Origin of the sequence: Ectobacillus soli (assembly GCF_042610425.1) — a bacterium.
Lineage (GTDB): Bacteria > Bacillota > Bacilli > Bacillales > Bacillaceae_G > Ectobacillus.
In genome coordinates this window covers 346029-403699 of the sequence record NZ_JBGJZM010000002.1, presented here as the reverse complement: position 1 = coordinate 403699, position 57671 = coordinate 346029, and the positions used below count along the sequence as shown (strand labels likewise).

The window sequence follows — 57671 nt, the reverse complement described above, 5'->3', positions numbered from 1 at the left end:
CGCTACAACGAAGTATACGAAGCGCCGCGCTCTGTTTTAAAAGCGATTCCAGGTGTGACGCTTGTGGAAATGGAGCGTAACCGGTCCACGGGAATGTGCTGCGGTGCAGGCGGAGGTCTTATGTGGATGGAGGATTCTGCGGGAACACGGATTAATGTGGCGAGAACCGAGCAAGCTCTTGCAGTGAATCCAAGCATCATTAGCACAGGCTGCCCGTATTGCCTCACGATGATGACGGATGGCACGAAGGCAAAGGAAGTTGAGGAACGTGTTCAAACATTAGATATAACGGAAATATTAGAACGCTCTGTCATAGGGATGCCGCAACAAGAAGAAACAGCCTAACAGGGAGGATTAGATAAAAAAGGGGGAAGGCAAAATGGGGAAAACGGTGATTGTTGGGGCAGCAAGAACGCCGATTGGTAAACTCGGGGGTGTCTTTAAAGATGTTAACCTTGCCAATTTAGGCGGGACGGCGATAAAGGCAGCGGTTGAGAGAGCTGGCATTGATCCCGGCGATGTTGAGGAAGTCATATTCGGGAATGTGGTGCAAGGCGGGCAAGGACAAATTCCGTCTAGACAGGCAGCACGGTGGGCGGGAATCCCATGGGAAACCCGTACGGAAACAATTAATAAAGTATGTGCTTCAGGTATGAGAGCCGTAACGCTTGCTGATCAAATTATTCGATCCGGTGATGAAACCTTACTTATTGCAGGCGGAATGGAATCGATGAGTAGCAGCCCGTATATATTACGAAATGCGCGCTATGGTTACCGAATGGGGCATAGTGAATTGGTTGATTTAAATATTGCGGACGGTTTAACTTGTTCCTTTTCAGGTGTCCATATGGGCATCTACGGAAATGAAGTGGCAAGTCAGGAGCATATTTCACGTGAGGAACAGGATCGCTGGGCATTTCGCAGTCATACGCGAGCAGTGGCGGCGCGAAAAGAAGGCAGATTTGATGAAGAAATCGCTCCCGTTGTCGTACCACAGCGAAAGGGAGAACCGCTTGTCATTAGCCACGACGAGGCGCCGCGTGAGGATACATCGCTTGAAATATTAGCTAAGCTAAAGCCTGTTTTTGGTGCGGATGGAACGATTACGGCAGGAAATGCACCGGGATTAAATGATGGTGCAGCCGCGCTCGTATTAATGAGTGAAGAGCGTGCATGGGCAGAGAAGCGCGATGTTATTGCAACGATTGTTGGGCAGGCATCGGTCGCTATGGAAGCAAAGGATTTCCCTCGGACTCCTGGGTATGCTATCAACAAACTTTTAAAGAAAACAGGTAAGAGGGTGGAAGACATTGATTTATTTGAAATCAATGAAGCTTTTGCCGCTGTATCGCTTACTAGTATTGCAATTGCTGGACTCGATGAAGCGAAGGTAAATATAAACGGCGGAGCAGTTGCGCTTGGTCACCCGATTGGTGCAAGCGGGGCGCGCATTATCGTTTCCCTTATCTATGCATTGAAGCGCCGCGGTGGCGGCCTTGGCATTGCTGCTATTTGCAGCGGCGGTGGACAGGGCGATGCGGTTTTAATTGAAGTGAAGGAATAATTTTGAAAACGACCGGCTCATTTAGACTGAAAATGAGCCGGCTATAATTCTATTACTATTTGAAAGGAATGAAGAGATGAACGTTCAAACTATATTCGTAATTGGTGCAGGTCAGATGGGGTCTGGAATTGCACAGGTGTGCGCGATGGCAGGGTATCAAGTAACATTGCAGGATTTAAAGCAAGAGCAGTTGGATAAAGGATTGGCAACGATTACGAAGAATCTCTCCCGCCAAGTAGCAAAAGAGCGCATGACAGAGGAGGAAAAAACAGCGGCTTTAGCGCATATTTCTCCTACACTCGACATTGAAGATGCAAAAACAGCGGATCTCGTCATTGAAGCCGCTATCGAACGAATGGATATTAAAAAACAAATTTTCACGAAGCTTGATGAAATTACGCCGCCACATACGATTCTAGCATCGAATACATCATCGCTTCCGATTACAGAATTGGCAGCTGTTACAAAGCGTCCGGAGCAAGTGATCGGGATGCACTTTATGAACCCGGTTCCGGTTATGAAGCTAGTAGAGGTTATTCGCGGATTGGCTACGACGGATGAAGTGTATCAAACGATTGAAGATATTACGAAAACAATTGGCAAAGTTCCAGTGGAAGTTAATGATTTTCCAGGATTTATCTCGAATCGTATTTTGCTTCCGATGATCAACGAGGCAATTTATACCTTGTATGAGGGCGTTGCATCGAAGGAAGCAATCGATGATGTTATGAAGCTTGGCATGAATCATCCGATGGGTCCTCTTACGCTAGCTGATTTTATCGGACTAGATACATGTTTATATATTATGGAAATTCTTCATGAGGGATTAGGCGATAGCAAGTATCGTCCGTGTCCGTTGCTTCGGAAATATGTAAGTGCGGGATGGCTTGGTAAGAAATCAGGTCGAGGCTTTTACGTATACGAAGGGTAAAATTATTAATCTAGTAAGCGAGGTGAGGCGATTGCAGCTAACGTTTACAGAAGAACAAGTGATGATGCGTTCGATGATACGCGAATTTGCAGAAAATGAAATTTCCCCGTGGATTCCGCGGATGGAGCAAGGGGAATTTCCGAGGCCTTTGCTTCGCAAAATGGGAGACCTCGGTCTGATGGGAATCCCGATTCCGCAGCAATATGGCGGTGCCGAGATGGATTTCATTTCCTACATTTTAGCCATTAATGAACTATCACGTGTGAGTGCCACGATCGGAGTTATTCTTGCAGTACACACTTCAGTAGGCACGAATCCGATTCTGTACTTTGGAACGGAGGAACAAAAGCAAGCGTATATCCCGCGGCTTGCAAAGGGCGAATATTTAGGCGCTTTTGCTTTAACAGAACCTAGTGCGGGTTCTGATGCAGGTAGCTTAAAGACGCGCGCTAAGCAAGTAGAGAATGGCTATGTTCTATCTGGTTCGAAAGTATTTATTACAAATGGTGGTGAGGCGGATACTTATATCGTTTTTGCATCCACAAATCCAGAAGCTGGAACGAATGGTATTTCCGCTTTTATCGTCGAAAAGGGCACGCCGGGTTTATCGATTGGGAAGGATGAACACAAAATGGGGTTAGCTGGATCACGCACAGTGCAGCTAACGTTTGAAGAGATGTTCGTTCCTTCCGCGCAGCTGCTTGGTAAGGAAGGGCAAGGATTTAAAATCGCGATGGCAAATCTGGATGTAGGGCGAATAGGCATTGCAGCCCAAGCGCTTGGCATCGCTGAGGCGGCGCTGCATGATGCAACGCAATATGCAAAAGAGCGTCATCAATTTGGTAGACCGATTATGAATCAGCAAGGGGTTGCTTTTATGATAGCTGATATGGCAACACGCGTGGAAGCTGCTCGCCTTCTTGTCTATCAGGCCGCTTCGCTTCGCGCGCAAAATGCCCCGTGCGGCAAGGAGGCTTCGATGGCAAAACTGTTTGCTTCAAGGGCGGCAGTAGATGTTTCCATTGCTGCGATCCAGGTCTTTGGCGGTTATGGCTATACGAAGGATTATTCGGTAGAACGGTATTTCAGAGATGCAAAAGTATGCGAGATCTATGAAGGAACAAGTGAAATTCAGCAAGTCGTTATTAGTAAATATTTAATTAATCGATAAAAAATGAGGAGGAATTAATAATGCAATTTAAATTAACGGAAGAACATGAAATGATTCGAAAAATGGTACGTGATTTTTCAAATAATGAAGTGGCACCATCAGCAGCAGAACGTGATGAGGAAGAACGATTTGACCGAGCAATTTTTGATCAAATGGCGGGGCTTGGCTTAACAGGTATTCCATGGCCTGAGCAATACGGCGGAATTGGTAGTGATTTTTTAGCCTATGTAATCGCAGTAGAGGAATTGTCACGCGTATGTGCCTCTACAGGAGTAACGTTATCTGCTCACACATCACTTGGAGGATGGCCGATTTATAAGTTCGGTACAGAAGAGCAAAAGCAAACGTACTTGCGTCCGATGGCAGAAGGAAAGAAAATTGGTGCCTATGGTTTAACAGAGCCTGGATCTGGTTCTGATGCAGGCGGTATGCGCACACATGCAAAGCGAGACGGCGATTCCTATATTATAAATGGCAGCAAAATCTTTATTACAAATGGCGGCGTTGCGGATGTGTATGTTGTGTTTGCGGTGACCGATCCTACTTCTAAGCATCACGGCACGACTGCCTTCATCGTAGAGAGCAGTACGCCAGGATTTTCTGTAGGAAAGAAAGAAAAGAAAATGGGCATTCGTTCTTCACCTACAACGGAAATTATTTTTGAAGATTGCCGCGTTCCTTTAGAGAATCGTCTTGGTGAAGAAGGAGAAGGATTCAAGGTTGCGATGCAAACGTTAGACGGAGGACGTAACGGGATTGCTGCACAAGCCGTAGGGATAGCTCAAGGTGCATTAGATGCTGCAGTTGCTTATGCAAAGGAGCGCCACCAATTTGGCAAACCAATCATTGCACAACAAGGTATCGCCTTTAAGCTAGCTGAAATGGCAACACAAATTGAAGCAGCTCGTCTCCTAACATACCAAGCAGCATGGTTAGAATCAGCAGGCCTTCCTTATGGAAAGGAATCTGCTATGTCGAAATTATTTGCTGGGGATACGGCTATGAAAGTAACAACGGAAGCGGTTCAGGTGTTTGGTGGTTATGGATATACGAAGGATTACCCAGTGGAACGCTTTATGCGCGATGCAAAGATCACGCAAATTTATGAAGGTACACAAGAAATTCAAAAGCTTGTTATTTCAAGAATGCTTGCAAAATAATAGCTTTATGCTAGAGGGACTCCCGCGTGAAAAAGTGAAGGTGGTGAGGGAATGATGAAGCACAATGTCCACGCATCGGTGAAGGACGAAGGATTAATCGCGCTTCGCCGCGAGCAGATGATTAAAGGCGCGGTGCATCTCTTTAGACAGAAGGGCTTCCCTCGCACAACGACGCGCGAAATCGCGAGGGAGGCGGGCTTTAGCATTGGGACGTTATATGAGTATATACGAACAAAGGATGACATTCTGTACCTTGTGTGCGATAGCATCTATGACAAGGTACGGTCGCGCCTTGATCAGGTCATTTCAATGGAAAAAGGGAACCTAGAGAGCTTGCAGCTAGCAATTGCAAATTATTTTAAAGTAATGGATGAGCTGCAGGAAGAAGTGCTCATTATGTACCAAGAGGTTCGGTTTCTTCCAAAAGAGTCTCTTTCCTATGTAATACAGAAGGAACTTGAAATGGTAGGAATGTTTGAGAATATTTTAACGCAGTGCGCCTTGAATGGAGAGTTTTCGCTAACCGAGCAGGAGATTGCGATGATTGCTCATAACATTTTCGTGCAGGGGCAAATGTGGGGCTTTCGGCGCTGGGTTTTACAAAAGCTTTATACGCTTGAGGAATATACAGATATGCAGACCAATTATTTATTGCATGGCATTCATATGAAATCATAGGGGGAATGAGCATGACACTTGTGGATGTGTATCGTCCTACGAAGAAAGTGCGATTTGTAACAGCTTCTAGTTTGTTTGATGGTCATGATGCATCGATTAATATTATGAGACGTATTCTCCAATCGAGCGGAGCGGAAGTAATCCATCTTGGACATAACCGCTCGGTAGAAGAAATCGTAAACGCTGCGATTCAAGAAGATGTGCAGGGAATAGCGTTGTCCTCTTATCAAGGCGGTCATGTGGAATATTTTAAATATATGTATGATTTGCTGAAGGAACGTGGTGCGAGCCACATCCGTCTTTATGGAGGCGGTGGGGGAGTTATCATTCCTCGTGAAATCGATGAATTACATGCGTACGGCATTGCGAAAATTTTCTCTCCGGAGGACGGAAGAAATTTAGGGTTACAGGGCATGATTAACTACATGCTAAGAGAATGTGATTATGAAACGCCGTTAGATCTAGCACAAATCGAGCAAGCAACAGATTTAAATATGAATACGATTGCAAAGCTCATCACGGTTGCCGAAGATCATATTGGAAAAGGCAATGAATTGCTTCAATATTTGCCCCAAAGAGAAACAAATGCCCCTGTTCTTGGTATTACCGGTACAGGCGGAGCGGGAAAGAGCTCATTAACAGATGAACTCGTTCGCCGCTTCCTGCATGAATGGGACGAAATAAGAATTGCGATTATTAGTATTGATCCGACGAAGCAAAAAACGGGCGGTGCCTTACTAGGGGATCGCATTCGAATGAATAGCATTCATACATCGCGTGTTTATATGAGAAGTCTTGCAACGCGCGAGTCTCGCACAGAGCTTTCACTTGCAATTCAAGATGCCATTTCAGTTGTGAAGGCTGCTGGCTTTGATTTGATCATTGTGGAAACAAGTGGAATCGGCCAAGGGGATGCGGCTATTACCGAGTTTAGTGATCTTAATATGTATGTGATGACGAGTGAATTCGGCGCACCTACGCAGCTTGAAAAAATCGATATGATTGACTACGCCGATATTATTGTTGTTAATAAGTTTGAACGAAAAGGATCAGAAGATGCACTTCGTCAAGTACAAAAGCAATATCAACGAAGCCATATGTTGTTTGAGCTTCCGTTAGAGGAGATGCCGGTATATGGGACGATTGCAAGTCAATTTAATGATGCTGGGACAAATACAGTATTTCTAAAGTTGGTAGAGTTAATCAATCAGAAGGCACATACAAACTGGGAGCCACTTCATATCAAGCCAGGAAAAGTAGAAAAGCAAACGGTTATTATTCCGAATGATCGGCGCTATTACCTCAGGGAAATCGCACAGGCGGTCCGTGGTTATCATAAGCAAACAAACCAGCAAGCCGAACTTGCAGAGCGTCTCTTTCAGCTAGAAGGTGCACTTCATGTAGTAGCGGAGGCAGGGGATGCAGAGACTGCCGAGACTTTACAAAGAATACAAAACAGCTATGAACAAGAGATTTCTAGCGAAGCAAAGAATATTTTACATACGTGGAATGAAGTAAAAGAAGCGTATGCCGCGGATGAATTTGTTGTAAAAGTACGGGATAAAGAAATTCGTACGCCTATTAAGACCATTACATTATCGGGTACGAACATTCCAAAGGTCGTCCTTCCGAAATATAACAATTACGGGGAAATTGTTCGCTGGGTACGAAGTGAAAATGTACCAGGGTCTTTTCCTTATACAGCTGGTGTATTTCCGTTCAAGCGTGCGGATGAAGATCCGAAGCGGCAATTTGCCGGAGAAGGAACGCCGGAGCGAACCAATCGACGTTTCCATTATTTATGTAAGGATGACAATGCAAAACGATTAAGTACTGCGTTCGATTCTGTGACGCTATACGGAGAAGACCCTTCTCATCGTCCTGATATTTTTGGGAAGATTGGAGAAAGCGGAGTGAACGTGTGTACGCTAGAGGACATGAAGAAGCTATATAACGGCTTTGATTTATGTGCTGCCTCTACTTCTGTGTCCATGACGATTAACGGTCCTGCTCCTATTATTCTAGCTATGTTTATGAACACGGCGATTGATCAACAAATCGATATAGAAGAAAAGAAGCTTGGCCGAATCTTAACACAGGAAGAATATGAACAAGTACGGGCGCAAACGCTGAAAACGGTGCGTGGTACGGTGCAAGCGGATATTTTAAAAGAAGACCAAGGGCAAAATACATGTATTTTTTCTACGGAGTTTGCGCTGCGCCTAATGGGAGATATTCAGCAGTACTTTATTGATCATCAAGTGCGTAACTATTATTCGGTTTCTATTTCTGGGTATCACATTGCCGAAGCGGGAGCGAATCCGATTTCCCAGCTTGCGTTTACCCTTTCCAATGGTTTTACGTATGTGGAATATTATTTAAGCCGCGGCATGAATATCGATGATTTTGCACCGAATTTATCCTTCTTTTTCAGCAACGGTTTGGATGCGGAATATACCGTGATTGGCCGCGTGGCACGCCGCATTTGGTCGGTTGTTATGAAGGAGAAGTACGGGGCGAATGAAAGAAGTCAGAAGCTGAAATATCATGTACAAACGTCTGGACGCTCCTTGCATGCCCAGGAAATTGCGTTTAATGATATAAGAACAACATTGCAGGCACTTATGGCCTTGCAGGATAATTGTAATTCACTTCATACGAATGCCTATGATGAAGCCATTACAACGCCAACGGAGGAATCGGTGCGGCGGGCGATGGCTATTCAGCTCATCATTACGAAAGAGCTTGGACTTTCGAAAAATGAAAATGCATTGCAAGGATCCTTTATTGTCGAAGAGCTTACAGATCTTGTAGAAGAAGCTGTACTTGCGGAATTTGATCGTATGAATGACCGAGGCGGTGTTCTTGGTGCGATGGAAACCCAATATCAGCGTGGGAAGATTCAGGAGGAGAGCATGCATTATGAAATGCAAAAGCATTCGGGTGAGCTTCCTATCATTGGTGTGAATACGTATTTAAATCCTTCTCCTGCAAGCGGAGAAGATGTGAACAATATGGAAATTGCCCGTGCCTCCTATGAAGAAAAAGAAACACAGATTACGAATTTACAAGTGTTTCAAAATCGAAATGCAGATCAATTGAAAGAAGCGTTAGACCGGTTAAAGCAAGTAGCAATCGCTGGGGGTAATATTTTTGAGGAGCTCATGTATACGGTAAGAGTTGCGAGCTTGGGACAAATAACCCGCGCATTGTATGAGGTTGGGGGCCAATACCGCCGCAATATGTAGCCATTTGCCTTAGCGGTTAGGCATGATTTTAGAAAATAACGCAACCAGGACTATGTATCTCCTGGTTGCGTTATTTCTATTTCTCTTTTTTGTAGCATAAAGCAGTATGAATTGTTTATAATGAATAGTATGTATTTTTTTAAACAGGCCTTATAATGGGTATGGACGATTAATGAGGGAAAGGAAGTGTCTTACACGTGAATCTAGAGCAATATTCACCTGAAGAGCTAAAAGAATTATCAATGATTGAGCTTGCCTTTGTAATACTAGAAAGTAAGAAGCAAGCTACATCATTTCAAGAGATCGTTAAGGAGATGACCGGATCACTTGGCTATTCGAAAGAAGAGCTGACTTCAAGACTATCTCAATTTTATACAGATTTAAATATTGATGGACGGTTCATCTGCATGGGAGAAAACACGTGGGGACTTCGCGCTTGGTATCCGTACGAACAAATTGATGAAGAAGTACTGCCACAACCAAAGCCGAAGAAGAAGCGTAAGAAAGAAGAAGTTGAGGATCCAATCGTATTGGAAGATGACTTCGACGATTTGGATGAACTAGATGAACTGGATGATATTGATGATGTAGAAGAAGATGATGATGACTTCGTTGAAGAAGAGGAATTAGATGAAATTTTTGACGAAGACGATGATGTAGAAGAAGATGAATTAGAAAAAGCAGCTGTCTTTGTCGAAGAAGATGACGAAGATTTAGATGAAGATGACGATAAGGTAGAAAAATTGTAACCTTGACTTTTTAGAACAGTCTATGTAGAATCATTTTTGGGCTCTTTAAAAAAATGAGTAATGATGTACGTTTTATATAGAAAGAAGATAGCTCCCTACTAGAAGATTAGGGAGTTTTCTTCTTTTTTTGTTTAGATAGTTGAAAATACCTAACAATAAAACAGACTGCTCCTCATGTACGTTACTTGTTGTAGCGTTTCATATAAACAACACCAATAAGGGGGAACTTTTGTGACGAAGTATATTTTTGTAACTGGCGGGGTAGTATCATCTCTTGGAAAAGGGATTACCGCTGCATCTTTAGGGAGACTCTTGAAAAATAGAGGATTAAGTGTAACGATTCAGAAGTTTGACCCGTATATTAACCTAGACCCAGGAACGATGAGTCCCTATCAGCATGGTGAAGTATTTGTAACAGATGATGGTGCGGAAACGGACCTTGACCTTGGTCACTATGAACGCTTTATTGATATTAATTTGAACAAATACAGCAACGTAACGACTGGGAAGGTATACTCCTCCGTGCTGCAAAAAGAGCGCCGCGGTGATTATTTGGGCGGAACGGTACAAGTTATTCCACACATTACAAATGAACTGAAAGAACGTGTCTATCGTGCTGGGAAAGAAACGAATGCAGATGTTGTTATTACTGAAATCGGCGGAACAGTAGGAGATATCGAATCTCTTCCATTCCTTGAAGCGATTCGCCAAATTAAGAGTGATATCGGACGCGAAAATGTGATGTACATTCACTGTACGCTCATTCCGTATATTAAAGCTGCTGGCGAAATGAAAACAAAGCCAACGCAGCACAGTGTAAAGGAACTTCGTAGCCTAGGTATTCAACCAAACATTATTGTCGTTCGTACAGAAAAGCCTGTTTCTCAAGATATGAAGGATAAGATTGCTCTTTTCTGTGATATTGATAAAAATGCAGTGATTGAAGCACGCGATGCGGATACATTGTATGAAATTCCTTTGGAACTTCAAGCGCAAAATATGGATCAAATCGTTTGTGACCATTTACAATTGGATTGTAAGCCTGCTGATATGACAGAGTGGAAAGCTCTCGTTCAAAAGGTACGTAATTTATCTAAGAAAACAACCATTGCTTTGGTAGGGAAGTATGTTGAATTACAAGATGCTTATCTTTCCGTTGTAGAAGCACTTCGTCATGCTGGCTATGCGTATGATAGTGACATTGACGTGAAATGGATTAACGCAGAACATGTAACATTAGAAAATGTAAAAGAACTTATTGGCGATGCAGATGGTATTCTTGTACCAGGTGGCTTTGGTGACCGTGGTATTGAAGGAAAAATCGTTGCTACACAATTTGCTCGTGAAAATAACGTGCCATTCCTTGGTATTTGCTTAGGTATGCAACTTGCTTCTGTTGAATTTGCACGTAATGTACTACAAATGAAGGAAGCTCATTCTTCTGAATTTAACAGTGAAACAAATTATCCGATTATCGACCTTCTTCCAGAGCAAAAGGATATAGAGGATATGGGTGGGACGCTTCGCCTTGGCTTATACCCATGTAAAATTACAGAAGGTACGAAAGCGTATGAAGCATATAACGAGCCTGTTGTATACGAACGTCATCGTCATCGTTATGAATTTAACAATCAATTCCGTCCGCAAATGGAACAAGCAGGATTTATTTTCTCAGGTACAAGCCCTGATGGTCGTCTTGTTGAAATCGTTGAATTACAAGATCATCCATGGTTTGTTGCATCTCAGTTTCATCCAGAATTTGTTTCCCGTCCAACACGTCCGCAGCCACTTTTCCGTGACTTCGTGCATGCAGCAATGGTAAATAAGGAAAGTAAATAATAATAAAAATCGTCATCCTTTGTACAGGATTAGCCGTACAAAAGGTGACGATTTTTTTAGTCTTCCTCGTATTCCTGTAAAATTTCCTTTATTGTAAACGTGAGGCAGTAGTAGGAATAGAGGGCGACTATCAGACTTGGAAAGCCGTATCGCACGCCATCTTCATTTGGAATGAGTCCGTATAATAATTTCGTATCAATATGAAAGTCCGTATACTGTTCTAATGATTCCGTTCCTTTAGTAAGCGCAGAGATGCCGACAACCAAGTGCCCTTGTTGCTGCAGCGTTTTAGCAAGTAGTAGGGCAGATTCATCGGTTGAAAAGCGGCTAATGATGAGAATACGATCCTCCATGCTAATGGAAGACAAATCCTCCGTAGGTAGCATTTTTGCTCCTTGAAGTGGTTCTTGGCCGTAAAGAGCCTCAAGTACCACTCCTTGCATTTCTGCTGCGCCGTATAGGTAGATGGATCTACCAGCAATGAGCGCTTGTGCGAGAAGACGGGCACTATCTTCTATATTCATTTCTTCCTGCTGCGTTATTTTTGTAAAGATGCCTTGAAGTTGTGTGGAAAATATTTTCACTAATTTGTATGCTCCTTTCCTTCTTCTTGTTTATTATATAAAATTTCACTGCTGGATAAAAATTAGTAAACCGCGTCGCATGGCAAGCAGGAAAACATTTAGAATATATAGAAGTAGGACATTAGGAAAAAAGTAGAAAACTTACAAATGGGGATAAGGGAGTTGGTGGAAAATGAACGAGAAAATTTTAATCGTCGATGATCAGTACGGAATTCGTATCTTGCTTAATGAAGTATTTCAAAAAGAAGGATACCAAACATTTCAAGCGGCAAACGGGTTTCAAGCTATTGATATCGTTGTAAATGATAAACCAGATTTAATTGTCCTTGATATGAAGATTCCTGGAATGGACGGTATTGAAATACTAAAGCGTGTGAAACAAATCGATAAATCGATTAAAGTGATATTGATGACAGCTTACGGTGAGCTGGATATGATACAAGAAGCGAAGAAACTTGGGGCTCTCATGCACTTTGCAAAGCCGTTTGATATCGATGAATTACGACAAGCGGTTCGCGAGCAAATTATTATTAGTGCATAGTGTGACAAATTTAGAAAAAATATTTTGAAAAAGCGTTTTCATCGAATATATGTAAAGGTATAGCTGTTGAGTTTTCCAAAACAAGTTGGTATCCTATTGAGTGTAGTAGGAAGTCCAATAGGTTGGATACATAATTTTTTTGTATCTAGTTTAAGCTAATGTAGAACGAAACGGACAAAAAAATGTTCTAGGAGGATTTAACATGCCTTTAGTTTCTATGAAAGAAATGCTAAGTAAAGCATTAGAAGGTAAGTATGCAGTAGGTCAATTTAACATTAACAACTTGGAATGGACACAAGCTATTTTAGCTGCCGCTGAAGAAGAAAAGTCCCCAGTTATCCTTGGTGTATCTGAAGGCGCTGCTCGTCACATGAGCGGTTTCAAAACTATAGTAATGATGGTTAAAGGTTTAATGGAAGATATGAAGATTACAGTTCCTGTAGCAATCCATTTAGACCATGGTTCAAGCTTTGAAAAATGTAAAGAATGTATCGATGCAGGTTTTACATCTGTAATGATCGATGCTTCTCATCATCCTTTTGAAGAAAACGTAGCAATCACTTCAAAAGTTGTAGAATATGCACACGCTCGTAATATTTCTGTAGAAGCTGAATTAGGTACGGTTGGCGGACAAGAAGACGATGTTATTGCTAACGGTGTTATTTATGCAGATCCTGCTGAATGTGCAGAACTTGTAAAACGCACAGGTATTGACACGATGGCTCCAGCTCTTGGTTCTGTTCACGGTCCTTACAAAGGTGAACCAAACCTAGGCTTTAAAGAAATGGCAGAAGTTCGTGACGCAACTGGAGTACCATTAGTACTTCACGGTGGTACTGGTATCCCTGAAAAAGATATCAAAAAAGCAATCTCTTTAGGTACATCTAAAATCAACGTAAACACAGAAAACCAAATTGTATTTACAAAAGTGGTTCGTGAAGTTCTAGGCAAAGACAAAGAAGTTTATGACCCACGTAAATATATGGGACCAGGACGCGAAGCAATCAAAGCAACTGTTATTGGTAAAATTCGCGAATTCGGATCTAACGGCAAAGCATAATAATTTTATAAGATTGGAAACCGTCTACTCTTTTAGACGGTTTCCTTTCGTTGTATAATGAAAGCGCGAACAAAATTAGATAAATTGCGCCAAGAATCGACATACGGAGAAGGATTATTCATTTCATAGTTGAAACGGGGGACTTATAAAAATGAAGTTTTTCATTGATACGGCGAATCTAGAAGAAATTAAAGAAATTAATAGCATGGGAATTATTGCTGGTGTAACAACTAATCCAAGTCTTGTTGCAAAGGAAAAAGGAGTATCCTTCCATGACCGATTGCGGGAAATCACCTCGATCATTAAGGGATCTGTAAGTGCTGAGGTAATCAGCTTAAACGCAGAGGAAATGATTGCAGAAGGAAAAGAACTGGCTCAAATAGCCCCCAATATTACCGTGAAGGTTCCAATGACGCCAGATGGATTAAAAGCAGTAAAGGTACTTAGCGAGCTTGGTATTCAAACAAATGTTACATTGATTTTCAGTGCGAACCAAGCGCTATTAGCTGCCCGTGCCGGAGCTACATATGTATCGCCGTTTTTAGGTCGGTTGGATGATATCGGACACAATGGTCTTGAGCTTGTTGAAACAATCTCAACAATATTTTTGCAACATAATATTCAAACGGAAATTATTGCTGCATCCATTCGACATCCGCTTCATGTAACGGAAGCTGCTCTTCGCGGGGCACACATTGCTACCATTCCGTTCAAGGTTTTCCATCAGCTTATGAAACATCCGTTAACAGATAAAGGGATTGAACAATTTCTTCAAGACTGGAATAATCGCTAAACTGCCGAAATCGTTATCTTTTTTTTCAGAAAAGTTAGCGGCGACTTGGCACAAAGAGCCATGTTTTAGTATGTCGGTTGTAAAAGCATACAAGTACGGGTAACCATAGTTCTTTTGACTCTTTTGCCAAGGTCAGGCAAAATGGAAGGTAGAATGTGAATTTTTTTAGGAAGGGGCACGAAATGGAAAAATTACGTATTGTGGGCGGAACACGTTTAAACGGGACCATTCGAGTAAGCGGTGCAAAGAATAGTGCAGTGGCCTTAATTCCTGCAACCATTCTAGCAGATTCACCCGTGACAATCGGAGGGGTACCGAATATTTCTGACGTGAGAATGCTAGGTGATTTACTAGAAGAAATTGGCGGTAATGTGATCTATAACGGACAAGAAATGATTGTAGATCCGTCTCATATGGTAGATATGCCAATGCCTAATGGTAAGGTGAAAAAGTTACGTGCCTCCTACTATTTAATGGGTGCCATGCTCGGACGCTTTAAAAAGGCGGTCATTGGTCTTCCTGGCGGCTGTTATTTAGGACCTCGTCCGATAGATCAACATATTAAAGGATTTGAGGCGCTAGGAGCCGAGGTGACGAACGAGCAAGGTGCGATTTACCTTCGTGCGAAAGAACTACGAGGAGCCCGGATTTACTTGGATGTCGTAAGCGTAGGTGCTACAATTAATATCATGTTAGCTGCTGTTCGTGCGAAAGGTAGAACTGTCATTGAAAATGCGGCGAAAGAGCCGGAAATCATTGATGTGGCTACCTTGCTAACGAGCATGGGAGCTCGCATTAAAGGTGCGGGAACTGATGTCATACGCATTGACGGTGTTGATTCACTGCATGGCTGTAATCATACGATTATACCGGATCGAATTGAAGCAGGAACGTATATGATTCTAGCTGCTGCAATCGGTCGTAGAATTGTGATTGAAAATGTTATTCCGCAGCATTTAGAATCTGTTACGGCCAAGCTTCGTGAAATGGGCGTTCACATTGAAACCGATGACGATCAAATCGTTGTAACTAGCGTAGCAAGTATGAAGACCGTGGATGTGAAGACGCTTGTCTATCCAGGCTTTGCAACAGATTTGCAACAGCCGTTTACTGTGCTGCTAACGAAGGCAAGCGGCACCGGAGTTGTGACCGATACAATCTACGGAGCTAGATTTAAGCATATCGATGAATTACGTCGAATGAATGCTAAGGTGAAGGTAGAAGGGCGTTCCGCCATTGTCACAGGTCCTGTTGATCTACAGGGGGCCAAGGTAAAGGCAAGTGATCTTCGTGCGGGGGCAGCGCTTGTCATTGCGGGGTTAATGGCAGAGGGTATGACAGAGGTTACCGGACTTGAACACATTGATAGAGGGTATGAAGATTTAGTAGACAAGCTGCGTGGTCTTGGCGCACACATCTGGCGCGAACAAATGTCGGATCAGGAAATCGAACAAGTACAAAACTCATAATTTACGGCTAAAAGGAGAGGGATTATTTTGGAAAGAAGTTTATCCATGGAATTAGTTCGTGTAACAGAAGCAGCAGCTTTAAACGCTGCTCGTTGGATGGGACGCGGTGTAAAGGATGAAGCGGATGGTGCAGCAACATCTGCCATGCGTACAGTTTTCGATACGATACCGATGAAAGGAACTGTTGTAATCGGGGAAGGCGAAATGGACGAAGCGCCTATGCTGTACATTGGAGAAAAACTAGGTACAGGTTATGGACCACGCGTTGACGTAGCAGTAGATCCGTTAGAAGGTACGAACATTGTATCCTCAGGCGGTTGGAATGCATTAGCGGTGTTAGCAGTGGCTGATCATGGTAATCTATTACACGCACCTGATATGTACATGGATAAAATTGCAGTTGGCCCAGAAGCAATTGGTAAAGTTGATATTAATGCACCGGTTATTGATAATCTACGTGCGGTTGCTAAGGCAAAAGGAAAAGATATTGAAGACGTAGTAGCAACTGTGTTATATCGCGAACGTCATGCAAAGCTAATTGAAGAAATTCGCAATGCAGGTGCTCGTATCAAGTTAATTGATAACGGGGATGTAGCAGGAGCTATTAATACGGCTTTTGATCATACAGGTGTTGATATTCTATTCGGTTCTGGCGGAGCGCCTGAAGGGGTTATTGCAGCCGTGGCATTAAAATGCTTAGGCGGCGAACTTCAAGGAAAGCTTCTTCCGCAAAATGAAGAAGAATTAATTCGCTGTGGTAAGATGGGCATCGAAGACATTAACCGTGTGCTTTACATGGAAGATCTAGTTCGCGGAGATGACGCTATTTTCGCTGCAACTGGTGTAACAGATGGTGAATTGTTAAAAGGCGTTCAATTTAAAGGAACGTTTGGTACAACCCAATCACTAGTAATGAGAGCGAAATCAGGAACAGTTCGTTTTGTTGATGGTCGTCATAGCCTTCACAAAAAACCAAATCTAGTAATCAAGTAATTCATTACAAATAGAATATCGGCTCGGACTTGTAGAAATTCTTCCTGCCTTTGCTCCTCTTTGGCAGGAGGAACTCTACTAAGCCAAGAAGGACATGCCCCGTCCATCTTTTATGTAAATATCCAAAATAGGATAAAAATTTCCATTGACAATATAATGCTAATCCGTATACATTCAAAGATAGAGTTAATTTTGTTCGTATTCTCCAAATACCATTTTCATTTTTTATAGTTTTTTCCCTTATTCTAAATAGAATGCAAGTAACAATTGATTAAATGCGGAAAAAAGAGGTTACAATAGTGAATATTATTCTACTTGCACGTACTCTTTCATAAATACCTTCCGTTCAAATTCCTATTCATTCAATTCAAATAAAAGTAAAGTTAAAGCGTGGTGTCTCGATGAGTTTAACAATCTCAGCATTAGAAAGCATGAAGTTAAAAGAACTATATGAACAAGCAAAGGAATTTAAAATTTCTTATTACAGCAAGCTAACGAAAAGAGAGCTCGTGTTTGCAATCTTGAAAGCACAGGCAGAAAAAGAAGGCTTCTTCTTTATGCAAGGCGTACTAGAAATTATTCAATCAGAGGGTTTTGGTTTTCTTCGTCCAATCAATTACTCCCCAAGTTCTGAAGATATCTACATTTCCGCTTCACAAATCCGTCGTTTTGATTTACGTAACGGAGATAAAGTATCTGGGAAAGTTCGCCCTCCAAAGGAAAATGAACGATATTTTGGTTTACTACAAGTGGAAGCTGTTAACGGTGAAGACCCTGAAACGGCAAAGGAACGTGTGCATTTTCCAGCACTAACACCGCTCTATCCGGATCGGCAAATGGTACTCGAAACAGAGCCGAAGAATTTATCCACTCGTATTATGGATATTCTTGCACCTGTTGGCTTTGGACAACGTGGTCTCATTGTTGCTCCTCCGAAGGCTGGTAAAACGATGCTATTAAAGGAAATCGCTCATAGTATTACAACGAATCATCCAGATGCAGAGCTTATCGTCCTCCTCATTGATGAACGTCCAGAAGAGGTAACCGATATTGAACGTTCTGTTGCAGGTGATGTAGTGAGTTCCACATTCGATGAAGTACCGGAAAATCATATTAAAGTGGCTGAGCTAGTACTTGAGCGTGCGATGCGTCTCGTTGAGCATAAAAAAGATGTTATTATCTTAATGGATAGTATTACTCGTCTTGCACGTGCCTACAATCTAGTCATTCCTCCAAGCGGTAGAACATTGTCTGGTGGGATTGATCCAGCTGCTTTTCACCGTCCAAAACGATTTTTCGGGGCAGCCCGTAATATTGAAGAAGGCGGTAGCTTAACGATTTTGGCTACAGCACTTATTGAAACAGGTTCTCGTATGGACGATGTCATTTATGAAGAATTTAAAGGAACAGGTAATATGGAGCTTCATTTGGATCGTAATTTATCTGAACGTCGCGTGTTCCCGGCAATTGATATTCGTCGTTCTGGAACGCGTAAGGAAGAACTTCTTCTTCCAAAAGAACGATTGGATAAATTATGGACGATTCGCAAAACGATGTCAGATACTCCTGATTTCTTAGAGCGGTTCTTACGTCTTCTACGGAATACAAAAACAAATGAAGAGTTTTTTCAATTGATTATGGCTGAGAATAAGGGAACAGTGTCTACTAAGTAAAGCTTCGTACTGGATAGAATGCCAAAAAAATAAACAGTGAATTATAGCTAACATATAGTTGCAAAAAGTAAAGTGCACTGTTATAATTTCCTCATGTGTGTTTTATCGTTAAACTATGCTATTTTAGCATTTGATAATGAACTCTGTTTCTAACATGATTCAGGGCGGAAGGAGTTGAAAGATAATGAAACAAGGAATTCATCCAAAATACAATAAAGTAGTGTACATGGACATTAACACTGGCTTTAAGTTTCTAAGCGGATCTACAAAGTTCTCTAACGAAACGATTGAATGGGAAGACGGCAACACATATCCGTTATTCAAAGTGGAAATCAGTTCTGATTCTCACCCATTCTACACAGGACGTCAAAAATTTGCTACGGCAGATGGACGTGTTGATCGCTTCAACAAAAAATACGGTCTTAAGTAATGTATCATTTTGCTACTACGGGGTTCGCTCCGCAAAGACAAAATGTGATTGCGTAAGTAAAGCAGGCAAGCTAAGCTTGCCTGCTTTTTTGCGGAGTCGCATCCAACTGCTTCTTATGAAATAAGGGAGGCTTTTTTTATGTATGTAATGAACCGAAATGGCTGGGTTGAAGTGATATGTGGAAGTATGTTTTCTGGTAAGTCAGAGGAATTGATTCGACGCGTCAGACGAACACAATTTGCGAAGCAGCATGTCATTGTATTGAAACCGAGCATCGATAAACGATATAGTGAAGAAGATGTAGTCTCACATAATGGAGCGAGTATTACAGCAGTTCCGGTTACCTCTTCAACTGAAATATATGATTATGTAACAGAAGAATTAGATGTAATTGCTATTGATGAAGTACAGTTTTTTGATGAGGGCATTGTGGAAGTGGTGCAAACACTTGCAAACCGAGGCTTTCGTGTCATTGTTGCTGGTTTAGACCAGGATTTTCGAGGTCTACCATTTGGACAAGTTCCTCAGTTAATGGCCATTGCGGAGGGTGTGACAAAGCTGCAGGCGGTTTGCTCTAAGTGCGGGGCACCTGCAAGCAGAACGCAGCGTCTAATTAACGGAGAACCGGCATCCTTTGAGGATCCCATTATTCTAGTGGGAGCATCGGAGTCCTATGAACCACGTTGTCGCCATTGTCATAAAGTACCAGAAGAAGTATAAACGTTGTTGATGTAGATTGGATCCGAAAAGGGTTTGCAACTTGCTTTTTACTCTTCTTGCGGATTATACTAATGTATTAGAAACTTAGGATGTTGAGGTGAGTGACGTGTTAGATCGACTACAGGCAGTAGAATACCGTTACGAGAAGCTCAACGAACTTTTGAGCGATCCTTCTGTCGTAAATGATCCGAAAAGGCTTCGTGAGTATTCGAAGGAACAGTCTGACATTCAAGAAACAGTGACTGTCTATCGTGAGTATAAGGGCATCCGTGAGCAAATAGCAGATGCAAAAACAATGCTAGAGGATAAATTAGACGCTGATATGCGTGAGATGGTTAAAGAAGAAATTTCTGATTTAGAAGCACAGGAAAAAGAATTGGCAGAGAAGTTACGCCTTCTTCTTATTCCGAAAGATCCTAATGACGATAAGAACGTTATTATTGAAATTCGCGGTGCAGCAGGCGGTGATGAAGCAGCCTTGTTTGCAGCTACTTTATATCGTATGTATAGCCGTTATGCGGAAATGCAAGGCTGGAAATGCGACGTTATTGAAGCAAGTTATACAGAGCTTGGTGGTTTTAAAGAAATCATTTTCATGATTAACGGCAAAGGTGCGTTCAGTAAGATGAAGTTTGAAAATGGTGCACACCGCGTACAACGTGTGCCAGAAACAGAGTCAGGCGGCCGTATTCATACTTCCACGGCAACGGTAGCTGTCCTGCCTGAAGCAGAGGAAGTAGAAATTGATATTAACGACAAGGATATTCGCGTAGATACATTTTGTTCCAGTGGTCCAGGAGGACAAAGTGTTAATACAACGATGTCAGCGGTGCGTTTAACCCATATTCCGACAGGAGTAGTTGTATCCTGCCAGGATGAAAAATCACAAATTAAAAACAAAGATAAAGCAATGAAGGTACTTCGTGCACGTGTGTACGATAAATTTCAACAAGAAGCACAGGCTGAGTATGATCAAAACCGGAAGCAAGCAGTTGGAACCGGCGATCGCTCAGAACGGATTCGTACGTATAACTTCCCGCAAAACCGCGTGACGGACCACCGCATTGGTTTGACCATTCAAAAGCTTGACCAAATTCTGCAAGGAAAACTGGATGAAGTAATCGAGGCTTTAATTATGGAAGATCAGGCCAAGAGGATGGAGGACGCAGAATAATGCGCGTATATGAAGCCCTCAAATGGGCTTCTTCTTTTTTGCGGGAAAGAGGACGCGATGACAATAGCGGAGAGCTACTTCTTCTCCACACACTTGGGACCGATCGAACAGGTATGCTAATGAAATTGCAGGACGAACTTACTACGAAGGAGCAGGCACTGTTTGAAGAAATGGTACAGCGTCATTCTGAAGGAATTCCTCTTCAGTATATTACGGGTTATGAAAGCTTTTACGGACGCTTGTTTCATGTAAACGAAGAAGTACTTATTCCTCGCCCAGAAACAGAGGAGCTTGTCCTTCATGTTCTAAAGCGGATTCAGCGGGTATTTGGCCCCTCAATGCTTAAAGTTGCTGACATTGGTACGGGAAGCGGTGCGATTGCTATTACATTAGCATTAGAAAATTTGCATCTATCCGTATCAACCGTGGATATAGCTCTTACGTCGCTTACGGTTGCCAAGCAAAATGCAAGTGAACTCGGGGCCAATGTAACATTCTATCATGGCGATTTACTTAAGCCATTTATACAGGCTGGCCAAAAGCTAGATGTTGTCGTTTCTAATCCGCCGTACATTCCATATGAGGAATGGGAGGAGCTATCTCCTGTTGTGAAGGAGCATGAGCCGCCCCGAGCTTTAGTTGGCGGAGTAGATGGGCTTGACTTCTACCGCCGCTTTATGGAGGAACTGCCACTCGTGCTAAACGACCGTGCGATTGTTGCCTTTGAATACGGAGCGGGGCAAAGCGAGGCCATTTCGCAGATGCTAGTCGAAACATTTCCAGAGGCAACTGTAGATATTATCTATGATATAAACGGAAAAGACCGAATCGTCATTGCAGAAATAGGCTAACAATTTTTTTAGATTCATAGTTTAAGATTTCTCTCATCTGTCCACACTGTTACTACTAGAAAGGACGGTGTAGATGGTGAGAAAAAAACTAATTGCTTATCTGATTTTACTCGTAATGGGCGCGCAAATTACGGCGCATTTTGGATATACGAAGGCACAGGCAAATACGATTCCAAATGATGCAATCAGACTTCGCATTTTAGCAAATAGTGATAGCGAACAAGACCAGGCGTTAAAGCGGAAAGTTCGCGACCGTGTGAAGGAGCAAATTGATACGTGGGTAGCAGACCTTCGTTCTGTGGAGGAAGCACGTGTAATCATTCAAAGCCGCACTCCCCAGCTTGAAAAAACTGTCGCACAAGTGTTGAAGGAAGAGCATAGCAATCAATCGTACAAGGTTGAATTTAACACGCATATATCCTTTCCGACCAAGGTATATGGCAATTTCATTTATCCAGCAGGAGAATATGAGGCTGTTTTGGTCACCTTAGGAAAGGGTGAAGGGGCGAACTGGTGGTGCGTCCTATTTCCTCCCCTATGCTTTCTCGATTTTGGAACAGGTACGGCTATTCAGAAAGAACCAGCAAAGGTAGAGCAGCAGCCGGATGAAACACCGTCTACGGTAAAAACAGAAGAGACAGAGCAACCAAAACCTATGCATACGGTTAAAACGAAGACTGTGGATAAGCCAGCAGTTATGCACAGTAAGCAGATTACTTCTAAGGTAAATGAACGGGTGCGGCTAATGAAGGAAGAGCAACTATTGCATGATGAAGAAGCAAATGCAGAGGTAAAGGAAAAGCAACCGCCAACTGTAAAAGTAGACGATGCAGGGGAGCCAGTAAAGGTAAAGTTTTTCCTTGTTGAAGTGATTTCCTCTTTCTTTTCAAAATAAGGACTGTTTGCAGCACCTCCTTCATACGTTATAGAAGGAGGTGAATGCGATGCGTTTTGCAACAGAGCAAGATATTCCACGTCTTATAGCCTTTCTTGGACAGGCTCGTGTGGGTGCGGAAAACATAGCGCCAGTTTTGGGGCAGTTTCTCATTTATGAAGATGAACAAGGTGAGATCCAGGCGACAATTGGGTATGAACGAAGTCAAACGGACGCCTTACTACGGTCCCTTGTGCTACGACCGGCGGTGAATCCTATGCATATACTGGCATTACTACAGACACTTTTACAAAGTTTGCAGCAAAAAGGGATGACGAGCGTCTATATGATCGCAAAACGGAAAAGCGATCTTCCACTTTTCCACATGTTTGGCTTTCAACATGTGGAAAAAGTACCGGAGCATATAACTGAGATGGAGCACTTTAAAAAGAATGTGGATAAGGACTCTATTATTTTGAATTGTCAGCTATTCACAATGTTATCCACCGTTTTATAAGGGTTATTCACAATCTGTGGATAAACCCTATTTGTAGTTGCCGCTTTTTTCGTAGTAAACTAGATAAATAATGATTTTCTTACAAGAAAAAGGACGTGTTTATATCATGAAAACAAAGATTTGGTCTGTGGATAAAAATGTTGAAAAAGAAAGCACATATCCACAACTTCAGGAAGCTGCAAATCTTCTGCAGCAAGGAGAGGTCGTAGCCTTTCCAACTGAAACCGTTTATGGCCTCGGTGCAGATGCAACAAATGAGGAGGCAGTGCGAAAGATTTTTGAAGCAAAAGGAAGACCGAGTGACAACCCTCTCATCGTTCATATTGCAGACCAAGAGCAACTGACGCCGCTTGTATCTAGTATTCCCCCCCTTACTCAAGTGTTGATGGAAAAATTTTGGCCTGGTCCGCTTACGATTATTTTTCCAAGTTCGAATCATGTGGCAACAAGGGTAACGGCGGGGCTAGACACGGTTGCTATTCGTATGCCGGATCATCCTGTCGCACATGCGCTACTGAAAATGGCCCATGTTCCTATCGCAGCACCAAGTGCAAATGTATCGGGACGCCCGAGCCCAACGCTTGCTTCTCATGTCAGTACGGATTTAAACGGAAAAATTGCCGGTATTGTTGACGGCGGTGCGACCGGCGTCGGAGTGGAATCAACAGTACTTGATATTACAAGTGATGTTCCTACCATTTTACGTCCAGGCGGTATAACAAGGGAGCAACTAGAGGAAGTAATTGGCCCGGTGCTGTTGGATAAAGGGCTTCAGGATCAATCGCAAAAACCAAAGGCACCCGGCATGAAGTACAAGCACTATGCACCGAAATCTCCGCTCACTATCGTTGAAGGCTCGCGCGAATATGTGCAGCAGCTTGCATCGAAGCAAGAAGGGAAAAAGGTTGGCATTTTAACAACAGAGGAAAATGCGGACTTCTACCAAGCGGATCAAGTACTCGTATGCGGCAAACGGGCAGATCTTGCGACAGTTGCCGCCCATTTATATGATACGCTGCGAAAGTTTGATGAGGTTGGGGTAGATGTGATTTACAGTGAATCCTTTCCGAGAGAAGGATTGGGCAATGCAATCATGAACCGGTTAACGAAAGCAGCCGGCCATCATATCATCGTTGAAAAATAGCTTCTATCCTCCTTAGGACGTGCATATGTTTAAGTAGCGAGTCCAAGGAGGGAGCATATGGGCATAGAACATATCATCGGGGAGCTGGTAACACTCGTTATTATGGCATTTGCCCTCGGGTTAGATGCTTTTTCGGTAAGCCTAGGAATGGGAATGACCCGATTGAGATGGGGGCAAATCTTATACATAGGCATGATTATTGGTTTGTTTCACGTTATTATGCCACTTTTAGGAATCGTAATCGGCCGTCTCTTATCAGAAAAATTCGGATCGCTGGCTATGATAGTAGGAGGCGTACTCTTACTCGGTCTTGGATTTCACATTTTGTACTCTTCATTTTTGAGAGGAAACGAAGAGCGATCCATACAGGCGACTGGACTTGGCTTATATGTATTTGCCTTTGGCGTCAGTTTAGACAGCTTTTCTGTCGGATTAAGCCTTGGCATATACGGAGCACGTACAGTGGCAACCATTGTTATTTTTGGACTTGTCAGCGCACTTCTCACCTGGGCAGGGCTTATTTTGGGTCGCCACGCAGAGAAAATGCTCGGAACTTACGGACAAGTGCTCGGTGCAACTATCCTCATTGGATTTGGCTTGAAGTTATTATTTCCTATATGAAAAAAGCGAAGAGAGCGTTTGGACTTCGCTTTTTTTGTGGGGTTGGTGGGGTCGGGGAAAGATGGAACCGGTTAAAGGCGGGAATGGTGGAATTAACGGCGGCGCGATTGAAGACTGCAAGTCCGATTTTTTTGGGTTCAGGGGAATCAAAGCACCCGATTGAAGACTGCAAATCCGATTTTACTTGGTTCAGGGGGATTAAAGCACCCGATTGAAGACCGCAAATCCGATTATTCCAGGTTCTAGGGAATCAAAGCACCGGATTGAAGACCGCAAGTCCGATTATTCCAGGTTCGAGGGGATCAAAGCACCCGATTGAAGACCGCAAATCCGATTTTACTGGGTTCAGGGGAATCAAAGCACCCCATTGAAGACCGCTATCCCGATTATTCCGGGTTCGAGGGAATCAAAGCGCCCCAATGCTGATTCTATTAATGACTCTTTGAAGCAAGGGAATCATGCTGGGAAGAACAGGCTCGGTACGATTTCGCTGCCGTTTGGCATGCGCTGAAAAATTGTAACTGAATCATAAAAAAAACAAGCACGGCCTAGGCCGTGCTTGTTTCGTTAGAGAGTATTATTATTTAAATAAAGCGTATGCTCCAGGGCCAGATAATGCAACGCCAACTGCTACGGCGATTAATACAAGATTATATTCATATCCGTTTGCTGTAGCCCATAAACCGTTTTTACCATGTACAGTAGCAATTCCTACAACCATCGTGATAACAATTAGGATTGCACCTACCCAAGTAAGTACACCAGCTGCGAATAAAAGTCCTCCAACAAATTCAGAAGCACCAGCCATAAATGCCATAAACACTCCTGGTTTTACTCCGATTGATTCTAACCAACCACCAGTACCTTTTAAGCCGTAGCCACCAAACATACCGAAAAGTTTTTGCGCGCCGTGACCAATGAAAAGAAGTCCGATGATTAAACGAATAATTAAAAGTCCTAAGTCTAACATAATTTGTAATTCCTCCTGAAATATTTATTAACTTACTTTACATAAGCTATCATAATTCAGTAACTTACTTTTGTCAAGCGACTTATAATAAATTTATTAAATGAAATTTAATTTCCTTCCGTAGACCGTTAATATGGAGGTATATGAGCCATACGCGATTAGTGATTGATACGCATTTGATTTCTAATTTTACAAAAAAACAAATAAAGTGGTTATTAGCCTTTACATGGTTTTGGTACGATAGCCTTGTACTTGGAAACTAGGACATTACATAAAATCCACGCATTTTGTACGGAAAATGCGTGGATTTTTTTGTCAATTTAGTAAATGTTAAATAAAAGTTATTCAATAATAAATATATGCTGTTCGCCACGTTCGATGACCGTTTGTCATGTGAGGACGATGGCTGTTTTTTTCGTGGATTTCTGGATGGGTGCCTGTTTTAATGGTTTTTCAGACATTCTGTTACCAAGTTTCCCACTGTTGCAGTATGATAGAAGTATATGCTTGCAGAAACTACAAGCGTAAGGAGGCAGATGGTATGAACATCCTATTTGTTTGTACGGGAAATACGTGTCGCAGTCCGATGGCAGAGGCAATCTTTCGTCATTATGCAAAGGAATCTCATGAAGTACAGTCAGCGGGCTTATTTGCGCAGCCGGGGAGCGATGCATCGACGCATGCAAAGCACGCATTAGAGAATAAGGGCATTGCAGTGAATCATAGCTCACAGCAGGTGACGGAGGAATTGCTTGACTGGGCAGATTTGATCGTAACGATGACGGGAAGCCATCGTGATAATATCCTCATTTTTTATCCTCATTTAAGTGGGAAAATTGTTACATTATATGAAGCGGCTGGGGAATCAAAACGCGATATAACGGATCCGTATGGTGGTTCACTTTCTGTTTATAAAGAGACACTAGATGAACTGGAAAATCTTATTCAACGTTTTATTGAAAAACTAGAGCAGGAACATTCGTAAAGATCATCGTTTCGTGTATAATAATAGATTGGAAATCAGTATTGGAGGGACAACACATGAAAGTAATCGTAGCATCAGACCATGGTGGTATTAATATTCGTAAGGAAGTTGTAAGTTTATTAGAAGAAATGGGAATACAATATACAGATTTAGGCTGTGAATGTGAAGCAGGCTCTGTTGATTATCCTGATTTTGCATTTCCGGCAGCAGAGAAGGTTGCAAGCGGGGAATATGATCGTGGTATTTTAATTTGCGGAACTGGAATCGGTATGTCGATTGCTGCAAATAAAGTAAAAGGAATTCGCGCGGCGCTTGTGCATGATATGTTTAGTGCGAAGGCAACACGTCAGCATAACAATAGCAATATTTTAACAATGGGTGAACGTGTTATTGGCCCCGGTCTTGCAAGAGAAATCGCGCGTCTTTGGTTAACAACGGAATATGAAGGCGGACGTCATGAACGAAGAGTAGGCAAAATCGGTCAATACGAAGCAGAGTAATTCTTGTTGAAAAAACGAGAACGATTCTTATTTTTTGCCAAGTATAAGCATGCTATAATGAACCCCAAATCCACGAAAGGAAGAAAATCGTGATGGATGAGTTAGCAATATGGAAACAACAATTACACACAGCACTTACTGATTATCAAGAGCAGGCTCACTTACAGGAAGGCGATCTTTTTGTAGTTGGATGCAGTACGAGTGAAGTAATTGGTGAGAGAATTGGTACAGCGGGAACGATGTCTGTAGCAGAGACGATTTATACCGAATTAAAGCAGTTTCAAGAGGAAACAGGCGTTATGCTTGCCTTCCAAGGCTGCGAACATATAAACCGAGCTCTTACCATTGAGCGCAAGGCGGCAGAGCGCCGTGGATTTGAAATGGTATCTGTAATTCCGGTACGTTCGGCAGGTGGCGCTTTGTCGACTTTTGCCTATCATCATATGAACGATCCCGTTGTCGTTGAATTTGTAAAAGCAGACGGCGGCATTGACATTGGTGATACCTTCATCGGCATGCATCTTAAGCATGTGCCTGTTCCGATACGAACAAGTATCAAAGAAATCGGTCAAGCCCATGTCACCATGGCGAAAACAAGACCAAAGCTAATCGGCGGTGCAAGAGCTGTCTATGCAGTGGATAATGAGTCGGTAATGAGCACAAAATAAGGAGAGAATAGCAAGAGGGAGAAATCCTTTTTGTTATTCTCTTTTTTTTATGAGGCGTGGGGTATGGGCTCCTGGCGTGTACGATCGAAACCTGATAAAATGCGATCCAATCCCAGAGAATCCGAACCCAAATTCGGAGTCATTTCAATGGAAAAATAATGTTTAACAGAAAAATGTATCATTTTTCAGTTAATTCTCGATTTTTTCTTTTACCTTGTCACAAGTCATGTTAGAATGTAAATGACCAAAACGTGAATATTAGAACGAATTACTAAAACAACATTCGTATTTTCTATATAAATGCCAATGTTTCAAAGCTGTGCAACGTAGTTCGTCAAGAAAAAAGGGGGATTCACATGAATCATGTTAAGCTGCAAGATGAAAAGGTGTATGAAGCAATTCAATTAGAATTAGGGAGACAACGTTCGAAAATTGAATTGATTGCGTCTGAAAACTTCGTAAGTGAAGCGGTTATGGAAGCACAAGGTTCTGTTTTAACAAACAAATATGCAGAAGGCTATCCAGGCAAACGTTATTATGGCGGTTGCGAATATGTTGACATTGTTGAAGATATTGCAAGAGATCGCGCGAAAGAAATCTTCGGTGCAGAGCATGTTAACGTTCAACCACACTCTGGCGCCCAAGCAAACATGGCGGTTTACTTCACCATTCTAAATGCTGGCGATACGGTTCTTGGTATGAACTTATCTCACGGTGGCCACTTAACGCATGGTAGTCCTGTTAACTTTAGTGGTGTGCAATATAACTTCGTTGAATACGGCGTAGACGAAGCAACACAATATATTGACTATGACGATGTATTGGCAAAGGCTAAAGAACATAAGCCGAAGCTTATCGTAGCTGGTGCAAGCGCATATCCACGTGTGATTGACTTCAAGAAATTCCGTGAAATTGCTGATAGCGTAGGCGCATACCTTATGGTCGATATGGCACACATCGCAGGCCTTGTAGCAGCAGGATTACACCCAAGTCCAGTCCCTTACGCACACTTTGTTACAACAACAACACATAAAACATTACGCGGACCTCGCGGCGGTATGATTTTGACAAGCGAAGAATTCGGTAAGAAAATTGATAAATCGATCTTCCCTGGTATTCAAGGTGGTCCGCTTATGCACGTTATCGCAGGGAAAGCCGTTGCATTTGGCGAAGCACTTCAAGATGAATTTAAAGAGTATGCAGCAAACATCATTGCAAATGCACAGCGTCTAGCTGAAGGCTTACAAAAAGAAGGCTTAACACTTGTTTCTGGCGGAACGGACAACCATTTACTACTTATCGACGTTCGTAACCTTGAAATTACAGGTAAACTTGCTGAGCACGTTCTTGATGAAGTCGGCATTACTGTTAATAAAAATACGATTCCTTACGATCCAGCAAGCCCATTCGTAACGAGCGGTATCCGCATTGGTACAGCAGCGGTTACGACTCGCGGCTTTGGTCTTGAAGAAATGGACGAAATTGCATCTCTTATTGCATTCACATTGAAAAATCATGAAAATGAAGCAGCATTAGCAGAGGCGAAGCAACGCGTTCAAACTCTTACAGATCGTTTCCCAATGTACAAAGAATTGTAAGAAAATAAATACGAAAGGACCGTTACAATATACTTGTAACGGTCCTTTTTGTGTTTAGCCCTTGAATAATAATTCCGTTTTCTATACAATCGTAAATGGTGCAATTTTAACCCCATTCAAAGGAGAGAGTTCCATGGGAAAACTATATGTATTTGATCATCCTTTAATTCAACATAAGCTAACATATATCCGCGATAAGAATACGGGTACGAAAGAATTCCGTGAATTAGTAGATGAAGTAGCAAGCTTAATGGCTTTTGAAATTACACGCGATCTACCGCTTGAAGAAATTGAAATTGAAACGCCGGTAAGTGTAGCGAAGACAAAGGTACTTTCTGGTAAAAAATTAGGAATCATTCCAATCCTTCGTGCAGGTCTTGGTATGGTGGATGGAGTTTTAAAATTGATTCCGGCTGCTAAAGTTGGTCACATTGGTCTATATCGTGACCCAGAAACATTGCAACCGGTTGAATATTATGTAAAACTTCCATCCGATATAAACGAGCGCGATTTCATCGTAGTGGATCCGATGCTTGCAACAGGTGGTTCTGCATCAGAGGCTATTAATTCGTTGAAGAAACGCGGAGCAAAGAATATTAAACTGATGTGTATTTGTGCAGCACCAGTTGGTGTAGAGTTTGTACAAACTCAGCATCCTGACGTTGACATCTACGTTGCAGCACTGGATGAAAAGCTAAATGATCATGGCTACATCGTTCCAGGCTTAGGAGACGCAGGAGACCGTTTATTCGGAACAAAATAAAGAAAAGGAGGCTGTCCCAAAAGTCATTGAAACATGACTAGTGGACAGCCTTTCTTAGTTTCTAAAAATAAGCACAAAAAATTGTCTTATCTACCTCTTCGGATCATTTGTAACTCATTTTGGATCAATTCCCTCACGGTTTGGATCAATTCTATGCATATCTGGCTCATTTTTATCTGGAGGAGTATGGCTTCTTGACTATCTCTACCTCTTCGGCTTATTTGTTACTCATTTTGGATCAATTCCCTATTGTTTCGGATCAATTCTGTACATATCTGGATCATTTTTATCTGGAGAGGCATGGCTTTTTGGTTATCTCCACCTCTTCGGCTTATTTGTTACTCATTTTGGATCAATTCCCTCTCATTTCGGATCAATTCTATACATATCTGGCTCATTTTTATCTGGAGGGGCATGGCTTCTTGGTTATCTCCACCTCTTCGGATTATTTGTTACTTTCAAAAAATAAAGATTAAGAAAAATTCATCTATTTTTCTGTTGTATATCTCCTCTCCTATTGCGCAAGCTACGAAGTGGGAGGGATGCCTGTGTTTCGTATTGGTATTATGCTAATGTGCTTGTTTGCAGCTGGTGCTCAGTCGTTTCCAGAGCGGCCATCTGCTCCGCTTCGCTATTTGGATGAGTGGGAGATTTCCATTTTGGAAGTAGAGCCGTCTACAGTAGAGGCAGTAGAACTAATGATTCAAAAGCAATATCCAGATGTTACGGTGCGGCACATTTACAAAACTGCAATGTCCGGAATGAGTGTGCGGGGGAAACGCAGTGCTGCAGCGGGATTGCAAAAGATTCCTGGGGTCATTCGCGTGACCCCTGCGTCGACTTATACGATGGATGTGAGCGAGAGCGTTCCGTTTATTGGCGGACATGAGGCGCGCTCATACTTTGATTCTACCGGGGCCCGGCTTACGGGAAAAGGTGTGAAGATTGGCATTATTGATACCGGTATTGATTATACTCATCCAGATTTGCGCCGAAATTATAAGGGTGGGTTTGATGCCATCGACGGGGATAATGACCCGATGGAGGCGAAGAGTAAGGGAGCGACCTCACATGGCTCGCATGTGGCTGGTATTATTGCTGCAAATGGAAGGTTCCGAGGCGTTGCGCCAGATGCCGAGATTTATGCGTACCGGGCGCTTGGTCCAGGTGGACGCGGCTCGACGGAAACGGTACTTGCTGCGATTGAAAAAGCAATAGAGGATAAGGTGGATATATTAAATCTATCGCTCGGTAATGATGTGAATGGTCCGGACTGGCCGACGAGCAGGGCTTTAAACCGCGCTACAGCGCGTGGAATTGTGGCCGTTACTGCCTCCGGTAATTCGGGGCCTGCTTTATGGACAGTCGGCTCCCCAGGGGCAGCAGAGGACTCTATTTCGGTCGGAGCCTCTACCTCAGAAATCTCCATCCCTTATTTGAAAACGAGTGGCAGAGAGGTGCGGCTCAGTTTATTTGAGGGATCTCCGCCATGGTCACTGCAGCAAGCAAGTTTTGTCTATGCAGGTATGGGGAAAAAAGAGGATATGAAGCACGTAACAGGAAAGGTCGTTCTTGTAGAACGCGGGGACCTAACCTTTTCGGAAAAAGTGAAGTATGCAGAGGAAGCAGGGGCGTCGGGTGTACTCATTTACAATAACTCGCCTGAGTTGTTTTTCGGTGTAGTAAAAGGTGTGCACATTCCATGCGCGGCCATTTCCGGCGACGACGGAGAATGGTTGCGACGTCAGCCCTCTCCTTTGTTTCGTACGACTGTGAAAAAGGAAAAGGATACGATTGCCCCGTTTAGCTCGCGGGGCCCTGTTACGGTGACGTGGGGCATTAAGCCTGACGTCGTTGCACCGGGCGTCGGCATTACGAGCACAATCCCGGGCGGCTACAAATCGCAAGCAGGAACGAGCATGGCTGCTCCGCATGTGGCAGGCGCTGCTGCACTTCTAAAGCAGGCGCATCCTACATGGAAGCCAGAGCGGATAAAGGCTGCTCTTATGAATAGTGCGAAGCTCCTTTATAAAAACGATGCCTTGTACCATGTATATGAGCAAGGTACCGGCCGCATACAGCTCGGGGCAGCACTCCATATGGAAACCCTCCTCTATCCTGCTTCGATTCCACTTGGACTCGTTTTGAAAAAAAATAGCCCGGTATCGCGAAAACAGATGGTAACAATCGATAATGTAAGTGAGAAGGAACAGAGGGTTATCTTTTCTACGCCGTCCTTTATCTCTGGCATACAATGGAAAATACCGCATACTTTGTATGTAAAGCCTCATGAAACAAAGCAAGTGATGATAGAAGCCTTGCTTACTCCCTCTTTTTTAGAAAAGGGATTGCATGAAGGCTATGTGCATGTGACGGCGGGAGTACATCGCATAGCAGTGCCATATATGTTTTTTGTAGAAGAGCCGAACTATCCGCGCATTATGGGATTTCAATTTGCAAAGGGCGATGCACCGAATACGTATAAATATAGTATGTATTTGCCGGGCGGTGCCGATGAGATGGGAATTGTTTTGTATAATCCTGTCACATTTCATTATGTGGATTTTATTGAATTCCGTCAAAATGTGACAAATGGGATGCAACATCGTGTTATAGTTGTAAAAGAGCAGATAAAAGGTACATACAAAGCTCTTATTTTTGCTAAAAAAGGTAGGAAAGAAGATACAATAGAGAGGACTCTTAACTTTTAGAATTGTGTAATAAATATGAAAATTGGGTAATATATGGGCATTAAGTTTTTTTGTTTTTTTGCTTTTAGTCGTTGACACTATTAAACACACTATTGTATGCTAACAATGGGATAAATGATAGGGCTTACAGTGACATGTTTTTGACTGTTTATTGACAAAAACCATAATGATTCGATTTTTTTCAACTATTCTCCCGAAAAATGAGTTACGATTATCTCAACGCATTTGCTTCCACATGATTTCCTCATATCCGTCTGGAGGGATGAACGCTTGCAAGGAAATAATAAAAATCCGATGAAAGCTTATGCTCTTATGACTGGTGTTCTTTCTTCACTTGCGGGATCCATTTTAGTGGGAATTTTCGGCGGTAAATGGCTCGACAGTTTGTTTGGTACATTTCCATTATTCCTTATTATTGGGCTGTTGCTCGGTTTAGGGGCAGGTGTGTACGCAATGACGAAACTCATTTCACAATTTTACGCAGGAGACGAATAATGGTTGATATGCATGTGCTGGTTCGCAGACAAACAAAATATTTATTTTACACTCTAGCCGTTTTCGTTTTAGGCTATGGGGTCACGCCGTATCATAAGGCCTTTATTGGACTGATGATGGGCTCAATTGTGGGCTTTTTAAGCCTGCGTCTTGTTGCGTTTAAGACGGACAAGTTACTTGACAGGGTTGTAAAAGGCGATACAAAAGTGCGCTTTAAAGCAACTGCAGTTAGTACATACTCACGCTTAGCAACGATTGGATTACTAATCATTTTTGCCTTTCGGTATAAAGATTTAGTAGAAGCGTGGGCCATCGGACTTGGATTATTGACGGGGTATCTTGTCATGATCATAGATTTTTTATACTTACAGTATACCGGCAGGGAAGAGAGGTGAATTACTAGTGGAACACGGTAAATTAGTTGAGTTTTTGGGCTTAACGTTTGACTTGTCCAGCGTTTTAATGACAACTGTTGCAGCACTTATTGTGTTCTTGATCGCTGTATTGGCTACACGCACATTGGCTCTCCGCCCAACAGGTATTCAGAATTTTATGGAGTGGGTTTTTGACTTTGTAAAGAATATCATTAATAGCAATATGGATTGGCAAACAGGAGGCCGCTTCTTAACGTTAGGGGTCACTTTAATCATGTATATCTTTGTTGCTAACATGCTCGGACTACCATTTTTGGTTTCAGTTCATGGAGGAGAAGAAACGGTTACATGGTGGAAATCCCCAACATCTGACCCAGCTATTACGCTTACATTAGCCGTGATGGTAGTTACCCTCACTCATTTTTATGGAATAAAGTTGAAGGGAGCTCGTCAATATTTTAAAGATACGTTCTTGCAACCAATTTGGTGGCTACTACCTTTAAAAATAATTGAAGAGTTCGCAAACACACTAACTCTTGGTCTTCGGCTATTCGGTAACATTTACGCAGGTGAAATTTTGTTAACGTTATTAGCGGGGTTAGGTACAAGCAGTGTGTTAGGAGCTGTGGGTGGCGGTGTAGCAATGCTTGCATGGCAAGGTTTCAGTATTTTTGTAGGCTCCATCCAAGCGTTCATTTTCACAATGTTAACTATGGTGTATATGGCTCATAAAATCAGTCATGAACATTAATAAATTGCATTACATTATATATTTATAATTTAAAAGGAGGACATTTAAAATGAATTTAATCGCAGCTGCAATTGCAATTGGTCTAGCGGCACTTGGTGCTGGTATCGGTAACGGTTTAATCGTATCTCGTACAGTTGAGGGTACTGCTCGTCAACCAGAATTACGCGGGGTTCTTCAAACAATCATGTTCATCGGGGTTGCATTAGTTGAAGCCCTTCCAATCATCGCAGTAGTTATCGCATTTATGGTTCTTAACAAATAAGGGATGATCCCCTACCAACTAATGGCGAAGATCGTTTTATGAACTTCTTCGCCATTGCTTTATGATGAAAAAATTCAGTCTTTTTTTGTAGGCGAAACTATTGAAGGGAGTGAATCCTAATGCTTTTAGGGGCTGCCATTCCGTATGGAACGATGATATATCAATTGGTAATTTTCCTAATTCTATTAGCATTGCTTCGTAAATATGCTTTCGGTCCGTTGATGAACATTATGAAACAACGTGAAGAACATATTGCGAGCGAACTTGAAGCTGCTGAACAAAACAATTCTGAATCCAAGAAATTGGTTGCAGAACAACGTGAGTTCATGAAGCAATCGAAAATAGAAGCACAGGAGTTAATCGAAAGAGCGAAAAAGCAAGCGGAAGAACAAAGAGAAGGCATAGTTGTTGCTGCGAAGGCAGAAGCAGAAACAATTAAAGATGCTGCACTCAGTGAAATTAAGCGTGAAAAAGAACATGCAATTGCTGCATTGCAAGAACAAGTGGCGTCTCTATCTGTTCTAATTGCTTCTAAAGTAATTGAAAAAGAACTGAAAGAAGAAGACCAAGCCAAACTTATTCGTGACTACATGAACGAAGTAGGAGAAGTACGATGAGTATGGAGCTAGTTGCCAAACGTTATGCAGTCGCTCTTTTTAAAATTGCAAAAGAACAACAGTTGCTTGAAACGTTCGAAGAAGAAATACGATCTATTAAGCAAGTGTTTGAAACAAGTGATCTTGCCTTGTTTTTACAACAACCAAACATTTCTAGTGAAAAGAAGAAAGCGTTGTTAAGCCAAGCCTTTACTTCTGTTTCACAACAAATTTTAAACACATTATATATTTTGATCGACAATCATCGTGAAGAAATCGTTGCCGATATGGCAGACGCTTTCTTCGCACTAGCGAATGAAGAACGCAATGTGGCAGATGCCCTTGTTTACTCCATTCGTCCGTTAACAGAAGCAGAAAAAGTAGGCGTAGCCGAAAGCTTTGCTAAAATGAGCGGAAAAGATGCAATTCGTATTCAAAATATTGTCGACGATAGTTTGCTTGGCGGCATTAAAGTCCGCATCGGCAACCGTATTTACGATGGTAGCTTAAAAGGAAAATTAACGCGTATTGAACGCACACTTTTGAACAATAGATAGGGGTGAAACGCATGAGCATCAAAGCTGAAGAAATCAGTGCACTGATAAAACAGCAGATTGAAAACTATCAGTCAGAAATCGAAGTTAGTGATGTTGGTACAGTCATCCAAGTAGGTGATGGTATCGCACGTGCTCATGGTCTTGATAACGTAATGGCGGGAGAACTTGTTGAGTTCTCTAACGGAGTTATTGGACTAGCGCAAAACTTGGAAGAAAGTAACGTTGGTATCATCATTCTTGGACCATATACGGGCATTCGTGAAGGTGACGAAGTTCGTCGTACTGGACGCATCATGCAAGTTCCAGTTGGGGAAGAATTAATTGGTCGTGTAGTAAATCCATTGGGACAACCAGTAGACGGTTTAGGCCCAATTGCTACTACAAAAACTCGTCCAATCGAAAATAAAGCTCCAGGCGTAATGGATCGTAAATCAGTTAACCAACCACTTCAAACTGGTATTAAAGCAATTGACGCTCTTGTACCAATCGGTCGTGGACAACGTGAGTTAATCATCGGTGACCGTCAAACTGGTAAAACTGCGATCGCTCTTGATACGATTATTAACCAAAAAGACCAAGATATGATTTGTATCTACGTTGCAATCGGTCAAAAAGAATCTACGGTTCGTAACGTTGTAGAAACACTTCGTAAATTTGGTGCTTTAGAATACACAATCGTTGTAACTGCATCTGCATCTCAACCAGCTCCAATGCTATTCTTAGCTCCTTATGCTGGTGTATCTATGGGTGAAGAGTTTATGTACAATGGTAAGCACGTACTAATCATCTATGATGATTTAACGAAGCAAGCTTCTGCATACCGTGAACTTTCCTTGTTACTTCGTCGTCCGCCAGGTCGTGAAGCATATCCAGGGGATGTTTTCTACTTGCATTCTCGCTTACTAGAACGTGCTGCAAAATTAAGTGATGCAAAAGGCGGCGGTTCTATCACTGCTCTTCCTTTCATCGAAACACAAGCTGGGGACGTTTCTGCATACATCCCTACAAACGTAATTTCTATTACAGATGGACAAATCTTCTTGCAATCTGACTTGTTCTTCTCAGGTATTCGTCCAGCTATCGATGCTGGTACATCTGTATCCCGTGTAGGGGGCGCTGCTCAAATTAAAGCGATGAGTAAAGTTGCTGGTACACTTCGTCTAGACCTTGCTTCTTACCGCGAACTAGAAGCATTCGCACAATTCGGTTCTGACCTTGATAAAGCTACACAAAACAAGTTAAACCGTGGTGCTCGTACAGTAGAAGTGTTAAAGCAAGATTTGCACAAACCGCTTAAGGTTGAAAAGCAAGTTATGATCCTTTATGCACTAACACGTGGATTCTTAGATGATATTCCTGTATCTGACATCCAACGCTTCGAAAGCGAAATGAATAGCTGGTTAGATTCTAACCGTCCAGAAGTTCTTGCAGAACTTGTTAAGACGAAAAAGCTATTAGCTGACGATACAATGGCATCTGCAATTAACGACTTTAAGAAAACATTCGTTGTTTCTGAATAATAAAAAGAGGGCCGGCCTTTTTTGCCGGCTTTCAAGTGATAAGCAAAGGGAGGATATCGGACAGGTCGATTCTTCCGTCATGCCTATTTTGGACAAAAAGGTGGTGAGAACCTGTGGTATCTTTACGCGATATTAAATCGAAAATTACTTCCACGAAGAAAACGAGTCATATTACAAAGGCAATGCAAATGGTTTCTGCCTCTAAATTAAGTCGTGCTGAGCAAAATGCGAAAGCATTCGCTCCTTACGTAAACAAAATTCAAGAGGTTATTGCTGATGTATCGAGTGGTAGTGGTGTTAACCATCCTATGCTCGTATCTCGTCCTGTTAAACGTACTGGTTATATCGTCATTACGTCTGACCGTGGTTTAGCTGGTGCGTATAACAGTAATGTTTTACGTGTTGTTAGTAAGGAAATAGAAGAACGCCACAACATGGATGCTAGTCAGTATGGCATTATTGCACTAGGTCGTGTTGGTCGTGATTATTTAAAACGTCGCGGCTTTAATATCATTGATGACGTTACTGGCATTTCGGATCAACCTGTATTTGCCGACATTAAGGATATTGCTGCTAGCTCTGTTGAAAAGTTCTCCAATGGTGAATTTGATGAATTGTATATCTATTTCAACCATTTCATCACCAAAATGCAACAAGAAGTACAATCGAAGAAGCTTTTACCTTTAACGGATGTACAAGCAAGCAAGACTTCAACGCTTTATGAATTCGAACCTTCAGAAGAAGAAATTCTTAAAGTATTATTGCCACAATACGCGGAAAGTTTAATTTTCGGTGCCTTGCTGGACGGTAAAGCAAGCGAGCACGCAGCACGTATGACAGCAATGAAGAGTGCAACAGACAATGCAAAAGACATTATTGGAACACTTACACTTTCATATAACCGCGCTCGTCAAGCAGCGATTACGCAAGAAATTACGGAAATCGTTGGTGGTGCAGCTGCACTCGAATAGGTAGAGATTTGCTAAAGGAGTTTCTAACTCCTTTAGCGGCATGTCTATCCTCACACGTGGATTATATAATTAGGAGGGAAACCCATGAGTATAGGACGCATTACAGCAATAATGGGTCCGGTTGTAGACGTAAAGTTCGAAGACGGACATCTTCCTGCAATCTACAACGCCCTTAAAGTATCATATGTAGCTAAAAATGATCATGAAACAACAATCGACCTAACATTAGAGGTTGCATTGCATTTAGGTGATGATTCAGTTCGTACAGTTGCCATGTCTTCTACAGACGGCCTTGTACGTGGCATGGATGCTGTTGACACTGGTAAACCAATCTCTGTTCCAGTTGGGGATGTAACACTTGGACGTGTATTCAACGTACTTGGTGACTCCATCGACTTAGACGAAAAACTCGACGATTCTGTTCGCCGTGACCCAATTCACCGTGCTGCTCCTAAGTTTGATGAACTTTCAACTAAAGTTGAAATTCTTGAAACAGGAATTAAAGTAGTTGACTTACTTGCTCCTTACATCAAAGGTGGTAAGGTTGGACTATTCGGTGGTGCCGGCGTAGGTAAAACAGTATTAATCCAAGAATTAATTCATAACATTGCTCAAGAACACGGTGGTATTTCTGTATTCGCCGGTGTAGGGGAACGTACTCGTGAAGGGAACGACCTTTACTTTGAAATGAGCGATTCAGGCGTTATTAAGAAAACTGCAATGGTATTCGGACAAATGAATGAACCACCAGGTGCTCGTCAACGTGTAGCATTGACTGGTCTTACAATGGCTGAATATTTCCGTGATGAACAAGGACAAGACGTGCTTCTATTCATCGATAACATCTTCCGCTTTACACAAGCTGGTTCTGAAGTATCTGCCTTACTAGGTCGTATGCCTTCAGCAGTAGGTTACCAACCTACACTAGCTACGGAAATGGGTCAATTACAAGAACGTATTACATCTACAAACAAAGGATCAATCACTTCAATCCAAGCTGTATATGTACCTGCCGATGACTATACTGACCCGGCTCCAGCAACAACATTTGCTCACTTAGATGCAACAACAAACCTTGAACGTCGTTTAACTCAAATGGGTATTTACCCTGCGGTTGACCCACTTGCTTCAACTTCACGTGCATTAGCACCTGAAATCGTTGGAGAAGAGCACTATCAAATTGCTCGTCAAATTCAACAAACATTGCAACGTTACAAAGAATTACAAGATATTATCGCAATTCTAGGTATGGATGAATTGTCTGAAGATGATAAGCTAGTTGTACACCGTGCTCGTCGTGTTCAATTCTTCTTATCTCAAAACTTCCACGTTGCTGAACAATTTACAGGTCAAAAGGGTTCTTATGTTCCTGTAAAAGAAACAGTACAAGGATTTAAAGAGATCTTAGAAGGTAAATATGATGATCTTCCAGAAGATGCTTTCCGCTTAGTTGGTCGCATTGAAGAAGTAGTTGAGAAAGCAAAAACTCTAGTATAAAAGGGTCTAGGAGGGACGAATCATGAAGACAATTCAAGTCAGTATTGTAACTCCTGACGGACCGGTATACGAACAAGACGTAGATATGGTCAGCGTAAAAGCTGTGAGCGGAGAAATGGGTATTTTGCCTGGTCACGTAACAACTGTGGCTCCTCTCCAAATTAGTCCGATACGCCTTAAAAAAGGTAACAAAACGGATTATGTAGCAGCTGGAGGCGGATTTATCGAAATTCGTCCAGACAAAGTGACAATTCTTGCGCCATCTGCGGAAGAAGCCTCTCACATTGACATTGCTCGTGCGAACGAAGCACTACGCCGTGCCGAACGTCGCCTGCAAGACAAACAAACTGCCCTGGATTTCCAACGTGCAGAACTTGCCTTACAACGTGCAATCAACCGTCTGAACGTTTCGAAAATGCAATAATTGTTGGTTAGAAAAAGAAGCATGCCTTGGCATGCTTCTTTTTTTATGAGTACATTTTAGATTGGAGCTTCTGCAAGCAACTACAGTATGAAAAAAACAATCCTCAAAAAGGAATACAGCCATTCCCTTTAAGAAGCCAAGCATAAAGCTATACTTGTAAATAAGGAAGAAAGGTATAAGAAAGAATCATTGTATTACCCGATGCAATAATCATACCGATACTCGCATAAGTTCCTTCTAATTCGCCGATATGAAATGCCTGAGATGTTCCTGCTCCGTGGGCACCCATTCCTAGCATAAGCCCCTTTGCTAATGACGTTTGAATGGCGAACATCCGAATTAGAATGGGACCAATCATGGCACCAGTTAGTCCGGTTATAATGACAAACACAGCTGTCATGGGTGGGATACCACCAAGCATTTGTGAAATATTCATGGCAATCGGAGTAGTAACGGAACGTGGTAGCAAGCTGTCTACGATAGAAGCACTGATATGAAAAAAAACAGCAAGCACGAAGGAAGAGAGAGCCGCTACGACAGATCCAATAAATGTCCCTCCTATGATTTCGACTACATGTGCCTTTATGATATTTGCATATTTGTACAAAGGAATGGCAAAGGCTACAGTCGCTGGACCTAATAAGTCAGTCACATACTTTGTTCCTAGCGCATAGGTTTGATAAGGAACGTTGCTAATGCTTAGAAGCACAATGATAAGAATAGGGACAACTAAAAGTGGATTTAGAAAAATAAAGTTCCATTTCTTATACATTTTTTTGCTCGTATAAAATAGTAAAAGGGTAACAAGCAAACAGCAAATGGCTAAAAACATTATGATTTCCTCCTATGCTTAGATAGATGTTCTGAAAAGAGACCTGTACAGATCATAACGATTGCAGTACTCAGAATAATAATGAAAAACAATTGCAATCCCTGTGACAGCAATAATTGTTTATACTGAATGACTCCTATAGCGGAAGGAATAAAAAAGAGGAGTAATTCTGCTAAGAGCCAATTTGCCCCTTGCTCCACCCACTTCATTTTTATTACATTCATCTGTAATAAAAGAAAGAGCAAAAGCAGTCCAATGAGACTTCCAGGAATAGATAGATGAAACTGCTTTGAAATAAAGTTTCCCACTATGTAAAACAGGATAAATATTGAAACTTGCCATATACCATTTACTATTTTCATCTATGTGCTCCTTTGTCTCGCTACTTTAATAAAGTAGCTTAATTGTCGTATATCCAAATTGCATTACCTATTCCATCCTCATTCGCTGTATTTATTATAACTTCAATGGTATAACTAAGTAAAAATTTCCATCACTTATAATGATATTGTAGAATAGTAAAAATAAGCCGCCTAGCCGTGGTTTACTTGCATATCGATTTAATGTTTCACATACATTGCTAATGATTTGTAAGATTCTACATCAACATATCATCTCCTCCGTCTCGATTTGTACTTAATTTTACAAACCTAATCTGCGAAATCATTTTCCATTTTTGCGTTATAAATAGTACGGAAGAAAACTAGAAAAGGAGCGACTGATAATGAATACAGAAACAAGCATAGAAAAATCAAATCGATATGGTGCCAATAACTACAATCCATTACCCGTTGTGATTGCTAAGGCAGAAGGAGTGTGGGTATACGATCCGGAAGGTACAAAATATATGGATATGCTAAGTGGCTATTCTGCAGTAAATCAAGGCCACCGGCATCCGAAAATTATTGCTGCGCTAAAGGAGCAAGCAGATAAGGTGACACTTACTTCGCGTGCTTTCTATAATGATCAGCTTGGGTTATTTTTTGAAAAAGTAGCACGGCTTACAAACAAAGAGATGGTACTTCCGATGAATACAGGTGCGGAGGCAGTTGAAACGGCATTAAAGACAGCCCGTCGCTGGGCGTATGAGGTAAAAGGGGTGGACGAAAATGCGGCGACAATTATTGTGTGTGAAGGGAACTTTCACGGACGAACACTGGGTGCGATCTCGTTATCTACAGAAGAGGAATATAAGCGAGGCTTTGGGCCCTTTCTTCCAGGAATCACGATTATTCCTTATGGCAATCTAGCAGCCTTAGAAGCAGCCATTACATCTAGTACGGCAGCATTTTTAGTAGAACCGATTCAAGGAGAAGCGGGCATTGTCCTTCCACCTGAAGGATTTTTAAAGGAAGCCTACGAGCTTTGTCATCGTCACAATGTATTGTTTATCGCGGACGAAATTCAAACCGGGCTATGTCGTACTGGAAAAACATTTGCTTGCGATTATGAACATGTTGTACCAGATGTATATATTTTAGGAAAAGCACTTGGCGGCGGCGTTATACCTATTTCATGTGTGGCAAGTAATCGTGATGTGTTAGGTGTACTGAATCCGGGCTCGCACGGTTCTACGTTTGGCGGAAATCCGCTAGCAGCTGCTGTATCCGTCGCATCACTTGACGTATTGGAGGAGGAGAAATTAGCGGAGCGCTCTTATATGCTTGGAAAATGGTTTAGACAGCAACTTCGAACCATTGAAAATCCAATCATTCGGGAGGTTCGCGGGAAAGGTCTATTTATTGGAGTAGAATTAGATCGAGAGGCGAGACCATACTGTGAGAAGCTAAAGGAAGTAGGCCTGCTTTGTAAAGAAACGCACGAAACGATTATCCGTTTTGCGCCGCCTCTCGTTATTACGGAAGACGAACTAAAATGGGCAATCACGAAAATAAAAGAAGTCTTGTAAGGGACAGAAACCGATTGCTTACAGAGATGTAGGTGATTGGTTTTATTGCATATTTAGAGGGTAGGAGCTGGATGTGTTTGCTAGAGGCAGAATCCTTCTAAATAAGTGAAAATATTCACAAACAAAGTTTTTGTAAATGCCGGGTATTTATATATAAAGCTGTATGAATTATTTGTGAAGATAGGAGTTTTCTGATTTTCCTATGTTAAAATGAATCTGCCATTATTGGTTAAATATTCATATAAATTAGGAGGATTATGATGACAGGTGAGTTGAAGAAACGGGCGCTAGCTTCATTGTCGGGTAAATGGGGATTTGCTGTGGGGCTTACGTTTTTATATTTTGTTTTATCTGGTGTTGCTTCGTATATCATTTCCATGGTGATGTCTGTTCTGTATATTCCGGTTGTAGTTCTATTTATGGGAGAAAAAGAATCAATTTCGGCAGGTGGGGGTCTTCTTTTCGGCTTATTATTTGTTGTGATGTTTGTCGCTCTGACGTCTATTTCGGGTGTTCTTACGTTAGGTGGGTATAAAGTTTGTTTGGCTGTTTCGCGGGGAAATGAAGGAAAGTTTGATGATTTCTTTTCGTTTTTTGCAGGTTGGCAGAAGATGGTGACGGCTTTTAAAGTGACGTTTTTTGTTTCGTTGTATACGATGTTATGGTCGCTGCTGCTTGTGATTCCGGGCATTATCAAAGCATTATCATATTCGCTTACGTATTTCGTGTTACTTGATCATCCTGAGTATACAGTTCATGAAGCCATTGCAGAAAGTAAACGCTTGATGGACGGAAACAAATGGAACTTGTTTGTGCTTGGATTAAGCTTTATTGGCTGGTTTTTACTGAGTGCCATAACATTCAGCATTTCACAGCTATGGACGACTCCGTATTGGGCGGTTACATTTGCTCATTTTTACGATAAGGTTTCGGATGAAAAACAAGTGATTGCTGCATAACAGAACGAGAATATTTACCCCTTTTTCTTCATAGAATGTACTGCTTCACATGCATCTTAGAAGAGGGGGTAAGGTATGACAAGTGAGTTAAAGAAAAAAGCGCTTACATCGTTAAAAGGAAAATGGGGATTTGCAGTAGGTAGCACATTTTTGTATATCTTGGCTTCAGCATTTGGTTCGTATGTGATTTCTGGAATTATTGCTATTCTTTCTAATTGGTTCCAAGATACGTTTTTGCAGGTTGTGCTTTCTTTAATTAGTGTTCTTGCTACATTTTTCTTAACGGGCATTCTTGTTCTCGGCATTTTTAAAATTTATTTAGGGCTGGCGCAAGGAAAGAACGTACAGGTAGGCGATCTGTTCTCCTATTTTGCAGGGTGGGCAAAAATTTGGAAGGCGTTCCTCACTGTATTTTTCTTAACGCTTTATACGTTTTTATGGTCAGTTCTTCTCATTGTACCGGGGATTATTAAAAGCTTTTCGTATTCGCTTACGTATTTCGTGTTGCTTGATCATCCTGAGTTTACGGTGAATCGTGCACTTGGGGAGAGTAAGCGGCTGATGCAGGGGCAGAAGTGGAAGTTGTTTGTTGTATTGCTCAGCTTTATCGGCTGGTATTTGCTTAGCATAATTACGCTCGGGCTTGCAAATTTATGGGTAACACCTTATGTATCCGTTTCGTTTGCTCATTTCTATGAAAATCTGAAAAAGTCGGACGTGGCATAATAGAAAGGGCATGGGGAAATTATCGAGGGCACTGAATGACTTTTTCAGTGCTCTTTTTTTTTATGGATACGATTACTTTGAAGCCCGTTCCCTTTGATATTCGCTCGAAGCGGTAACCAAACAGAGGATTGAGGCCCGACATCTTTGATATTCGCTTGAGACGGTAACCAAAGCAGAGGATTGAGGCCCGGTCCCTTAGATTTTCGTTTGAGGCGGTAACCAAAGCAGGGGATTGAAGCCCGGTATCTTAGGTTTTCGCTTGAGGCGGTAACCAAAGTAGAGGATAGAAGCCCGTTCCCTTAGATTTTCGTTTGAGGCGGTAAGCAAAGCAGAGGATTGAGACCCGGCAACTTTGAATTTCGTTCGAGGCGGTAACCAAAGCAGAGGATAGAAGCCCGGCCCCTTTGAATTTCGCTTGAGGCGGTAACCAATGCCCTTTTTCAGTCCATGTCCTTTTTGAGTTCATATTTTTTAATGCGGTATTGTAGGCTTTGCCGGCTCATACCAAGTAATTGTGCGGTTTGCGTGATGTTTCCGTTTTGCTCATTGAGTAGTCTTATGAGGTACTCCTTTTCCGTTTCCTCTATTTTCCGCTTCAAAGGGGATTGCTTTCCTTCTTGCGGTGCATGAAAGGAGTTTGCAAAGCGGACAGGCATGTGGGATAGCGTAATATATGGATCTTTATCGACGAGATTCATGGCTCCTTCGATGAGATGCTGGAGTTCGCGGACATTGCCGGGCCAGTCGTATTCGTGAAAGCAGCGGCGCAGCCTTTCGTCGATGTCTACCACTTTTAGATGAAACCGCTCATTATAGATGCGTATGAAGTGAGCGGTAAGAGGATCGAGGTCTTCCCGGCGTTCGCGGAGCGGCGGCAAGAAGAGCGTGACCACTCCAAGGCGATAGTATAAATCCTTGCGCAAACGGTTTGCAGCAATAGCTTCAATAGGATCTTCGTTGATGGTGCTCATGAGGCGCACGTTCACCTTTTTTTCCTGACTTCCTCCTACGCGGCGCACCAATCGTTCTTGAATAACGCGCAGCAGCTTAGCCTGCATGGGAGTGGCGAGCGAATTGATTTCATCGAGTAGGAGCGTGCCCCCATTTGCTTCCTCGAAGAGCCCGGCTTTTTGAATGGCTCCTGTGAAAGCCCCCTTTTCCGTGCCAAAGAGCATGCTCTCAATTAACGGTTCGGGCATGGCGGCGCAGTTTTGAGAAACGAACGGCTTTCCGGCGCGCGTACCTTCATTGTGAATGCACTGGGCGAGAACGTCCTTGCCCGTGCCGGTTTCCCCGACAAGAAGAATGGAAGAGCTCGTCCTAGCGGCTCGTCTTGCCTCCTGCACGAGAGCATCCATGGCAGGTGAGATAGCAATAATGCGAGAAAACGTATAATGTTGCTCCCGTAGACCAAGTATTTCCTCGGTAATATGCTGCTTAAGAAGTGTTACATCGTATACAATTTCCATAGCTCCTAAAATAGTTCCATCTATGATGATGGGAGTCGTCGTATTTACGGTGTTGATTTCCTTGCCATGCTGGTTGTAGTACGTCTGTCGATTGTTCTTTCGGCTTTTTCCGAAATGAAGGGCATCGAGCAAGGTGCTGCTTTGCTTGTCATGAAAGGAAAAGACGTCCATTACATTTTTATGCAGCACATCCTGAGGGTTCATCCGTTCGATTTCGGCCATCCTTTCGTTATACACAACCGTCCGTCCCTTGGCATCAATAATATGAATCCCGATATCCATCTGATTCCATATATGTTCATACAGATGCAAGGATTCCACAAGATTTTGCAAGATAATCCCCTCCGTTATAAATTATCTTAATTTTATAAAAATAATGATTTGAATGCAAAAATATTTTGCAACTGCTAGCTTTTTTTGCAGCAAAATTTTGCAGGAGATCCGCTTCTTTTCTCGTAAAAAAGTTGGCATGTTTCTTGCTATATATAAAGAATGTAGAAGACATGAGAAAAAGGAGAGAAGTAAAATGAATACAAAACAAATTATCGATGAGACAAACCGTTACGGTGCGCATAACTACCATCCCCTTCCTGTTGTCATTTCGAAAGCTGAGTCGGTGTGGGTATACGACCCGGAAGGTAATAAATATATGGATATGCTTAGTAGCTATTCTGCGGTGAACCAAGGGCATCGCCATCCGAAAATCATTGCGGCGCTGAAGGAGCAGGCAGATAAAGTGACGCTCACTTCGCGCGCCTTTTATAGCGAGCAGCTGGGGACATTTTATGAAAAGGTCGCAAATTTAACAAATAAAGAAATGGTGCTTCCGATGAATACAGGCGCCGAGGCGGTAGAAACAGCGCTAAAGGTAGCGCGGCGCTGGGCGTATGAAGTAAAAGGTGTGGCCGAAAATGCTGCGACGATTATTGTATGTGAGGGGAATTTCCACGGGCGCACGATTGCTGCGATTTCGCTTTCCTCCGAGGAAGAGTATAAGCGGGGATTTGGTCCATTTGTTCCGGGCATTACGATTATTCCGTACGGGGACATTGCCGCGCTTGAAGCAGCAATCACCGAAAATACAGCAGCGTTTTTGCTAGAGCCTATTCAAGGCGAAGCAGGCATTGTTATTCCGCCAGACGGATTTTTAAAGCAGGCGTTTGAGCTTTGTCAACGTAGAAACGTGCTGTTCATCGCCGACGAAATTCAAACGGGGTTAGGCCGCACCGGGAAAACCTTTGCCTGTGACTACGAGGATGTGGTGCCGGATGTCTATATTTTAGGAAAGGCACTGGGCGGCGGCGTCATGCCTATTTCATGTGTAGCTAGTAACCGCGATATTCTTGGCGTGTTTAATCCGGGCTCGCACGGCTCTACGTTCGGAGGGAATCCGCTTGCAGCCGCGGTATCCGTTGCCGCGCTTGACGTATTGGAGGAGGAAAAATTAGCAGAGCGCTCTTTTGTACTTGGCGAATGGTTTAGACAGGAACTGCGTAGTATTGAAAACCCGATGATCCGAGAGGTGCGCGGGAAAGGATTGTTTATCGGAGTGGAGCTAGACCGAGAAGCACGGCCATTCTGCGAGAGGCTTCAGAAGGAAGGGCTGCTCTGTAAAGAAACACACGCCACAACCATCCGCTTCGCCCCGCCGCTAGTTATTACAGAAGAGGAACTAAAATGGGCCATTACAAAAATTAAAGCCGTTTTGCAGTAAAAGAAGGGGGAGAATCGCTTACAGAGATGTAGGCGATTTTTTTTGGTGCGCGCTCGTGAAGGAAGCAGTTTGGGTATGGCAAGCGGGGGATGCGATCCAAAATAAACGGAATGCGATCGGAAAACAGCGGAATGTGATCCAACCCAGGTGGGATGCGATCCAAGGATGAAGATCCCATCCCAAAAAGTGTGGATACAATCGGAAATAGGTAGAATACGATCCAAACTAGGAAGAATGCGATCGGAAAACAGTGGAATATGATCCAACCCAGGTGGAATGTGATCCAAGGCCCAAGATCCCAACCTAAAAAGTTTGGATATGATCCAAACTAAGTGAAATACGATCGGAAAACAGCGGAATATGATCCAACCCAGGTGAGAATGCAATCCAAAATCCCATCCCCGACCTAAGTTATATACGGATTACCTATTATGTAGCATAATATCGCTTTCGAGGTAGAGGGAGCATGCGTCGACTTGCAGTGGTGGGCTGAAGTAGTAGCCTTGGATCATATAGCATTCTAGGTTGTGTAGAAATTCGAGTTGCTCTTTTGTTTCTACGCCCTCTGCGATGACGGACACTTTTAAGGTGTGAGAGAGGGATAGGATAGTTGCTATCATTTCCCTGCTTTCGGTGTTTTTATCGGTTTTCATGATGAATTCACGCGGTATCTTGATTGTGTCGATTGGATAGACGGCTAGGTAGGCTAGTGATGAATAGCCGGTGCCGAAGTCGTCGATTGAAATACGAACGCCTAGTTCTTTTAGTTCTTTTAGTTTTGCTAGTGTTGCTTCTTCGTTTGTCATGGCTACGCGCTCGGTTAATTCGATATCTAGGCAGTGTGCAGGCAAGTTTGTTTGTTGTAAGGCATTTTGGACTACTTGAATAAAGTCTTCTTGTATGAACTGGCGTGCGGATACGTTTACGCCGACTTTTATGTCCCTATAGCCTGCGTCATGCCATACTTTCATTTGGCGGCATGCTTCTTGTAGAATCCATTCCCCTATTTCGATGATGAGTTCTGTTTCTTCGGCAATGGGAATGAATTCACTTGGTGATACCAGTCCGAGCTGCGGATGATTCCAGCGTACGAGCGCTTCTAATCCGATGCAGCGATGATCGCTACTATCGGTTTGGGGCTGGTACATTAAAAAGAGTTCGTTGTTTGGTAATGCTTCGTATAAGTCTTTTTCTAGGCGCATCTTCTTCTTCATTTGGTCATCCATTTTTTCATCATATATACTGTATATATTTTTCCCAAGGTTTTTGCTATTGTACAGTGCCAAGTCCGCATTTTTGAGCATGGAGACAGCATCGTTGCATAAATCGGAATAGATGGAAACTCCAATGCTTGGTGTGATATGCAAAATATGATGTTCGATTTCCACTGGATCATGCATTGCTTGTAAAATAGAGTGGATCATTTTATGTAAGGTAGGTAGATCATTGTAACCTTTTATTAATAGAATAAATTCGTCTCCGCTTAGGCGGTATAGAGTGCCCATCAATTGCGTGGTGGATTTTATACGCGCTGCTGTTTCCACAAGAACTAGGTCCCCAGTCTGATGACCTAGTGTGTCATTAATGACCTTAAATCTGTCTATATCGATGAACATAATGGCCAATGTGCCGCCTTCGGTTTCTACTGCAGCTATGCTGGTTTCTAAATCATCTGTAAACGACCTGCGATTAGGAAGTCCTGTTAATGTGTCGTGATACGCAAGATAACTAATTTGCTCTGCTTGCATCCTAGATTCGGTTATATCCTTAATCATGACATAGGTTCCGTTAACCGTGTTTCCTTCATAGATGGGAACTATGGTCATGGCAAGGACGTATATATCTCCATTTTTATGAAAGGCGTGTACATCTAGTGAAACGGAGTCTCCTTGTAACACGGAGTGAAATTTAGATGTAGCCCGTTGTATATCCTCTTCACAAATAAGTTTGCGATAGGATTTATGAAAGATTTCAGATATTTGATAGCCTAGCAGCGATTCCCCGGCTTCATTGACATGGATAAAATTCCCGTATCTATCCATTGTAAAGATTGGATCTGGATGAAATTCGTATAGTGATTTAAATTTTTGCTCGCTTTGAATGAGTGCCCGCTTCTGTTCAACTAAGCTGTAAGTGGCCTCTTCTACTCGTTGTTCTAGATCGGTATTAAATTGTTGCTCTTTTTGAAGTAAACGCTTATTTTCAGCATTAACAAAATACTGACGAAAGAGAAAGAGCATCAGGCATAGAGAGAGACTAATTTCAAATAAATGAGAAAGCCCTTCTAGCATCACAGAAAATACCGTTAGGCTTAAGACTGCGATATACGATAGGGATACTTCTACATGATTTTCCTTTTTTGTATGTAGGACAGGAGCTGGTTTCACAATGTTTTGCAAATCTAGTATGCCTGCTGCTGCTGTTACTAATAAAGAAAGCTGATACATCGGGTTTGTGAGATCTACTAGGAAATTTTCATTTGAAATGAGAAATAAACTGCTTACTGTATCTCCGAAAGCAAATAGTACAGTAGACAGAATGAGTAGATGCAGCACTTGTTTCGAAACGAGTTTATTAGGTTGAAAATAAAAGCTTACGCAGACGAGAAGGAGCAGGATATCAGCAAATGGATAGATAAGCTCAATTGCTTTTATGAATATGCTGTATGTTTGTTCCTGAAATATCTTTGAAATAATAAAATTATAGACTAACGTAGTGGATGCAATAAATGTCGCACCAATATCGCAGAATATATAGAACTTTTGTAGAGTAGTATACTCATATGTAATTTTTATGAAAAAGGCTAGTAGGTAAAATAAATAGAATAAAATAAAAAAAATATCTGATGGATTAATGAGGGGAGGCATCCATCCTGAATGGTTCGCTGCTTCGACAAGCCAAACCACATCTGTAAGAAGGAAGCTTAAGCAGGCTAGAAATAGAAGCAACCAAAAAAACTGCATGCTTTTTGAACCATTTCTAAATGTATACCATAGCGAATAGGTTGCAAGTCCATCTGCTAGAATACTTAACCCTTTTACACCAAGCGTATTCATAAAGCCCTCTATTGGAAATAGGAAAATCCATATGTAGTATGTAATCAAATAAAGTATGGTGAAGGAGAATAGAATTTGAAATCGCTTATTCGTTCGTAAATTCATGAATGCACCTCATACTAGAAGAAAAATAGTAAATAATAATGAAAAGGTATGTCGTAGGAGTATGTTTAGCTTTCTTTATAAGAATATTTATATATTGTTCTTTTCATACTTAGCATATCGTACCTTTCGTTTCTTTACTAGTAGTGAAAAATGAATTTTTCGTCAAAAAGATGTATTTTTACCATAGGTACAGTGGGTTTGGTTGTATCGGTTTTTGTCTGTTATTGGAGCAGGAGGGTTGCTATTTGTCAGAAGTTGATAATCCTTGTTGCAATAGGTCGACATAGCAAAGGCTAATTTGGTATAATGTTATCGGTTACATTATTTAGAAAAATTAAAAAAAAGTAATTCGTATAAACACAGTAATAATGCGGTTTATACAGGTTTTTGGGCCATCTATCTTTCAAGAAAAAGATGACTCATTTGCAGCAAACGGTTGGGGTTTTTATTACCATTTATGGGGATTTCCCCTTTTTTAATGGTGAAATCATTATATCCTTTTTGATTTTTTTCAGAATTCGATTTGCGCGGCGTACTGTCGGTGGGATAACCATAGATAGTTGTTTCGCATATTGAACAAAATTTACTGCATAGGGGGAGAGTCTGCTAATGTTCAATGTGTATCAAAATAACTATGCAATTGTAGTTGTGTTTTTGCTGTTAGGCATTTTGTTGCCAATGGTAGCGCTGACGGCAGGGAAGATCCTTCGTCCAAACAAGCCGACGGAAATGAAACAGACTACATATGAAAGTGGTCTTGAACCATTTCATGAAGCAAATGTTCGTTTCCATGCTCGTTACTATATTTTTGCGCTTATGTTTGTAATTTTTGATGTGGAAACTGTGTTTTTGTATCCGTGGGCAGTTGCTTACGATAAATTAGGGCTGTTTGCTCTCTTGGAGATGGTCATCTTTGTATTGATGCTACTCGTAGGGCTTGTGTATGCTTGGAAGAAGAAGGTGTTGAAATGGTTATAAATTTTGATGGGTTGAATAGTGAGGAAAGAGCAGAGTTAGAACGTAATCTATTTTTTACGACATTGGAGCAGCTGAAAGGCTGGGCAAGAAGTAATTCTCTTTGGCCCATGACATTCGGCTTGGCTTGTTGTGCCATTGAAATGATGGGCGTTGGTTCCTCTCACTACGATTTGGATCGCTTCGGTTCATTCTTCCGTACATCTCCGCGTCAATCTGACGTTATGATTGTATCCGGTACCGTTACGAAAAAGATGGCACCACTCTTACGTCGTTTATATGATCAAATGCCAGAACCAAAATGGGTGATTGCAATGGGTTCTTGCGCAACAGCAGGTGGTCCTTATGTGAAATCCTATGCTGTTGTAAAAGGCGTAGACCAAATTGTACCTGTAGATGTGTACATTCCGGGATGCCCGCCAAACCCAGCTGCCCTCATTTACGGTATTAATAAGTTGAAAGAAAAGATTCGTTACGAGGCGGCAACTGGAAAGCAGGTGACGAATAAATGAGCGATGAAAAGGATCTTGATGCGTTAAAGAAAGAAGCAGTGGCGAAAGCGAAAGCGGCAGCAGCGGCAAAGGCTAAGGCAGCGGCAGCAGCGAAAGAACGTGCTGGGGAAGTAACGTTACAAGGCGGAGCAAGCGACGATGAAAAAGCGAAAGCCATCGCAGCAGCGAAGGCAAAAGCAGCGGCAGCGGCAAAAGCCAAAGCAGCAGGCGGAGCAAGCGACGATGAAAAAGCGAAAGCAATCGCAGCAGCGAAGGCGAAAGCAGCGGCAGCGGCAAAAGCCAAAGCAGCAGGCGGAGCAAGCGACGATGAAAAAGCGAAAGCCATCGCAGCAGCGAAAGCAAAAGCAGCGGCAGCAGCAAAAGCTAAAGCAGCAGGCGGAGCAAGTGACGACGAAAAAGCGAAAGCCATCGCAGCGGCGAAGGCAAAAGCGGCAGCAGCGGCAAAAGCCAAAGCAGCAGGCGGAGCAAGCGACGACGAAAAAGCGAAAGCCATCGCAGCAGCGAAGGCGAAAGCAGCAGCGGCTGCAAAAGCGAAGACGGCAGGCGGCGCTGGCGATGATGAAAAGGCGAAAGCCATCGCAGCGGCAAAAGCAAAAGCGGCAGCAGCAATAGCAGCAAAGGCTAAGGGAGCAAGTGAAGCGGACAACGCGCCCGCCGAGGAAGAAGCATCACCAAATCAGCCGTATCTTGATAAATATGTAAAGGTTATCAAGGAGCATCTTGGGGATGTGTTAGAGGATTCTTATATTAATCGTATTTCTAAGGATGTTCCAACGCTCGTTGTAAAGTTAGACGATTACCTTGCTACGATGGAATTTATGAAGAAAAATGATCAACTTACGTTTGACTATCTATCTGAACTTCACGGAACTGATTTTGTAACGCATATGGAAGTCTATGTACATTTATATTCTTATAAAAATAAGCAATCCGTAGCTGTGAAGGTGAAATGTGATCGTGATGAGCCAAAGGTAGCGTCGATTGCAAATCTTTGGCCAGGTGCCAATTGGCCGGAACGGGAAGCGTACGATTTACTTGGGATTACGTTTGAGGGACATCCTAATTTAACACGTATTTTGCTTGCTGACGATTGGGTGGGGCATCCACTGCGAAAAGATTACGAGCCGTATGATGTGGAGGTGTAATAAGCATGATTCGTACAGAAGAAATGCTTCTTAACGTAGGTCCACAGCATCCGAGTACGCACGGTGTATTTCGTCTCGTTGTAAAAATTGATGGGGAAATCATTACAGAAGCTACTCCGGTAATTGGGTATCTTCACCGTGGAACAGAGAAGCTGGCAGAAAATCTGCAGTATACGCAAATTATTCCGTATACGGACCGTATGGACTATTTATCAGCAATGACGAATAATTATGTCATTTGTCATGCAGTAGAAACAATGATGGGACTAGAAGTGCCAGAACGTGCAGAGTATATCCGCGTACTTGCGATGGAGCTTGGCCGCGTGGCAAGTCATCTTGTATGGTGGGGCACGAACCTTCTTGATATTGGGGCGGTTAGCCCGTTTTTGTATGCGTTCCGCGAACGTGAAATGATTATCAATTTCCTTAGTGAATTATCTGGTGCGCGCTTAACGTTTAACTATATGCGTGTTGGCGGCGTGAAATGGGACGTACCGGATGGCTGGATCGAAAAGGTTAAAGAATTCGTTCCCTATATGCGTGAACAATTGAAGGGCTATCATGATCTTGTAAGTGGAAATGAAATTTTCTTAAGCCGTGTGAAGGGTGTCGGCGCATACTCTGCTGAAGATGCAATTGCGTATTCACTAAGCGGTGCGAATTTGCGCGGATCCGGGGTACAATGGGATCTTCGTAAAAATGAGCCATATTCGATTTATGACCGCTTTGACTTTAATGTTCCGGTTGGTACGGTCGGAGATGCATGGGACCGTTATATGTGCCGCATGCAGGAAATCGAAGAATCACTCAAAATTATTGAACAAGCGCTTGAGCAGTTCCCGCAAGATGGACCGTTCATGGCGAAGGTGCCGAAGATTATTAAGGCGCCAAAAGGAGAAGCGTTCGTTCGGATTGAATCTCCGCGCGGTGAAATCGGCTGCTATATTGCAAGTGATGGCAAGAAAGAACCATATCGCCTAAAATTCCGTCGTCCGTCCTTTTACAATCTACAAATTTTACCAAAGCTTTTAAAAGGACAAAATATCGCAAACTTAATTACGATTCTAGGCGGTATTGATATTGTACTTGGGGAGGTTGATGGCTAATGATTAAGGGCCTGTTAGAATCTACACCAAGTTGGACTACGTTTTTCATCTTTTTCGGACTAGCTGTTATTTTGTTAATGGTTGTTCTTGGCTTCGTTACATACGGAATTTTGGCGGAGCGGAAAGTAATGGGATTTATGCAAGGTCGTATTGGACCAAACCAAGTAGGTGGTCGTTTCGGCTTACTGCAAACGGTAGCAGACGTATTAAAGTTATTGCTGAAGGAAGATAGCATTCCAAAGGCTGCTGATAAACCGCTATTCATTTTAGCACCGGTTATCGCTTTTGCACCTGCCTTTATCGTTCTTGCCACGATTCCATTTACGGATAAATTTCAGTTTGCTGATATCGGCGTTGGGGTATTGTATTACATCGCCATTTCAGGAATTTCAACGGTCGGCGTTATTACAGGTGGCTGGGCTTCCAATAACAAATACTCCCTTCTTGGTGGTATGCGTGCCGTTGCCCAAATGATTTCATATGAAATTCCGCTTGTTATGAGCTTGATCGGTATTATTATGCTAGCAGGCAGCTTAAATTTAAATGACATTGTCGCTGCACAAACGAAAATATGGTTCATCTTTGCACAGCCGGTTGCATTCCTTGTCTTTCTTATTGCGGCAACAGCGGAATTGAACCGGACACCGTTTGACTTACCAGAAGCGGAATCAGAGCTAGTTGCAGGGTTCCATACGGAATACTCGGGCTTTCGCTGGGCATTCTTTATGCTTTCTGAATATGTATACTTTTTCGCAATGGCGTCATTGATTACGGTATTATTCTTGGGTGGCTGGCATCCAGTTATGTTCCTTGACTTTATTCCAGGAGCAGTGTGGTTTGCATTAAAGTTTTCACTTGTTGTCTTTATCTTAATTTGGTTCCGCGTTACGTTTCCACGTTTGCGCGCAGATCATCTTATGGAATTTGGATGGAAGGTATTACTTCCAGTTTCACTTGCGAACATTTTCCTAACGGCGCTTATTAAGCAATTGTTCTTTTAATAGTCTTGGCAAGTAGCCAAATCAGCCGCATGAGCGGTGAAAAGGGGGAGAAAATATGCTGGGGTTATTTAAGGGAATGAAGTACACCCTAAACAATTTAACGAAGCAAAAGGTGACGTACGATTACCCAAATCAACCACTTCCGCTTCCGGATCGTTTCCGTGGTATTCAGAAGTTTTATCCGGAAAAATGCATCGTCTGTAATCAATGTGCGAATATTTGTCCAACAGATTGCATTAATTTAACTGGTAAAAAGCATCCGGACCCAACGAAAAAGGGGAAGGTAATCGATACGTACGATATTAATTTTGAAATTTGTATTTTGTGCGATCTTTGTACAGAGGTTTGTCCGACGGAGGCAATTGTTATGACAAACAACTTCGAACTTGCCGAATATACGCGCGATGATTTGTTTAAAAATCTACAATGGCTTGATGAAAACGATACAAATGTCAGAGAGGGGAATAAACCATGAGTGGTGGATTAGTAGCCTTTCTTGCTCTTTCTTTACTTGCTATCATGGGCGGTGTGCTCATGTTAAATGTAACGAAAGTGATGCACATGATGCTTTCTCTCGTCTTTACGTTCGTAAGTATTGCTGGCTTATATTTTATGCTTTCTGCTGAGTTTGTAGGTGTTGTGCAAATCTTGATCTATTCCGGTGCAGTTGCGATCATTATGATCTTTGGAATCATGCTTACCAACCACGGTGACGAAGGCGAAACACATTTTAATGCTCGTTCTTTCTTCGTTCTTATAGGTGTAGTCGCATTTGGAGCGGTGATGTACTTTGCTGTAAACAATGCTGATTTCACGCCGAAAGGTCAAGATGTTAACTTGCACGTACAGAACACGAAGCAAATTGGGGTTATGCTGTATACGCAGTATTTAGTTCCATTTGAAGTAATGTCTGTTCTCTTACTCGTAGCATTAATCGGCGCAATTGTGTTAACGAAGAATGACAAGCAGGAAGAAGGTGGGAATAATGACTAACGTTCCAGTAACAGGTTACTTGGCGCTAGCAATTATCCTCTTTTGCATCGGTCTTTACGGAGCTTTGACGAAACGAAATGCAGTTATCGTGCTAATCTGTATCGAGCTTATGACGAATGCTGCCAATTTGAATCTTGTTGCTTTCAGTAAGATGGGTATGTTCCCAAGTCTGAAAGGACAAGTTTTTTCCTTGTTTGTAATTGCGGTAGCAGCGGCTGAGGCAGCGGTTGGACTTGCGATTATTATCGCGTATTTCCGTAACCGTCAGACTGTGAATATTGACGAAATGGATTCCTTAAAGCATTAGAGGAAGGGGGAGAACACAAAATGATGAATTATGCATGGCTTATACCGCTTTTCCCGCTACTTTCCTTTGTGCTATTGATTCTTTTTGGTAAGAAGGTAAAGGAAAACGGAACGTATATCGGCATTGTACTTACGTTTCTCTCGTTAGTGGGTGCGGTGCTAATCTTGATCGAGCGCTTGTCAGCAAGCACGCTAAAAACAGAATGGACTTGGCTCCATGTTGGCAATCTTTCCATTAATTTCGGATTTGAAGTGAACGCATTGAATTCGCTTATGCTGTTCATCGTATCACTCGTTAGTTTCTTAGTGCATGTGTATTCAAGAGGATATATGCACGGAGATGACCGAATTCAAATTTTCTACGCATACTTAGGTTTCTTTACATTTGCAATGCTAGGTCTTGTCATTAGCACGAATTTACTTCAGCTCTATGTGTT

58 protein-coding genes (2 of these 58 cut by a window edge) are annotated in these 57671 nt (G+C 42.3%); 52 read left to right on the top strand and 6 right to left on the bottom strand.

The window, feature by feature from the left end; all coding sequences use genetic code 11:
* The 9 genes from ACAN53_RS13800 to ACAN53_RS13760 form a co-directional block, all read left to right on the top strand.
* On the top strand, nt 1-345 hold the final stretch of the coding sequence (locus tag ACAN53_RS13800; RefSeq protein ID WP_379970697.1) for a (Fe-S)-binding protein. It extends 1746 nt beyond the left edge of the window; 345 of the gene's 2091 nt are visible here — the last part of the coding sequence; its start codon lies beyond the left edge, outside the window; it ends in the stop codon at nt 343-345.
* 34 nt (nt 346-379) lie between these two features.
* Nucleotides 380-1564: an acetyl-CoA C-acetyltransferase gene (locus ACAN53_RS13795; protein WP_379970696.1), complete on the top strand. Its 1185-nt coding sequence runs from the start codon at nt 380-382 to the stop codon at nt 1562-1564.
* 76 nt (nt 1565-1640) lie between these two features.
* Nucleotides 1641-2495: a 3-hydroxybutyryl-CoA dehydrogenase gene (locus ACAN53_RS13790; protein ID WP_379970695.1), complete on the top strand. Its 855-nt coding sequence runs from the start codon at nt 1641-1643 to the stop codon at nt 2493-2495.
* Nucleotides 2496-2526: 31 nt separating this feature from the next.
* Nucleotides 2527-3666, top strand: a complete 1140-nt coding sequence (locus tag ACAN53_RS13785) for an acyl-CoA dehydrogenase (RefSeq protein ID WP_379970871.1) — start codon at nt 2527-2529, stop codon at nt 3664-3666.
* Nucleotides 3667-3686: 20 nt separating this feature from the next.
* Entirely contained in the window at nt 3687-4826 is a 1140-nt protein-coding gene (locus ACAN53_RS13780; RefSeq protein WP_379970694.1) for an acyl-CoA dehydrogenase, read from the top strand.
* A 51-nt stretch (nt 4827-4877) separates the two neighbouring features.
* A complete protein-coding gene (locus ACAN53_RS13775) occupies nt 4878-5504 on the top strand; it encodes a TetR/AcrR family transcriptional regulator (RefSeq protein ID WP_379970693.1) in 627 nt (208 codons plus the stop codon).
* A gap of 11 nt (nt 5505-5515) precedes the next feature.
* On the top strand, nt 5516-8752 hold the full coding sequence (icmF, locus tag ACAN53_RS13770) for a fused isobutyryl-CoA mutase/GTPase IcmF (RefSeq protein WP_379970692.1): 3237 nt from the start codon (nt 5516-5518) through the stop codon (nt 8750-8752).
* A 197-nt stretch (nt 8753-8949) separates the two neighbouring features.
* Nucleotides 8950-9501, top strand: a complete 552-nt coding sequence (rpoE, locus tag ACAN53_RS13765) for a DNA-directed RNA polymerase subunit delta (RefSeq protein WP_379970691.1) — start codon at nt 8950-8952, stop codon at nt 9499-9501.
* A gap of 231 nt (nt 9502-9732) precedes the next feature.
* On the top strand, nt 9733-11340 hold the full coding sequence (locus ACAN53_RS13760; protein WP_379970690.1) for a CTP synthase: 1608 nt from the start codon (nt 9733-9735) through the stop codon (nt 11338-11340).
* A 56-nt stretch (nt 11341-11396) separates the two neighbouring features.
* Here ACAN53_RS13760 and ACAN53_RS13755 read toward each other — a convergent pair whose 3' ends face one another.
* The gene (locus ACAN53_RS13755; RefSeq protein WP_379970688.1) at nt 11397-11924 is read right to left on the bottom strand and encodes a DUF2529 family protein; all 528 of its coding nucleotides are present in this window, start codon (nt 11922-11924) and stop codon (nt 11397-11399) included.
* Between the two features lie 172 nt (nt 11925-12096).
* Here ACAN53_RS13755 and ACAN53_RS13750 point away from each other — a divergent pair, with 172 nt between their 5' ends.
* The 14 genes from ACAN53_RS13750 (at nt 12097) to ACAN53_RS13685 (ending at nt 24784) form a co-directional block, all read left to right on the top strand.
* Nucleotides 12097-12465: a response regulator gene (locus ACAN53_RS13750; RefSeq protein WP_379970687.1), complete on the top strand. Its 369-nt coding sequence runs from the start codon at nt 12097-12099 to the stop codon at nt 12463-12465.
* 202 nt (nt 12466-12667) lie between these two features.
* On the top strand, nt 12668-13525 hold the full coding sequence (locus tag ACAN53_RS13745) for a class II fructose-bisphosphate aldolase (protein WP_379970686.1): 858 nt from the start codon (nt 12668-12670) through the stop codon (nt 13523-13525).
* A gap of 151 nt (nt 13526-13676) precedes the next feature.
* On the top strand, nt 13677-14318 hold the full coding sequence (gene fsa / locus ACAN53_RS13740) for a fructose-6-phosphate aldolase (protein ID WP_379970685.1): 642 nt from the start codon (nt 13677-13679) through the stop codon (nt 14316-14318).
* Nucleotides 14319-14500: 182 nt separating this feature from the next.
* Nucleotides 14501-15787, top strand: a complete 1287-nt coding sequence (locus ACAN53_RS13735) for a UDP-N-acetylglucosamine 1-carboxyvinyltransferase (protein WP_379970684.1) — start codon at nt 14501-14503, stop codon at nt 15785-15787.
* 27 nt (nt 15788-15814) lie between these two features.
* Complete coding sequence (gene glpX, locus ACAN53_RS13730) at nt 15815-16780, top strand: class II fructose-bisphosphatase (RefSeq protein ID WP_379970683.1); 966 nt, start codon at nt 15815-15817, stop codon at nt 16778-16780.
* A 401-nt stretch (nt 16781-17181) separates the two neighbouring features.
* Nucleotides 17182-18453, top strand: coding sequence for a transcription termination factor Rho (rho, locus tag ACAN53_RS13725; RefSeq protein ID WP_379970682.1), 1272 nt, complete (start codon nt 17182-17184; stop codon nt 18451-18453).
* 184 nt (nt 18454-18637) lie between these two features.
* The gene (locus ACAN53_RS13720; protein ID WP_379970681.1) at nt 18638-18883 is read left to right on the top strand and encodes a type B 50S ribosomal protein L31; all 246 of its coding nucleotides are present in this window, start codon (nt 18638-18640) and stop codon (nt 18881-18883) included.
* A 138-nt stretch (nt 18884-19021) separates the two neighbouring features.
* The gene (locus ACAN53_RS13715; RefSeq protein WP_379970680.1) at nt 19022-19603 is read left to right on the top strand and encodes a thymidine kinase; all 582 of its coding nucleotides are present in this window, start codon (nt 19022-19024) and stop codon (nt 19601-19603) included.
* Between the two features lie 106 nt (nt 19604-19709).
* A complete protein-coding gene (gene prfA, locus ACAN53_RS13710) occupies nt 19710-20777 on the top strand; it encodes a peptide chain release factor 1 (protein WP_379970870.1) in 1068 nt (355 codons plus the stop codon).
* A complete protein-coding gene (prmC, locus tag ACAN53_RS13705; RefSeq protein WP_379970679.1) occupies nt 20777-21628 on the top strand; it encodes a peptide chain release factor N(5)-glutamine methyltransferase in 852 nt (283 codons plus the stop codon). The genes prfA and prmC overlap by 1 nt, the downstream gene beginning before the upstream one ends.
* A gap of 73 nt (nt 21629-21701) precedes the next feature.
* A complete protein-coding gene (gene spoIIR / locus ACAN53_RS13700; protein WP_379970678.1) occupies nt 21702-22523 on the top strand; it encodes a stage II sporulation protein R in 822 nt (273 codons plus the stop codon).
* Between the two features lie 49 nt (nt 22524-22572).
* Nucleotides 22573-23019 carry a mechanosensitive ion channel protein gene (locus ACAN53_RS13695; protein WP_379970677.1) on the top strand — a complete coding sequence of 149 codons (447 nt, stop codon included), beginning with the start codon at nt 22573-22575 and terminating at the stop codon, nt 23017-23019.
* Between the two features lie 106 nt (nt 23020-23125).
* Nucleotides 23126-24163 (top strand): L-threonylcarbamoyladenylate synthase, encoded by a 1038-nt coding sequence (locus ACAN53_RS13690; RefSeq protein WP_379970676.1) that lies wholly within the window; start codon nt 23126-23128, stop codon nt 24161-24163.
* Between the two features lie 57 nt (nt 24164-24220).
* A complete protein-coding gene (locus ACAN53_RS13685; protein ID WP_379970675.1) occupies nt 24221-24784 on the top strand; it encodes a manganese efflux pump MntP in 564 nt (187 codons plus the stop codon).
* A 580-nt stretch (nt 24785-25364) separates the two neighbouring features.
* Here the strand turns inward: ACAN53_RS13685 and ACAN53_RS13680 are convergent.
* A complete protein-coding gene (locus ACAN53_RS13680; RefSeq protein WP_379970674.1) occupies nt 25365-25754 on the bottom strand; it encodes a DoxX family protein in 390 nt (129 codons plus the stop codon).
* A 541-nt stretch (nt 25755-26295) separates the two neighbouring features.
* Between ACAN53_RS13680 and ACAN53_RS13675 the strand changes: the two genes are divergently transcribed.
* The 16 genes from ACAN53_RS13675 (at nt 26296) to ACAN53_RS13600 (ending at nt 40426) form a co-directional block, all read left to right on the top strand.
* Nucleotides 26296-26739, top strand: a complete 444-nt coding sequence (locus ACAN53_RS13675) for a low molecular weight protein arginine phosphatase (protein WP_379970673.1) — start codon at nt 26296-26298, stop codon at nt 26737-26739.
* Between the two features lie 56 nt (nt 26740-26795).
* A complete protein-coding gene (gene rpiB / locus ACAN53_RS13670; RefSeq protein ID WP_379970672.1) occupies nt 26796-27239 on the top strand; it encodes a ribose 5-phosphate isomerase B in 444 nt (147 codons plus the stop codon).
* A gap of 92 nt (nt 27240-27331) precedes the next feature.
* Nucleotides 27332-27907, top strand: coding sequence for a TIGR01440 family protein (locus tag ACAN53_RS13665; protein WP_379970671.1), 576 nt, complete (start codon nt 27332-27334; stop codon nt 27905-27907).
* 356 nt (nt 27908-28263) lie between these two features.
* The gene (gene glyA / locus ACAN53_RS13660; RefSeq protein ID WP_379970670.1) at nt 28264-29505 is read left to right on the top strand and encodes a serine hydroxymethyltransferase; all 1242 of its coding nucleotides are present in this window, start codon (nt 28264-28266) and stop codon (nt 29503-29505) included.
* Between the two features lie 133 nt (nt 29506-29638).
* Nucleotides 29639-30268 (top strand): uracil phosphoribosyltransferase, encoded by a 630-nt coding sequence (upp, locus tag ACAN53_RS13655; protein WP_379970669.1) that lies wholly within the window; start codon nt 29639-29641, stop codon nt 30266-30268.
* A 548-nt stretch (nt 30269-30816) separates the two neighbouring features.
* Complete coding sequence (locus ACAN53_RS13650; RefSeq protein ID WP_379970667.1) at nt 30817-32979, top strand: S8 family serine peptidase; 2163 nt, start codon at nt 30817-30819, stop codon at nt 32977-32979.
* Between the two features lie 270 nt (nt 32980-33249).
* Nucleotides 33250-33474: an AtpZ/AtpI family protein gene (locus tag ACAN53_RS13645; protein ID WP_379970666.1), complete on the top strand. Its 225-nt coding sequence runs from the start codon at nt 33250-33252 to the stop codon at nt 33472-33474.
* On the top strand, nt 33474-33869 hold the full coding sequence (locus ACAN53_RS13640; protein ID WP_379970665.1) for an ATP synthase subunit I: 396 nt from the start codon (nt 33474-33476) through the stop codon (nt 33867-33869). The genes ACAN53_RS13645 and ACAN53_RS13640 overlap by 1 nt, the downstream gene beginning before the upstream one ends.
* Nucleotides 33870-33876: 7 nt before the next feature.
* Nucleotides 33877-34599, top strand: coding sequence for a F0F1 ATP synthase subunit A (gene atpB, locus ACAN53_RS13635; protein WP_379970664.1), 723 nt, complete (start codon nt 33877-33879; stop codon nt 34597-34599).
* A 49-nt stretch (nt 34600-34648) separates the two neighbouring features.
* On the top strand, nt 34649-34861 hold the full coding sequence (atpE, locus tag ACAN53_RS13630) for a F0F1 ATP synthase subunit C (RefSeq protein WP_379970663.1): 213 nt from the start codon (nt 34649-34651) through the stop codon (nt 34859-34861).
* A 119-nt stretch (nt 34862-34980) separates the two neighbouring features.
* Nucleotides 34981-35478: a F0F1 ATP synthase subunit B gene (gene atpF, locus ACAN53_RS13625; RefSeq protein WP_379970662.1), complete on the top strand. Its 498-nt coding sequence runs from the start codon at nt 34981-34983 to the stop codon at nt 35476-35478.
* Nucleotides 35475-36014 carry a F0F1 ATP synthase subunit delta gene (locus ACAN53_RS13620; protein ID WP_379970661.1) on the top strand — a complete coding sequence of 180 codons (540 nt, stop codon included), beginning with the start codon at nt 35475-35477 and terminating at the stop codon, nt 36012-36014. Before atpF ends, ACAN53_RS13620 begins: the two co-directional genes overlap by 4 nt.
* 11 nt (nt 36015-36025) lie before the next feature.
* The gene (gene atpA / locus ACAN53_RS13615; RefSeq protein WP_379970660.1) at nt 36026-37534 is read left to right on the top strand and encodes a F0F1 ATP synthase subunit alpha; all 1509 of its coding nucleotides are present in this window, start codon (nt 36026-36028) and stop codon (nt 37532-37534) included.
* A 113-nt stretch (nt 37535-37647) separates the two neighbouring features.
* Complete coding sequence (atpG, locus tag ACAN53_RS13610; RefSeq protein ID WP_379970659.1) at nt 37648-38505, top strand: ATP synthase F1 subunit gamma; 858 nt, start codon at nt 37648-37650, stop codon at nt 38503-38505.
* Nucleotides 38506-38589: 84 nt separating this feature from the next.
* The gene (gene atpD / locus ACAN53_RS13605; RefSeq protein ID WP_379970658.1) at nt 38590-40002 is read left to right on the top strand and encodes a F0F1 ATP synthase subunit beta; all 1413 of its coding nucleotides are present in this window, start codon (nt 38590-38592) and stop codon (nt 40000-40002) included.
* Between the two features lie 22 nt (nt 40003-40024).
* The gene (locus tag ACAN53_RS13600) at nt 40025-40426 is read left to right on the top strand and encodes a F0F1 ATP synthase subunit epsilon (RefSeq protein ID WP_379970657.1); all 402 of its coding nucleotides are present in this window, start codon (nt 40025-40027) and stop codon (nt 40424-40426) included.
* Nucleotides 40427-40574: 148 nt separating this feature from the next.
* Here ACAN53_RS13600 and ACAN53_RS13595 read toward each other — a convergent pair whose 3' ends face one another.
* Both ACAN53_RS13595 and ACAN53_RS13590 read right to left on the bottom strand, forming a co-directional pair.
* Nucleotides 40575-41258 carry an LrgB family protein gene (locus tag ACAN53_RS13595; RefSeq protein WP_379970656.1) on the bottom strand — a complete coding sequence of 228 codons (684 nt, stop codon included), beginning with the start codon at nt 41256-41258 and terminating at the stop codon, nt 40575-40577.
* Nucleotides 41258-41620, bottom strand: a complete 363-nt coding sequence (locus ACAN53_RS13590; protein ID WP_379970655.1) for a CidA/LrgA family holin-like protein — start codon at nt 41618-41620, stop codon at nt 41258-41260. The genes ACAN53_RS13595 and ACAN53_RS13590 overlap by 1 nt, the downstream gene beginning before the upstream one ends.
* A gap of 362 nt (nt 41621-41982) precedes the next feature.
* Here ACAN53_RS13590 and ACAN53_RS13585 point away from each other — a divergent pair, with 362 nt between their 5' ends.
* From ACAN53_RS13585 to ACAN53_RS13575, 3 genes are all read left to right on the top strand, one after another.
* Nucleotides 41983-43167: an ornithine--oxo-acid transaminase gene (locus ACAN53_RS13585; protein WP_379970654.1), complete on the top strand. Its 1185-nt coding sequence runs from the start codon at nt 41983-41985 to the stop codon at nt 43165-43167.
* A 260-nt stretch (nt 43168-43427) separates the two neighbouring features.
* Nucleotides 43428-44126 carry a DUF975 family protein gene (locus ACAN53_RS13580; RefSeq protein WP_379970653.1) on the top strand — a complete coding sequence of 233 codons (699 nt, stop codon included), beginning with the start codon at nt 43428-43430 and terminating at the stop codon, nt 44124-44126.
* A 75-nt stretch (nt 44127-44201) separates the two neighbouring features.
* On the top strand, nt 44202-44852 hold the full coding sequence (locus ACAN53_RS13575; RefSeq protein ID WP_379970652.1) for a DUF975 family protein: 651 nt from the start codon (nt 44202-44204) through the stop codon (nt 44850-44852).
* 440 nt (nt 44853-45292) lie between these two features.
* Here ACAN53_RS13575 and ACAN53_RS13570 read toward each other — a convergent pair whose 3' ends face one another.
* Nucleotides 45293-46672: a sigma-54 interaction domain-containing protein gene (locus ACAN53_RS13570; RefSeq protein WP_379970869.1), complete on the bottom strand. Its 1380-nt coding sequence runs from the start codon at nt 46670-46672 to the stop codon at nt 45293-45295.
* Nucleotides 46673-46847: 175 nt separating this feature from the next.
* Here ACAN53_RS13570 and ACAN53_RS13565 point away from each other — a divergent pair, with 175 nt between their 5' ends.
* Nucleotides 46848-48035, top strand: coding sequence for an ornithine--oxo-acid transaminase (locus ACAN53_RS13565; protein WP_379970651.1), 1188 nt, complete (start codon nt 46848-46850; stop codon nt 48033-48035).
* A 422-nt stretch (nt 48036-48457) separates the two neighbouring features.
* Here ACAN53_RS13565 and ACAN53_RS13560 read toward each other — a convergent pair whose 3' ends face one another.
* On the bottom strand, nt 48458-51196 hold the full coding sequence (locus ACAN53_RS13560) for an EAL domain-containing protein (RefSeq protein ID WP_379970650.1): 2739 nt from the start codon (nt 51194-51196) through the stop codon (nt 48458-48460).
* Between the two features lie 609 nt (nt 51197-51805).
* Between ACAN53_RS13560 and ACAN53_RS13555 the strand changes: the two genes are divergently transcribed.
* The 9 genes in view from ACAN53_RS13555 to nuoL are tightly spaced (at most 55 nt apart) and all read left to right on the top strand, a layout consistent with a single transcriptional unit that may run on beyond the window.
* Nucleotides 51806-52174 carry an NADH-quinone oxidoreductase subunit A gene (locus tag ACAN53_RS13555; RefSeq protein ID WP_379970648.1) on the top strand — a complete coding sequence of 123 codons (369 nt, stop codon included), beginning with the start codon at nt 51806-51808 and terminating at the stop codon, nt 52172-52174.
* Nucleotides 52165-52683: a NuoB/complex I 20 kDa subunit family protein gene (locus ACAN53_RS13550; protein WP_379970647.1), complete on the top strand. Its 519-nt coding sequence runs from the start codon at nt 52165-52167 to the stop codon at nt 52681-52683. Before ACAN53_RS13555 ends, ACAN53_RS13550 begins: the two co-directional genes overlap by 10 nt.
* Nucleotides 52680-53828: an NADH-quinone oxidoreductase subunit C gene (locus ACAN53_RS13545; RefSeq protein ID WP_379970646.1), complete on the top strand. Its 1149-nt coding sequence runs from the start codon at nt 52680-52682 to the stop codon at nt 53826-53828. The genes ACAN53_RS13550 and ACAN53_RS13545 overlap by 4 nt, the downstream gene beginning before the upstream one ends.
* 5 nt (nt 53829-53833) lie before the next feature.
* Nucleotides 53834-54934, top strand: a complete 1101-nt coding sequence (locus ACAN53_RS13540; RefSeq protein ID WP_379970645.1) for an NADH-quinone oxidoreductase subunit D — start codon at nt 53834-53836, stop codon at nt 54932-54934.
* Nucleotides 54934-55935 (top strand): NADH-quinone oxidoreductase subunit NuoH, encoded by a 1002-nt coding sequence (gene nuoH / locus ACAN53_RS13535; protein WP_379970644.1) that lies wholly within the window; start codon nt 54934-54936, stop codon nt 55933-55935. The genes ACAN53_RS13540 and nuoH overlap by 1 nt, the downstream gene beginning before the upstream one ends.
* A gap of 55 nt (nt 55936-55990) precedes the next feature.
* Nucleotides 55991-56410, top strand: a complete 420-nt coding sequence (nuoI, locus tag ACAN53_RS13530; RefSeq protein WP_379970643.1) for an NADH-quinone oxidoreductase subunit NuoI — start codon at nt 55991-55993, stop codon at nt 56408-56410.
* Entirely contained in the window at nt 56407-56928 is a 522-nt protein-coding gene (locus ACAN53_RS13525) for an NADH-quinone oxidoreductase subunit J (RefSeq protein WP_379970641.1), read from the top strand. Before nuoI ends, ACAN53_RS13525 begins: the two co-directional genes overlap by 4 nt.
* Nucleotides 56921-57235, top strand: a complete 315-nt coding sequence (gene nuoK, locus ACAN53_RS13520) for an NADH-quinone oxidoreductase subunit NuoK (protein WP_379970640.1) — start codon at nt 56921-56923, stop codon at nt 57233-57235. Before ACAN53_RS13525 ends, nuoK begins: the two co-directional genes overlap by 8 nt.
* A gap of 20 nt (nt 57236-57255) precedes the next feature.
* Nucleotides 57256-57671, top strand: partial view of an NADH-quinone oxidoreductase subunit L gene (gene nuoL / locus ACAN53_RS13515; protein ID WP_379970639.1) — the beginning only. It continues 1447 nt past the right edge of the window; 416 of the gene's 1863 nt are visible here — the first part of the coding sequence; the start codon lies at nt 57256-57258; its stop codon lies off the right edge, out of view.

Bases quoted from the DNA above. Each gene is read 5' to 3' on its own strand.
- ACAN53_RS13795 (WP_379970696.1), top strand. From the start codon at position 380: ATGGGGAAAACGGTGATTGTTGGGGCAGCAAGAACGCCGATTGGTAAA.
- ACAN53_RS13790 (WP_379970695.1), top strand. From the start codon at position 1,641: ATGAACGTTCAAACTATATTCGTAATTGGTGCAGGTCAGATGGGGTCT.
- ACAN53_RS13780 (WP_379970694.1), top strand. From the start codon at position 3,687: ATGCAATTTAAATTAACGGAAGAACATGAAATGATTCGAAAAATGGTA.
- ACAN53_RS13775 (WP_379970693.1), top strand. From the start codon at position 4,878: ATGATGAAGCACAATGTCCACGCATCGGTGAAGGACGAAGGATTAATC.
- icmF (WP_379970692.1), top strand. From the start codon at position 5,516: ATGACACTTGTGGATGTGTATCGTCCTACGAAGAAAGTGCGATTTGTA.
- ACAN53_RS13750 (WP_379970687.1), top strand. From the start codon at position 12,097: ATGAACGAGAAAATTTTAATCGTCGATGATCAGTACGGAATTCGTATC.
- ACAN53_RS13745 (WP_379970686.1), top strand. From the start codon at position 12,668: ATGCCTTTAGTTTCTATGAAAGAAATGCTAAGTAAAGCATTAGAAGGT.
- fsa (WP_379970685.1), top strand. From the start codon at position 13,677: ATGAAGTTTTTCATTGATACGGCGAATCTAGAAGAAATTAAAGAAATT.
- ACAN53_RS13735 (WP_379970684.1), top strand. From the start codon at position 14,501: ATGGAAAAATTACGTATTGTGGGCGGAACACGTTTAAACGGGACCATT.
- rho (WP_379970682.1), top strand. From the start codon at position 17,182: ATGAGTTTAACAATCTCAGCATTAGAAAGCATGAAGTTAAAAGAACTA.
- ACAN53_RS13720 (WP_379970681.1), top strand. From the start codon at position 18,638: ATGAAACAAGGAATTCATCCAAAATACAATAAAGTAGTGTACATGGAC.
- ACAN53_RS13715 (WP_379970680.1), top strand. From the start codon at position 19,022: ATGTATGTAATGAACCGAAATGGCTGGGTTGAAGTGATATGTGGAAGT.
- prmC (WP_379970679.1), top strand. From the start codon at position 20,777: ATGCGCGTATATGAAGCCCTCAAATGGGCTTCTTCTTTTTTGCGGGAA.
- spoIIR (WP_379970678.1), top strand. From the start codon at position 21,702: ATGGTGAGAAAAAAACTAATTGCTTATCTGATTTTACTCGTAATGGGC.
- ACAN53_RS13695 (WP_379970677.1), top strand. From the start codon at position 22,573: ATGCGTTTTGCAACAGAGCAAGATATTCCACGTCTTATAGCCTTTCTT.
- ACAN53_RS13690 (WP_379970676.1), top strand. From the start codon at position 23,126: ATGAAAACAAAGATTTGGTCTGTGGATAAAAATGTTGAAAAAGAAAGC.
- ACAN53_RS13685 (WP_379970675.1), top strand. From the start codon at position 24,221: ATGGGCATAGAACATATCATCGGGGAGCTGGTAACACTCGTTATTATG.
- ACAN53_RS13680 (WP_379970674.1), bottom strand. From the start codon at position 25,754: ATGTTAGACTTAGGACTTTTAATTATTCGTTTAATCATCGGACTTCTT.
- ACAN53_RS13675 (WP_379970673.1), top strand. From the start codon at position 26,296: ATGAACATCCTATTTGTTTGTACGGGAAATACGTGTCGCAGTCCGATG.
- rpiB (WP_379970672.1), top strand. From the start codon at position 26,796: ATGAAAGTAATCGTAGCATCAGACCATGGTGGTATTAATATTCGTAAG.
- ACAN53_RS13665 (WP_379970671.1), top strand. From the start codon at position 27,332: ATGGATGAGTTAGCAATATGGAAACAACAATTACACACAGCACTTACT.
- glyA (WP_379970670.1), top strand. From the start codon at position 28,264: ATGAATCATGTTAAGCTGCAAGATGAAAAGGTGTATGAAGCAATTCAA.
- upp (WP_379970669.1), top strand. From the start codon at position 29,639: ATGGGAAAACTATATGTATTTGATCATCCTTTAATTCAACATAAGCTA.
- ACAN53_RS13640 (WP_379970665.1), top strand. From the start codon at position 33,474: ATGGTTGATATGCATGTGCTGGTTCGCAGACAAACAAAATATTTATTT.
- atpE (WP_379970663.1), top strand. From the start codon at position 34,649: ATGAATTTAATCGCAGCTGCAATTGCAATTGGTCTAGCGGCACTTGGT.
- atpF (WP_379970662.1), top strand. From the start codon at position 34,981: ATGCTTTTAGGGGCTGCCATTCCGTATGGAACGATGATATATCAATTG.
- ACAN53_RS13620 (WP_379970661.1), top strand. From the start codon at position 35,475: ATGAGTATGGAGCTAGTTGCCAAACGTTATGCAGTCGCTCTTTTTAAA.
- atpA (WP_379970660.1), top strand. From the start codon at position 36,026: ATGAGCATCAAAGCTGAAGAAATCAGTGCACTGATAAAACAGCAGATT.
- atpD (WP_379970658.1), top strand. From the start codon at position 38,590: ATGAGTATAGGACGCATTACAGCAATAATGGGTCCGGTTGTAGACGTA.
- ACAN53_RS13600 (WP_379970657.1), top strand. From the start codon at position 40,025: ATGAAGACAATTCAAGTCAGTATTGTAACTCCTGACGGACCGGTATAC.
- ACAN53_RS13595 (WP_379970656.1), bottom strand. From the start codon at position 41,258: ATGTTTTTAGCCATTTGCTGTTTGCTTGTTACCCTTTTACTATTTTAT.
- ACAN53_RS13590 (WP_379970655.1), bottom strand. From the start codon at position 41,620: ATGAAAATAGTAAATGGTATATGGCAAGTTTCAATATTTATCCTGTTT.
- ACAN53_RS13585 (WP_379970654.1), top strand. From the start codon at position 41,983: ATGAATACAGAAACAAGCATAGAAAAATCAAATCGATATGGTGCCAAT.
- ACAN53_RS13580 (WP_379970653.1), top strand. From the start codon at position 43,428: ATGACAGGTGAGTTGAAGAAACGGGCGCTAGCTTCATTGTCGGGTAAA.
- ACAN53_RS13575 (WP_379970652.1), top strand. From the start codon at position 44,202: ATGACAAGTGAGTTAAAGAAAAAAGCGCTTACATCGTTAAAAGGAAAA.
- ACAN53_RS13565 (WP_379970651.1), top strand. From the start codon at position 46,848: ATGAATACAAAACAAATTATCGATGAGACAAACCGTTACGGTGCGCAT.
- ACAN53_RS13560 (WP_379970650.1), bottom strand. From the start codon at position 51,196: ATGAATTTACGAACGAATAAGCGATTTCAAATTCTATTCTCCTTCACC.
- ACAN53_RS13555 (WP_379970648.1), top strand. From the start codon at position 51,806: ATGTTCAATGTGTATCAAAATAACTATGCAATTGTAGTTGTGTTTTTG.
- ACAN53_RS13550 (WP_379970647.1), top strand. From the start codon at position 52,165: ATGGTTATAAATTTTGATGGGTTGAATAGTGAGGAAAGAGCAGAGTTA.
- ACAN53_RS13545 (WP_379970646.1), top strand. From the start codon at position 52,680: ATGAGCGATGAAAAGGATCTTGATGCGTTAAAGAAAGAAGCAGTGGCG.
- ACAN53_RS13540 (WP_379970645.1), top strand. From the start codon at position 53,834: ATGATTCGTACAGAAGAAATGCTTCTTAACGTAGGTCCACAGCATCCG.
- nuoH (WP_379970644.1), top strand. From the start codon at position 54,934: ATGATTAAGGGCCTGTTAGAATCTACACCAAGTTGGACTACGTTTTTC.
- nuoI (WP_379970643.1), top strand. From the start codon at position 55,991: ATGCTGGGGTTATTTAAGGGAATGAAGTACACCCTAAACAATTTAACG.
- ACAN53_RS13525 (WP_379970641.1), top strand. From the start codon at position 56,407: ATGAGTGGTGGATTAGTAGCCTTTCTTGCTCTTTCTTTACTTGCTATC.
- nuoK (WP_379970640.1), top strand. From the start codon at position 56,921: ATGACTAACGTTCCAGTAACAGGTTACTTGGCGCTAGCAATTATCCTC.